52 protein-coding genes (1 of these 52 running past the window's edge) are annotated in these 57,671 nt (G+C 68.2%); 21 read left to right on the forward strand and 31 right to left on the reverse strand.

Features of this window, described 5'->3' with window-relative positions:
- Positions 1–106 precede the first annotated feature (106 nt).
- The 5 genes from glmM to ABZ803_RS29850 form a co-directional block, all read right to left on the reverse strand.
- Positions 107–1,483 carry a phosphoglucosamine mutase gene (glmM, locus tag ABZ803_RS29830; protein ID WP_357044402.1) on the reverse strand — a complete coding sequence of 459 codons (1,377 nt, stop codon included), beginning with the start codon at positions 1,481–1,483 and terminating at the stop codon, positions 107–109.
- A gap of 215 nt (positions 1,484–1,698) precedes the next feature.
- The gene (gene rpsI, locus ABZ803_RS29835; RefSeq protein WP_062973192.1) at positions 1,699–2,208 is read right to left on the reverse strand and encodes a 30S ribosomal protein S9; all 510 of its coding nucleotides are present in this window, start codon (positions 2,206–2,208) and stop codon (positions 1,699–1,701) included.
- Complete coding sequence (gene rplM / locus ABZ803_RS29840) at positions 2,205–2,648, reverse strand: 50S ribosomal protein L13 (RefSeq protein WP_040864934.1); 444 nt, start codon at positions 2,646–2,648, stop codon at positions 2,205–2,207. Before rplM ends, rpsI begins: the two co-directional genes overlap by 4 nt.
- Positions 2,649–2,792: 144 nt before the next feature.
- The gene (locus ABZ803_RS29845) at positions 2,793–4,448 is read right to left on the reverse strand and encodes a hypothetical protein (RefSeq protein WP_357044405.1); all 1,656 of its coding nucleotides are present in this window, start codon (positions 4,446–4,448) and stop codon (positions 2,793–2,795) included.
- Between the two features lie 100 nt (positions 4,449–4,548).
- Entirely contained in the window at positions 4,549–7,041 is a 2,493-nt protein-coding gene (locus tag ABZ803_RS29850; protein WP_357044407.1) for an FHA domain-containing protein, read from the reverse strand.
- 106 nt (positions 7,042–7,147) lie between these two features.
- On the opposite strand from ABZ803_RS29850, the gene ABZ803_RS29855 reads away from it, so the two are divergent.
- Positions 7,148–8,593, forward strand: a complete 1,446-nt coding sequence (locus ABZ803_RS29855) for a metallopeptidase (RefSeq protein WP_357044409.1) — start codon at positions 7,148–7,150, stop codon at positions 8,591–8,593.
- A 4-nt stretch (positions 8,594–8,597) separates the two neighbouring features.
- Here ABZ803_RS29855 and ABZ803_RS29860 read toward each other — a convergent pair whose 3' ends face one another.
- Positions 8,598–9,947: an FHA domain-containing protein gene (locus ABZ803_RS29860; RefSeq protein ID WP_357044411.1), complete on the reverse strand. Its 1,350-nt coding sequence runs from the start codon at positions 9,945–9,947 to the stop codon at positions 8,598–8,600.
- A gap of 155 nt (positions 9,948–10,102) precedes the next feature.
- Here ABZ803_RS29860 and ABZ803_RS29865 point away from each other — a divergent pair, with 155 nt between their 5' ends.
- From ABZ803_RS29865 to ABZ803_RS29890, 6 genes are all read left to right on the forward strand, one after another.
- The gene (locus ABZ803_RS29865) at positions 10,103–11,308 is read left to right on the forward strand and encodes a hypothetical protein (RefSeq protein ID WP_357044560.1); all 1,206 of its coding nucleotides are present in this window, start codon (positions 10,103–10,105) and stop codon (positions 11,306–11,308) included.
- Positions 11,309–11,420: 112 nt separating this feature from the next.
- On the forward strand, positions 11,421–12,620 hold the full coding sequence (locus ABZ803_RS29870; protein WP_357044413.1) for a hypothetical protein: 1,200 nt from the start codon (positions 11,421–11,423) through the stop codon (positions 12,618–12,620).
- Complete coding sequence (locus ABZ803_RS29875; protein ID WP_357044415.1) at positions 12,617–13,846, forward strand: hypothetical protein; 1,230 nt, start codon at positions 12,617–12,619, stop codon at positions 13,844–13,846. The genes ABZ803_RS29870 and ABZ803_RS29875 overlap by 4 nt, the downstream gene beginning before the upstream one ends.
- Positions 13,847–13,928: 82 nt before the next feature.
- The gene (locus ABZ803_RS29880; protein WP_357044417.1) at positions 13,929–15,458 is read left to right on the forward strand and encodes a protein kinase; all 1,530 of its coding nucleotides are present in this window, start codon (positions 13,929–13,931) and stop codon (positions 15,456–15,458) included.
- 409 nt (positions 15,459–15,867) lie between these two features.
- Positions 15,868–16,185 carry a WXG100 family type VII secretion target gene (locus ABZ803_RS29885; RefSeq protein WP_039795679.1) on the forward strand — a complete coding sequence of 106 codons (318 nt, stop codon included), beginning with the start codon at positions 15,868–15,870 and terminating at the stop codon, positions 16,183–16,185.
- Positions 16,186–16,221: 36 nt separating this feature from the next.
- Entirely contained in the window at positions 16,222–16,524 is a 303-nt protein-coding gene (locus ABZ803_RS29890) for a WXG100 family type VII secretion target (RefSeq protein WP_062973176.1), read from the forward strand.
- Between the two features lie 103 nt (positions 16,525–16,627).
- On the opposite strand, the gene ABZ803_RS29895 is transcribed toward ABZ803_RS29890, so the two are convergent.
- Both ABZ803_RS29895 and eccCa read right to left on the reverse strand, forming a co-directional pair.
- Positions 16,628–18,064 carry a type VII secretion-associated protein gene (locus ABZ803_RS29895; RefSeq protein ID WP_357044419.1) on the reverse strand — a complete coding sequence of 479 codons (1,437 nt, stop codon included), beginning with the start codon at positions 18,062–18,064 and terminating at the stop codon, positions 16,628–16,630.
- Positions 18,064–22,095 (reverse strand): type VII secretion protein EccCa, encoded by a 4,032-nt coding sequence (gene eccCa, locus ABZ803_RS29900; protein WP_357044421.1) that lies wholly within the window; start codon positions 22,093–22,095, stop codon positions 18,064–18,066. The genes ABZ803_RS29895 and eccCa overlap by 1 nt, the downstream gene beginning before the upstream one ends.
- 170 nt (positions 22,096–22,265) lie before the next feature.
- Between eccCa and eccD the strand changes: the two genes are divergently transcribed.
- Together eccD and mycP are read left to right on the forward strand one after the other, a co-directional pair.
- The gene (eccD, locus tag ABZ803_RS29905; RefSeq protein ID WP_357044423.1) at positions 22,266–23,732 is read left to right on the forward strand and encodes a type VII secretion integral membrane protein EccD; all 1,467 of its coding nucleotides are present in this window, start codon (positions 22,266–22,268) and stop codon (positions 23,730–23,732) included.
- Positions 23,733–23,779: 47 nt separating this feature from the next.
- On the forward strand, positions 23,780–25,138 hold the full coding sequence (mycP, locus tag ABZ803_RS29910) for a type VII secretion-associated serine protease mycosin (RefSeq protein ID WP_357044562.1): 1,359 nt from the start codon (positions 23,780–23,782) through the stop codon (positions 25,136–25,138).
- 93 nt (positions 25,139–25,231) lie between these two features.
- Here the strand turns inward: mycP and ABZ803_RS29915 are convergent, their stop codons facing one another.
- Both ABZ803_RS29915 and eccB read right to left on the reverse strand, forming a co-directional pair.
- Positions 25,232–25,462: a hypothetical protein gene (locus ABZ803_RS29915; protein ID WP_357044425.1), complete on the reverse strand. Its 231-nt coding sequence runs from the start codon at positions 25,460–25,462 to the stop codon at positions 25,232–25,234.
- A gap of 93 nt (positions 25,463–25,555) precedes the next feature.
- Positions 25,556–27,040, reverse strand: a complete 1,485-nt coding sequence (gene eccB, locus ABZ803_RS29920) for a type VII secretion protein EccB (RefSeq protein ID WP_357044427.1) — start codon at positions 27,038–27,040, stop codon at positions 25,556–25,558.
- Positions 27,041–27,153: 113 nt separating this feature from the next.
- Between eccB and eccE the strand changes: the two genes are divergently transcribed.
- Together eccE and ABZ803_RS29930 are read left to right on the forward strand one after the other, a co-directional pair.
- Positions 27,154–28,797 (forward strand): type VII secretion protein EccE, encoded by a 1,644-nt coding sequence (gene eccE / locus ABZ803_RS29925; RefSeq protein WP_357044429.1) that lies wholly within the window; start codon positions 27,154–27,156, stop codon positions 28,795–28,797.
- A gap of 147 nt (positions 28,798–28,944) precedes the next feature.
- Positions 28,945–29,196: a hypothetical protein gene (locus tag ABZ803_RS29930; RefSeq protein WP_357044431.1), complete on the forward strand. Its 252-nt coding sequence runs from the start codon at positions 28,945–28,947 to the stop codon at positions 29,194–29,196.
- A 334-nt stretch (positions 29,197–29,530) separates the two neighbouring features.
- Here the strand turns inward: ABZ803_RS29930 and ABZ803_RS29935 are convergent, their stop codons facing one another.
- Positions 29,531–30,091: an NAD(P)H-dependent oxidoreductase gene (locus tag ABZ803_RS29935; protein WP_357044433.1), complete on the reverse strand. Its 561-nt coding sequence runs from the start codon at positions 30,089–30,091 to the stop codon at positions 29,531–29,533.
- Positions 30,092–30,539: 448 nt separating this feature from the next.
- On the opposite strand from ABZ803_RS29935, the gene ABZ803_RS29940 reads away from it, so the two are divergent.
- Positions 30,540–31,382, forward strand: coding sequence for an NAD(P)H-binding protein (locus ABZ803_RS29940; protein ID WP_357044435.1), 843 nt, complete (start codon positions 30,540–30,542; stop codon positions 31,380–31,382).
- 56 nt (positions 31,383–31,438) lie between these two features.
- Here ABZ803_RS29940 and ABZ803_RS29945 read toward each other — a convergent pair whose 3' ends face one another.
- Positions 31,439–32,248: an S-methyl-5'-thioadenosine phosphorylase gene (locus ABZ803_RS29945; RefSeq protein WP_357044437.1), complete on the reverse strand. Its 810-nt coding sequence runs from the start codon at positions 32,246–32,248 to the stop codon at positions 31,439–31,441.
- A 198-nt stretch (positions 32,249–32,446) separates the two neighbouring features.
- Here ABZ803_RS29945 and ABZ803_RS29950 point away from each other — a divergent pair, with 198 nt between their 5' ends.
- Entirely contained in the window at positions 32,447–32,770 is a 324-nt protein-coding gene (locus ABZ803_RS29950; protein ID WP_063052158.1) for a metal-sensitive transcriptional regulator, read from the forward strand.
- A 5-nt stretch (positions 32,771–32,775) separates the two neighbouring features.
- On the opposite strand, the gene ABZ803_RS29955 is transcribed toward ABZ803_RS29950, so the two are convergent.
- The 5 genes from ABZ803_RS29955 to ABZ803_RS29975 form a co-directional block, all read right to left on the reverse strand.
- Positions 32,776–33,711, reverse strand: coding sequence for a TAXI family TRAP transporter solute-binding subunit (locus ABZ803_RS29955; protein WP_357044439.1), 936 nt, complete (start codon positions 33,709–33,711; stop codon positions 32,776–32,778).
- Positions 33,708–35,129 carry a HAMP domain-containing sensor histidine kinase gene (locus tag ABZ803_RS29960; RefSeq protein ID WP_357044441.1) on the reverse strand — a complete coding sequence of 474 codons (1,422 nt, stop codon included), beginning with the start codon at positions 35,127–35,129 and terminating at the stop codon, positions 33,708–33,710. The genes ABZ803_RS29955 and ABZ803_RS29960 overlap by 4 nt, the downstream gene beginning before the upstream one ends.
- A 28-nt stretch (positions 35,130–35,157) precedes the next feature.
- Positions 35,158–35,817: a response regulator transcription factor gene (locus ABZ803_RS29965; RefSeq protein WP_040864915.1), complete on the reverse strand. Its 660-nt coding sequence runs from the start codon at positions 35,815–35,817 to the stop codon at positions 35,158–35,160.
- 46 nt (positions 35,818–35,863) lie between these two features.
- Positions 35,864–37,237: an MFS transporter gene (locus ABZ803_RS29970; RefSeq protein ID WP_357044444.1), complete on the reverse strand. Its 1,374-nt coding sequence runs from the start codon at positions 37,235–37,237 to the stop codon at positions 35,864–35,866.
- 164 nt (positions 37,238–37,401) lie between these two features.
- Entirely contained in the window at positions 37,402–38,235 is an 834-nt protein-coding gene (locus tag ABZ803_RS29975; RefSeq protein WP_357044446.1) for an LLM class F420-dependent oxidoreductase, read from the reverse strand.
- A 173-nt stretch (positions 38,236–38,408) separates the two neighbouring features.
- Between ABZ803_RS29975 and ABZ803_RS29980 the strand changes: the two genes are divergently transcribed.
- Positions 38,409–38,921 (forward strand): Hsp20/alpha crystallin family protein, encoded by a 513-nt coding sequence (locus ABZ803_RS29980; RefSeq protein WP_357044564.1) that lies wholly within the window; start codon positions 38,409–38,411, stop codon positions 38,919–38,921.
- Between the two features lie 48 nt (positions 38,922–38,969).
- On the opposite strand, the gene truA is transcribed toward ABZ803_RS29980, so the two are convergent.
- From truA to infA, 8 genes are all read right to left on the reverse strand, one after another.
- Positions 38,970–39,791: a tRNA pseudouridine(38-40) synthase TruA gene (gene truA, locus ABZ803_RS29985; RefSeq protein WP_357044566.1), complete on the reverse strand. Its 822-nt coding sequence runs from the start codon at positions 39,789–39,791 to the stop codon at positions 38,970–38,972.
- A 146-nt stretch (positions 39,792–39,937) separates the two neighbouring features.
- Positions 39,938–40,459 (reverse strand): 50S ribosomal protein L17, encoded by a 522-nt coding sequence (gene rplQ / locus ABZ803_RS29990; RefSeq protein ID WP_062973156.1) that lies wholly within the window; start codon positions 40,457–40,459, stop codon positions 39,938–39,940.
- Positions 40,460–40,587: 128 nt separating this feature from the next.
- Complete coding sequence (locus tag ABZ803_RS29995; protein ID WP_039796155.1) at positions 40,588–41,646, reverse strand: DNA-directed RNA polymerase subunit alpha; 1,059 nt, start codon at positions 41,644–41,646, stop codon at positions 40,588–40,590.
- A 103-nt stretch (positions 41,647–41,749) separates the two neighbouring features.
- Positions 41,750–42,355 carry a 30S ribosomal protein S4 gene (gene rpsD, locus ABZ803_RS30000; RefSeq protein WP_043719990.1) on the reverse strand — a complete coding sequence of 202 codons (606 nt, stop codon included), beginning with the start codon at positions 42,353–42,355 and terminating at the stop codon, positions 41,750–41,752.
- A 20-nt stretch (positions 42,356–42,375) separates the two neighbouring features.
- Entirely contained in the window at positions 42,376–42,789 is a 414-nt protein-coding gene (gene rpsK / locus ABZ803_RS30005; protein WP_014349147.1) for a 30S ribosomal protein S11, read from the reverse strand.
- A 9-nt stretch (positions 42,790–42,798) separates the two neighbouring features.
- Positions 42,799–43,170: a 30S ribosomal protein S13 gene (rpsM, locus tag ABZ803_RS30010; protein ID WP_039795645.1), complete on the reverse strand. Its 372-nt coding sequence runs from the start codon at positions 43,168–43,170 to the stop codon at positions 42,799–42,801.
- 249 nt (positions 43,171–43,419) lie between these two features.
- Positions 43,420–43,533, reverse strand: a complete 114-nt coding sequence (gene rpmJ / locus ABZ803_RS30015; protein ID WP_011207363.1) for a 50S ribosomal protein L36 — start codon at positions 43,531–43,533, stop codon at positions 43,420–43,422.
- 149 nt (positions 43,534–43,682) lie between these two features.
- Positions 43,683–43,904 (reverse strand): translation initiation factor IF-1, encoded by a 222-nt coding sequence (gene infA, locus ABZ803_RS30020; protein WP_003418601.1) that lies wholly within the window; start codon positions 43,902–43,904, stop codon positions 43,683–43,685.
- A gap of 511 nt (positions 43,905–44,415) precedes the next feature.
- Between infA and ABZ803_RS30025 the strand changes: the two genes are divergently transcribed.
- Positions 44,416–47,688 (forward strand): AAA family ATPase, encoded by a 3,273-nt coding sequence (locus ABZ803_RS30025; protein ID WP_357044449.1) that lies wholly within the window; start codon positions 44,416–44,418, stop codon positions 47,686–47,688.
- A gap of 50 nt (positions 47,689–47,738) precedes the next feature.
- Here the strand turns inward: ABZ803_RS30025 and ABZ803_RS30030 are convergent, their stop codons facing one another.
- Positions 47,739–48,050 carry a DUF4254 domain-containing protein gene (locus ABZ803_RS30030; RefSeq protein WP_357044451.1) on the reverse strand — a complete coding sequence of 104 codons (312 nt, stop codon included), beginning with the start codon at positions 48,048–48,050 and terminating at the stop codon, positions 47,739–47,741.
- Between the two features lie 358 nt (positions 48,051–48,408).
- Here ABZ803_RS30030 and ABZ803_RS30035 point away from each other — a divergent pair, with 358 nt between their 5' ends.
- On the forward strand, positions 48,409–49,212 hold the full coding sequence (locus ABZ803_RS30035; protein WP_083863244.1) for a GntR family transcriptional regulator: 804 nt from the start codon (positions 48,409–48,411) through the stop codon (positions 49,210–49,212).
- Between the two features lie 3 nt (positions 49,213–49,215).
- Entirely contained in the window at positions 49,216–49,821 is a 606-nt protein-coding gene (locus tag ABZ803_RS30040; RefSeq protein WP_357044453.1) for a GNAT family N-acetyltransferase, read from the forward strand.
- A gap of 19 nt (positions 49,822–49,840) precedes the next feature.
- Here the strand turns inward: ABZ803_RS30040 and dtd are convergent, their stop codons facing one another.
- Positions 49,841–50,284 carry a D-aminoacyl-tRNA deacylase gene (gene dtd / locus ABZ803_RS30045; protein ID WP_040864905.1) on the reverse strand — a complete coding sequence of 148 codons (444 nt, stop codon included), beginning with the start codon at positions 50,282–50,284 and terminating at the stop codon, positions 49,841–49,843.
- A gap of 166 nt (positions 50,285–50,450) precedes the next feature.
- Here dtd and ABZ803_RS30050 point away from each other — a divergent pair, with 166 nt between their 5' ends.
- The 4 genes from ABZ803_RS30050 to ABZ803_RS30065 all read left to right on the forward strand — a co-directional run bounded on the left by ABZ803_RS30050 (position 50,451) and on the right by ABZ803_RS30065 (position 54,054).
- Entirely contained in the window at positions 50,451–51,974 is a 1,524-nt protein-coding gene (locus tag ABZ803_RS30050; RefSeq protein WP_245548823.1) for a hypothetical protein, read from the forward strand.
- Positions 51,975–52,333: 359 nt separating this feature from the next.
- Positions 52,334–52,792 carry a DNA-directed RNA polymerase subunit beta gene (locus tag ABZ803_RS30055; RefSeq protein ID WP_357044456.1) on the forward strand — a complete coding sequence of 153 codons (459 nt, stop codon included), beginning with the start codon at positions 52,334–52,336 and terminating at the stop codon, positions 52,790–52,792.
- Complete coding sequence (locus tag ABZ803_RS30060) at positions 52,789–53,217, forward strand: DUF4254 domain-containing protein (protein WP_040864902.1); 429 nt, start codon at positions 52,789–52,791, stop codon at positions 53,215–53,217. The genes ABZ803_RS30055 and ABZ803_RS30060 overlap by 4 nt, the downstream gene beginning before the upstream one ends.
- A gap of 36 nt (positions 53,218–53,253) precedes the next feature.
- Entirely contained in the window at positions 53,254–54,054 is an 801-nt protein-coding gene (locus ABZ803_RS30065; RefSeq protein WP_357044458.1) for a class I SAM-dependent methyltransferase, read from the forward strand.
- A 440-nt stretch (positions 54,055–54,494) separates the two neighbouring features.
- Here the strand turns inward: ABZ803_RS30065 and map are convergent, their stop codons facing one another.
- The 4 genes from map to rplO all read right to left on the reverse strand — a co-directional run.
- Complete coding sequence (gene map, locus ABZ803_RS30070) at positions 54,495–55,292, reverse strand: type I methionyl aminopeptidase (protein WP_357044460.1); 798 nt, start codon at positions 55,290–55,292, stop codon at positions 54,495–54,497.
- Between the two features lie 29 nt (positions 55,293–55,321).
- The gene (locus ABZ803_RS30075; RefSeq protein WP_062971841.1) at positions 55,322–55,867 is read right to left on the reverse strand and encodes an adenylate kinase; all 546 of its coding nucleotides are present in this window, start codon (positions 55,865–55,867) and stop codon (positions 55,322–55,324) included.
- Positions 55,864–57,186, reverse strand: a complete 1,323-nt coding sequence (gene secY, locus ABZ803_RS30080; RefSeq protein ID WP_357044462.1) for a preprotein translocase subunit SecY — start codon at positions 57,184–57,186, stop codon at positions 55,864–55,866. Before secY ends, ABZ803_RS30075 begins: the two co-directional genes overlap by 4 nt.
- A gap of 172 nt (positions 57,187–57,358) precedes the next feature.
- Positions 57,359–57,671: the 3' portion of a 50S ribosomal protein L15 gene (gene rplO / locus ABZ803_RS30085; RefSeq protein WP_051168540.1), read on the reverse strand. 131 nt of this gene lie beyond the right edge of the window; 313 of the gene's 444 nt are visible here — the last part of the coding sequence; the start codon falls outside the window, past its right edge; it ends in the stop codon at positions 57,359–57,361.

The following is a 57,671-nucleotide window of genomic DNA, read 5'->3' on the forward strand; positions in this document are numbered from 1 at the left end:
CTCGCGTTTGCGCGGCCGCCGCGTCCGCGACGAAGTCGCCAGCGGCGGTCGCGCAAACGCGAGCCATAAGGGGCCGCGAACACGCCGCGACGAAGTCGCGGCCAAACTACACAGCCGCAACCCGCTTGGCGAGGTCGTCGGCGAGCTGGCGTGCTTGGCCGGGGTCGGTGGCCTCCACCATCACGCGCACCAGTTCCTCGGTGCCGCTGGGGCGCAGCAGTACTCGGCCGGAGTCGCCCAGTACGCGCTCCGCTTCCAGCACCGCTTCCCGGATCTCGGGTGCGCGCGCGACCACGGATTTGTCGCTGACCGGCACGTTCACCAGGATCTGCGGCACGGTCTGCAGCACGCTCGCCAGGTCGGCCAGGGTGCGCTGGGATTGCGCCATCCGCGCCATCAGGCGCAGGCCGGTGAGGATGCCGTCGCCGGTAGTGCCGTATCGGGGGAACACCACGTGGCCCGACTGCTCGCCGCCCAGGGTGAAACCGCCGCGCCGCAATTCCTCGAGCACGTAACGGTCGCCGACGGCGGTGGTGCGCACGGTGATTCCCGCCGCGCGCATGGCGATGTGCAGCCCGAGGTTGCTCATCACGGTGGCGACCAGGGTGTTTTCGGCCAGCTCGCCCGCGTCGTGCATGGCCAGGGCGAGGATCGCGAGGATCGCGTCGCCGTCGACCACATTGCCGTAGGCGTCGACGGCCAGGCAGCGGTCGGCGTCGCCGTCGTGCGCGAGACCGAGATCGGCGCCGTGCTCCACCACCGCGGCCCGCACCTGATCGAGATGGGTCGAGCCGCAGCCGTCGTTGATGTTCAGCCCGTCGGGCTCGGCGTTGATGGCGATCACCGTCGCTCCGGCCTCGCGGTAGGCGGCGGGCCCGACTTCCGCGGCGGCGCCGTGCGCGCAGTCGACCACGACGGTCAGTCCGGATAGGTCCTGGCCGGTCGCCTCCACCAGGTGTTCCACGTAGCGTTCGTGGGTGCCGGCGAGGCTGTACTGGTCCGGGATGCTGAGCCCGTGATCACGCGCGCCCGCCGCGTTGCGCACCCGTCCGATGCCGGCGCCGGTCGGGCGGAACGGCGTCTGCGCGGCCATCAGCGCCTCGATCCGGTCCTCGATCGCGTCGTCGAGTTTGTGCCCGCCTGCGGCGAAGATCTTGATCCCGTTGTCGGGCATCGGGTTGTGCGAGGCGGAGATCATCACGCCGAGGCACGCGTCGTACAAACCGGTGAGGTAGGCGACGGCGGGCGTCGGCAGCACCCCCACCGCGAGCACGTCCACGCCCGCCGCGGTCAGACCCGCGGTCACAGCGGCCTCGAGCATTTCCCCGCTGGCCCGCGGATCGCGGCCGACCACCGCGAGCGCCCGCACCTTGCCCCGGCTCAGGATCTGCGCGGCCGCGCCGGAAACGCGCAGCGCCAGTTCCGGACTCAGTGACTCGTTGGCAAGCCCGCGGACTCCGTCGGTGCCGAACAACCGTCCCATACCTCGCCCCTCATTGATGATCTGTGGCGTAGGCGTCGACCTGGGAGGCACCGGCCTGTGCACCACGAAGGCCCCGCGAACGCCGCGTGTTCATACAGCGCGAGAGCAGGCGACCAGCTGTTCGCTGGGAGCCTGCTCTCGTACAGCTGCCGCGACGACCGTACCGCGTCCGGCACCGCTGGGGCGCCGGACGCGGAAGATCGACGATGCCGATATCAGCGCTTCGAGTACTGCGGCGCCTTACGCGCCTTCTTCAGACCGTACTTCTTGCGCTCGGTGGCACGCGGGTCACGGGTCAGGAAGCCGGCCCGCTTGAGGGCGGGACGATCCTCGGGGGTGACCTCGATCAGCGCGCGGGCGATGGCCAGCCGCAGAGCGCCTGCCTGGCCGGACGGGCCGCCGCCGACCAGGCGGGCGTGCACGTCGAAGGACTCGGTGCGCTCGACGGTCACCAGCGGCGACTTGACCAGCTGCTGGTGCACCTTGTTCGGGAAGTAGTCCTCGATGGTGCGGCCGTTGAGCACGAAGTTGCCGGAGCCGGGCAGCAGGCGCACGCGCACGACGGCCTCCTTGCGGCGGCCGACGGTCTGCACCGGGCGGTCGATCACGACCGGAGCGTAGGACGCCGAGTCCTCGGAGTCCTCGTAGCCCGCGCCGTCCTCGACAGCTTCGGCAGCGTCGAATTCCTCGACGAAGTCCTCGTTGAATTCCTCGGGAGCGGTCACTGGGCCACCTGCTTGATCTCGAACGGAATGGGCTGCTGGGCGGCATGCGGGTGCGTCGGGCCCGCGTAGACCTTCAGCTTGCCCGCGATCGCGTTGCCGAGCTTGTTCTTCGGGATCATGCCCTTGACGGCCTTCTCCACGAGCCGATCGGGACGCGTCTCCAACACCTGACCGACGGTCCGCGACTTGAGGCCGCCCGGGTGCCCGGAGTGGTGGTGGATCAGCTTGTCCTGCCGCTTGTTGCCGCTGATGGCAACCTTGTCGGCGTTGATGATGATGACGAAATCGCCACCATCGACGTGCGGGGCGTAGGTCGGCTTCGTCTTGCCACGCAGCAGATTCGCTGCCTGGACGGCGAGACGGCCGAGCACTACGTCAGTGGCGTCGATGACGTACCACTTACGGGTCACGTCACCCGCCTTGGGGCTGTACGTAGGCACAGTGCTTCCCTGTCTGTCGTCGGTGTTGCCGGCCCAGCGTGTGGTCGAGGTGTTCCCGGCGGCCGGTGGAGACCCGGGACTCGGCAGACGTTCCACACGCCGACGAGCCACGATACCAGTGGGGTATCGCGGGAAGAAATCGCCTCAGGTCTCGATCGGCGGGCCGAAGTCCATGGCGCCGGGGGGTCCAGGGATCAGGTAGCGCAGGGTATCGACCTCGGGCCTTCCGCACTCGGCGGTGCTTTCCCGCACTTCCCGCTGGTCCCCGCGAGCGTTGGTGACCCCCGGTCGCGGCTTGGTGATCGCGTACGGGGCGGTCGCACAGGCGACCGGATCGGCCGCGGCCATCTTCTCCGACACGACCGAACCCGTGTCCAGGACGACCGACTCCGCGGTCAGCTCCACCCGATGATTCCCGGACGGAAGCGCGACCACGGCCAGCGCCACCGCCCCGACCACGGTGTTGGCCCCGAACAAGTTGCCTTTCATCTTGTTCCACAGCTTGCCCTTGCGGTGCCGGTCCTCGTCGTCGGACTCGGCGCCCTGGTCCTGCCATGGGCCCTGGCCGCCGGGGTACTGCGACTGCTCCGGTGCGCCCGGATAGGGCGGCCGTGGGCCGAGGGGCGCCACCGGCCCCCCGGGCGGCGGCCCCGCGAGCCCGCCGCCTGCCTGCTGATCCTCGGACGCGCTCGGCGGCCGGGTGAAACGGCTGCCCAGCTCGGCGAGGTTCGGCGGGAGGCCGCGCGGCGCTTCGTCGGGTCCGATCCTGGTCGTCGCCTCGTCGGGCTGGGTCGGATATCCGGGCCCGTATTGGACGCCGGGCACCGGCCTGCTCGACCGCTGTCCCGCGTCCGCCGGTTGCGGCGGGGGCGTGGCCTGCGACGGGTACTCGACGGGGTGCTGCGGAGCGGGCGCGGGTTCGGCGTGGCCGCTCGCCGGTTCCGGCTCACCCGCCTCCGTATCGCTCACCAGCAGGTGCGCCGCGCCGAGGACGAGCGCGTGCATCGGATGGTCGGCCACCTGCAGGCGGTGCCCGAGATGGTTCTGGAAGGCCAGCCGCAGCGCGTCGTTGAAGCGCACATTGCCCGACAGCAGCACCGTCGAGGTGTCCGCGCCGATCGAACGTGCCGCCGCCATCACCTCGATCACGACGTCGTCCGCCGAGCGGGCGTCGCGCATGGCCTCCGCGTCCACCGGAACGTCGACCGATTCGGTGGGCTGCTCGTCGTCGCCGTGCACCGCCACCACCAGCATGCTGCGGCCGTCGGAGTACACGCCCGTCGCTCCGATGCCGTTCGGCCTGGACCGGTCGGGCGGGTGCACCAGTCCGAGCGCGCGGACGTAGCCGGACAGCGCGACGCTCTCCGGCAACGGCTCGACGACGACGTCGAGCTGTTCCACCATCGAGGCGTAGACCTCGACCTTCTCGTCCGGCCAGCTGTCCGGGAACGGCAACGCCACCAGGTCCGGTTTACCGCGCAAGTGCTTGCCGATCTCCGCGAGCGGGTTGTACATGCGCGCGCGGAAGACCAACTCGGCGGGCCAGGTGGCGCCCGCGACCACGATCTGCGGATGTCCGAGGATGTCGCGCACGTCGGCGATCGCCATCCCGAGATCGGGCCTGTTGCGTTCCACGCCCGCCGTGTGCAACCGGCCCGACGAATCCGCCAGCAGATATGCCGGCGGCGTCCACATACCTTCCACTTGCACCGGGCGGATGGGAACGCCACCACCACCCGCGGCCACGGACACCACATCCCAGCCGAGATGCACTGCCCCTACTCGCACCGTCACAGGCATAAGTGTGCCCGGTTCGCGGCCGAGATGCTCGTCGGTGCCGTCCGTTGCCGTCCGGCGCCGCTTTCGCGCACCGGGGCGCTCGCGTCGCGTTCGAACCGCGTCACGCCGACGACTTCTTCAGTCGCAGCCGGCGCCACGTCATGACCGCCAGTACCAGGGTGATCAGCAGCAGCACGCCGACGTCCAGCGCCCAGATCTCCGGCTTGTGCTGCCAGAGCGTGTCGGGTTGCGCGTTCAGGAACAGTTCGCGGATGTTCACCGTCGACGCGCCGCTGGCGTATCCCCACCGAGCCGGGAACAGCCAGGACACCTGCTCGAGCACGACCCGCCCGGTGACCGGGATCAGCCCGCCCGCCATCACCAGCTGGCACATGATGGCGACCACCAGCAGCGGCATCACCTGCTCGTTCGACTTCGCCAGTGACGAGAGCAGCAGGCCGACGACCACGCAGCAGATCGCGGTCAGCGCGATATCTATGTAGAGCTCCGCGCTGCCGGCCGCCAGCACCGCCCCTTCGCCCGGCCGCTTCTTACCCGCCAGCACGATGCCGACCAGCACCGCCGATTGCAGCAGTGCGGTCAGGCTGAACACGGCGATCTTCGCCATCAGGTAAGCCGAGGGCAGCAGCCCGACCGCGCGTTCGCGGTGGAAGATCGTCCGCTCGCCGACCAGGTCGCGCACGGTGAGCGTGGAACCCATGAAGCAGGCGCCCAGGATCAGAACCACCAGCAGCTGCTGCGTCTCACTGCCGCCTTCTGGCACGAATGTGCCATCGGGTAGCGCTTTCAGCGCGCCGCGCTGGAAACCGTTCTTTCCCGGCACCACCAGCGAGAGCCCGCCGAGGATGAACGGCAGTATCACCAGGAACGTCAGATAACCGCGGTCGGCCAGGATCAACCGGACCTGACGACGCGCCAGCGTCGAGAACTGCTTGCCGCGGCTGGACTGCGGCGGACTGCCCGCCGGCCCGTACGGCTGCGCGGGCGGCGGCGGTGGCGGCGCGAACGCCTGGCGGGAGCGATAGGCCGCGAACGCCTGATCCGGGTTGGCCGCGACGTTGGCGAAGATCTCCGCCCAGTCGCTGGTACCGAGCGCAGCGCCGACGCCAGCGGGGTTGCCGCAGTAGGCGGTCTTGCCGCCGGGCGCGAGCAGCAGCACCTGGTCGCACATGTCCAGGTGCGCCACCGAGTGGGTGACCACGATCACCACGCGGCCCGCGTCGGCCAGTTCGCGCAGCATCACCATGACCTGCCGGTCCAACGCCGGGTCCAGGCCCGAGGTCGGTTCGTCCAGGATGAGCAGCGACGGACCGGTCAGCAGTTCCAGCGCCACCGAGGCGCGCTTGCGCTGGCCGCCGGACAGGCGGTCGACCCTGGTGTCGGCGTGCTCGGTGAGCGAAAGCTCTTGCAGTACACCGTCGATGACCTTCTGCCGGTCCTGCTTGCTGTTGTCCCTCGGCAGCCGCAACTCGGCCGCGAACCCGAGCGCTTGGCGCACCGTGAGCTGGCGGTGCAGCACGTCGTCCTGCGGCACCATCCCGATGCGGGAACGCAGCGCCTCGTACTCGGCGTGCAGATTGCGCCCCTCGAACGTGACCACGCCGCCCGACGGTTGGGTAGTGCCCGCGATCAGGCGCGACAGCGTCGACTTACCCGCGCCGGACGGGCCGATCAGCGCGGTGAGCGTCCCGCGGCTGGCCGACATGTTCACATCGACCAGCAGTTGCTTGTTGCCCTCGACGGTGAAACCGACCCCGTGCACCGCGAGGCCCTGCTCGGCGACCGGCTTCTGCCGGTGCACCAGCGTGCCCTGCTGGACGACGAAGTCGATGTTGCCGATGGTGATGATGTCCCGCTCGCGCAGCACCGCGCGCTGCTGGCGGTGCCCGTTGACGAACGTGCCGTTCGCCGAGCCGAGGTCCTCGATGGTCAGACCCTCCGCGGAGGCGACCAGGCGGGCGTGCTTGCGCGAGGCCAGCGGATCGTTGACGACGATCTGGTTGTCGGTGGTGCGGCCGATGCCGAGACCGCTCGCGGGAATGCGGTCGGGGCGGGCGATGGGCGCCGTGCTCGCCCGCGCCCGGACCGGCGGCATGTTCGAGGTGTCCGCCCTGGTCGTCATGTTGACGTTCAGCGCGGGCGACGGCGCGTCCTGCGGTGGCGGATAGCTCGGACGCTGGAATTGCTGCGCGGGCCGCCGGACCGCGTGCGGCGGCGGTCCAGGCTGCGGCGCCTGCGCCGGTTGCGGCGGGCGCGCCGAGGGCCGTTGCGGTGGTTGCGGGTTCGCAGGCAGCAGGTGCAACAGCGGGCCGCTGATCGCGTCACCCAGTCGGACCTGCGTGGGGCGGTCGATCGACACGGGCTGGGTCAGCCTGCGCGCGTCCACGAACACCCCGTTGGTGCTCTTGTTGTCGGTCAACACCCAGGCGCTGCCCTGCCAGGCCAGCGTCGCGTGCACACGCGAAACGAGCGGGCTGTCGACGAACAGCGTCACCTCCGGCGCACGGCCCATCGTGACCTGCTGGCTCGAATCGAATACTCGTTCGTTTCCATCATGGCGCACGGTGATGGTCTGCGCCCCCGGTGAAGACATGCAGCGGATACTATTCCATCACCCGGACATCGGCGGTGCCCCCGATGCGCCAATTGCCCCGATCCGGCGACCGATGTGAACGTATAGCGGCCGACGAGGGGGAGCCTTGCCGAGAGTCCGTGCGACCGTGCTTGTCGCGGCGCTGCTCAGTATTCTGGCGCTGGTCGGGGGCTGTGTCCGAGTGGTCGACGGCCGGGCCGTCTCCATCTACGACGACCCGTTCAAGGTCGCCGGACTGCCCACCACGAGCGGCCCGAGCGGCCCGCGCACCGGCGTCCCGGACAGCACACTCACCGCGACGAACGGCGACGGCGGGTCCATGGATACGCTGGCGCTCAACGCCATCGATGACATCCAGACCTTCTGGCGCGGCGAGTTCGGCAAGGAGTTCCAGGGCGAGTTCAAGCCGGTGGACAAGCTGCTGTCCTGGAGCGCGAAGTCCGGGCGCAGCGAGGCGGTCGAATTCTGCAAGGAGACCACCTACCGCTTGGTGAACGCCGCCTACTGCCGCCTGGACAATTCCATCGGCTGGGATCGGTCGGTGCTGCTTCCCACCATGGAGGAGGCCTTCGGGAAGATGTCCGTGGTGATGGTGCTCGCGCACGAGTACGGGCACGCGGTGCAGACCATGGCCAAGATCGTCGGCCCGAAGGATCCGGTGATCGTGAAGGAGCAGCAGGCGGACTGCTTCGCGGGCGCGTTCATGCGGCACGTCGCCGAAGGCAAGGCCAGGCATTTCACGATCAACACCTCCGACGGCCTCAACTCGGTGCTCGCGGCCACCGTCGCCATCCGCGACTCCGACCCCGACGATCCGGAGAGCGTGCACGGCTCGGCCTTCGAACGCGTCACCGCGGTGCAGATCGGTTTCACCGACGGCCCCAAGGGATGCAAGGGCATCGATCAGGACGAGATCGACCAGCGCCGCGCGAATCTGCCGCAGAGTTTCAGCGACGACCAAGGGCACGGTGAGTTCCCGATCACGAAGGAGACGCTGATCGAACTCACCAAGGCGCTCGAAGCCATCCTGCCGATCGACGAGGAGCCGACCTACGACTACTCCCGGGCCGAGATCGACTGCCGCGACGGTGCGGTCACCGAACCGGTGTCGTATTGCCCGGCGAAGAACACGATCGCCACGGACATTCCCGGCCTCGCCGAGCGGGGAACGTCGAATTCCGCTGAAGACGACCCCCTGCCGCTCAAGGTGAGTGGTGACTACAACGGCTACGTCGTATTCATCTCCCGCTACACCCTGGCCGTCCAGCAGAGCCGTGGCGAGAGCCTGGTCGGCGCCAAGACCGGATTGCGCGCGGCCTGCCTGTCGGGAGTGGTCACCGGCAAGCTCGCCGAATCCGGGCGGCCGATCAGTCAGGGTGACATCAAGCTCGCCACCGGCGATCTGGACGAGGCGGTCTCGGGGCTGCTCACCGACGGCTTGGCCGCCAGTGACGCCCAAGGCAGGACCGTGCCCAGTGGTTTCTCGCGCGTCGAGGCCTTCCGCGCCGGAGTCCTGAGCGGCGAGAGCGTCTGCGCAGCGCGCTATTCGTAGCGGCTCAGCGGCCGAACGGCGGCGGCGCGGCCAGTTCGAAGCGCAGCACGCGATTGCCGAGCATGATCTCGGTGCCCGGTACGAGCACCATCGACTGGTGCGGCGCCAAGCGCACCCAGTCGCGGTAGCCCGGCAGGCGGGTGCGGGTGCCGTTGGTCGAACCACCGTCCACCACCGTGACATCCCAGTTCACCAGGCGGATTTCGGCGTGGGCCCTGGACATGCCACCGGAGGCGTCGTCGACGCGCAGCGGCACGAGTCCGCTCTCCGCGGCGGGGGAACGCTCCGGATCGCGACCGACTACCGCGTCCGCGGCGAGCATGTAGGTCATGCCGTCGTCGAGGATCAGCATGCCCAGCGGCGGGCGGACCACTTCGATCAGTGCCTGGGTCTGGTCGACCGGCATCCCGCAGACGGTGCAGAACGCCGCCCGCGGATCGCTGGGATGCGCACGCGCGCACTTGAACCCCATCACCTTGACGGTCAGCACGGTGGCCTTCGCGGTCGCCTCCAGCCTGCGCTGTAGTTCCGGGTCGGGCCGCGGCGCGGGATTGGTGCCGCCCACCTGGGTGGGCGCGTGGTGCGGGTCGATCGGCGTCTGCTCGGTCTCCGCGTCGAGCATCGCGGTCGACGGCGCGGTCGGATACCGCGGGCGCCCGGCCACCGGCTGCGGTTGCGGCTCGGGCCGCTGCCGCCGTCCGGTCTCGGCGGGCGGCTCGTGTTCGACGCGCGCCGTGGGCAGCGACGATGTCTCCGGGCGGCGATGCATACCCGCCGAACGGGAGTCGCCGCCATTACCGGAAATCCCCACGCGGGGACCGTCCGACCAGACGATCGCGCCACCCGCCTGGGCGATGCCCTCGACCAACCTGCCGATGCCGGGCTCGGGCGGCAGGTCCGGGATGCGGCCCTTCCCGTCGTCGACGAACAAGGCCGCGGCCCGCGCCGGGACCGCCGCGACCCGATCCACCGTGAAGGCCGCGTCGCTGCCGCGATATCGCTCGAGCACGCCGTCGCCGGCCAGCACGGCGGTGATCGCGCCGTGCAGGAAGATCGCTACGCCCCCGTTCTCGGCGGCGGAGAGGATGCCGAAGTCGATCGGCTCACCCGGGCTGATCTGCTCGGCGTGCTTCATCAGCCAGCGCGTCGCCTGCCGCGCCACCAGGGCGCCGGGGCCGCCCGGCTCCCGATCGGTCGCGTCGCGCACCAGTTCGGCCAGTGACTCGAGGGCGACGACGGCGGGCGAGTCCTGGGTCGGCCTGCCCGGCTTGCGGTGCGCGACCACGACCACCGCACCCGCGACCCGGGCCACGGCGTGGCTGCCTACGACGACCTCGACCTGCCGATCCTTCACCGGTATCGGCCTCCGCCGGAGGTGTGGTTCGGGGTCGTCGTCACACCGACAAGGGTACCGACAAAGGGTATTGCGATAGGAAGGCCATCGGTCCCCCTCCCCGGCGTCCGTCGGGTAACTTCAGTGTCAGCAACGGGAGGAACGAGGGGCCTGTGATGGTTCGGACGCAACGCATCGCGCTCACCGCGTCATGTCTGGCACTGGCAGGGATGCTGGCCGGTTGCTCTGGCGTGCAGGGTACGCCGACCGCGGGTGAGATCGACGTACGCACGCTGGAAGTCGGCACCTATCCCGTCGACAAGCATGAGTACAGCCAGGATTCGAGCGGCAAAGGCGCACTGCTGGAGGGCATGCGGATGTCGGACGCCGTGGTCCCCACCGTGCGCATCGACCCCGTGCTGAAGTTCGGTCGTGGCAGCACCGTCGTCGCGGATGCCGAGCAGGCATTGGGCTTCGTGGCCAAGGTGTCCAGGCCGGTCTTCGACAACCGCAAGCTGGTCGTCGGATACGCGGCCAGCGGCGCCGACCGCCCCGATCCGGCAGGCCAGACCAATCCGGCGCCGGAAGCCACCGCGGTCACCGACGCCCTGTTCCGTTTTCCCGACGAGGCCGCCGCCAAGCTCGCCGCACGCGAGCTCGAGGACGTCGACATCGCCGTCTCGCCGGACAACCGCAAACTGACATCGTCGAAGTATGCCGACGCCTACATCCACTGGCGGCCGGGCGTCCCGAACGTCGGTGCCTTCATGGCGCACAAGGAATTCGTCATCTCCTTGTTCATCCAGCGTCCGGTGGCGGATGGCGACGACCTGGTGAAGTGGGTCGACAAAACGCTGGCCGCCCAGGTCGCGCAGCTGGACCGGTTCACCGCGACGCCGGTGAGCAAACTCGACACCCTGAAGGCCGACCCGGACGACCTGCTCGCCCGCGTCGCGGTGACCGACCGCAAGAACCGCGCGCCCGACCCGGCGACCTTCGCCGTCTACAGCGGATACCACACGGTGCACCGCGCCGACGACGAGTCGGTACACCTGCGCTTGATCGAAGACGCGGGCGTAGACCACATCGGCCTCGTCGACGACAGCTACGTGGCGCGCACCCGCGACGCGGCCGCGGCCCAGAAGCTGGTCACCGGCTTGCTGGAAAGCGAAGGCGCGCACTACGACACCCTCGGCGCTCCCAAGGACGTCCCCGGTGCCAAGTGCCTACAGCTCAACAGCAAGGGCGACCCCGACCGGGAGTACAAGTACCGCTGCTACGTCGCGTACAAGCGGTACGTCGGAGTCGTCACCAGTGATAAGGAACCGGACGTACGACAGAAGGTCGCCGCGGAGTACGCGCTGTTGGCGAACAGTTTCTGAGATGAGCAGCGGTAGGCGCCCGGCGCCTTCGCGATCCCGGGCCATGGGTCGGCCCACGTAGGATCCGGCGCAACTACCGCAGTCAGGGGAGGGAAGAGTGCAGCACGGCGCTATGTCCAGACCGATTCGAACCGCCTGTGCCCTGGTGCTGGCCGGCGCCGTCGCCTTGGGCGGCGGCGCGTGCGACGGCTCCGAGGCCGCGACGGAGCGGCCCGCGCAGCCCGTCGATCTGGCTCAGCTCGACGTGGGCAATTACCCGACTCAGCCGCGTGCGCTCGCTACGGCGAAGAACCCCGAGCAGGCGCGCATGATCGAGGCGGAGCGGCTGGCGAACTTCGTTCCGCTGTCGTCGGATATCGACCCGGCGTTCGTCTCCGCGAATCCGTCCATCGCCAAGGTGTTCATCGATCCGAAGGGTTCGCTCGGCCGCATCATGCAGGTCTCCCGCTTCGCGGAGGCCGCCCCGGATTTCGTCGCCGGGTTCCTCAGCAGCGCGGGCAGCGCACCGGACAACCGCGGCACCGACCTGGTCAACGCCGTGCTGATCTTCCCCGACGAGCAGAAGGCGGCCGCCGCGGCAGCGGCTTTGGAACGCGTCGACTTCGAGGCGAACGACCGGAACACGCCGGTGCAGATCCCGAAGTACCCCGCCGCGCACGCCCATTGGCAGCCGCAGGAACAGTCGATCGGGTCGTGGTTCGCCACCGGCAAATTCGTCGTCTACACCTGGGTCTTCGACTACGTGAAGATCTTCCTGGAGAAGGTCGACCTCCCGCCGCTGCTCAGCCTGGTCGAGAAGAGCCTCGACACTGTCGTCCCGGCGATCGGCCGGTTCACTCCGACCCCCGTCGATCAGCTGATGACAGCGCCGATCGATATGGACGGCATGCTCAACCGGGCGCTGCCGCGACCCCGGGAAGACTCCTGGATCGACCCGCCGGGCGCGTACACCGGCGCAGGCGCCCTGCACTTCACCACCGATTCGGCCGAGGACCGCAGGATCATCGAAGCCGCGGGGGTCGATCGGTACGCCACCGACGGGACCGATCTGTTCCGCACGCGCGACGCCGACGCCGCCGTGCAGTTGCGCGAGCAGCGCGGCGGGCTGTCGAAGAAATTCCGCGCCGCGGAGTCGCCGAAAGGCCTGCCCGCCGCGCATTGCAAGGAATACATCGGCAACAAGACGGTGGTCGTCCGGTTCTACTGCTCGGTGGCCTACGACCGCTACACGGCGTTCGCGTGGTCGCATCAGCTGCTCGACGCGCAACAACGCATCTCCGCCCAGTACGCATTGTTGGTGAATGCCGCATGACGAAATTCCGTACCGCCGTCGCCGTGCTCGCGTGCACGGTGACCGCCGCGATCCTCACCGGCTGTGGTTCGACGATGACGGGGACCGCGCAGCCGGGTGAGATCGACATTCGCGATCTCGACACCGGCAACTACCCCACCGAGCCGCCGAACGCGCACGACGACGACTACCAGCCGCTGTTCATCGACATGAACAAGGTTGCCGCGATGCGGCTGGCCGACCACGTCGCGTCGGCCTACGACATCGACCCCAGGATGAAGTACAGCTGGACGCCCTCCAGCATCAGCAAAGGGACGCTGCCCGGCGAACTCGGGAACCCGGCGGACCTGCGGCCGATCGCGGAACGCAACCGGATGATGTTCGGGTTCCACACCAACGGCTCCGATCAGGACATCAGCCTGATCGCGTCCGGATGGCCGACCAAGCCCCGGCCCAATTCCACGACGGTCGGCACGATCGTCATGCAGTTCCCCGACCCGGAGCGCGCCCGGCAGGCCGCGACCGAGTTCTACGACGCCGATTTCGGCGCCTACCGCGAGCAGAACGAGCCGGTCACACTGCCGCGGCAGCCACAGGCGCGAGCACACTGGCGTCCCGGCTCACCCTTCCTGCGCACAATCCTCGCGCACGGCTCCTACGTAGTGGCGTTCCTCCTTTCGGCGAACGCTCCCGACCGCGCCGCCCTCACCGCGCTGGCGGAAAAGGCGTACGACGTTCAGCTGCCCCTGCTCGACCAGCTCCCTGCGCTGACCGAAGAAGAGATGCTGCGGTTGCCCTGGGACCCCGACCATCTGCTGAGCCGCACCCTGAATCCGTCCAAGGTCCAGTCGCCGAGCTACGACGATTCGAACGCGCTGTTCGGTCTGCGCGGAATCATGCAATACACCGGAGACCTCGATTACGCGAAACAACGTTTCACAGCGATGGGCGCCGATAAATTCGCCGCCAACGGCGACACATTGGTGATCCGCACCGCTGACGCGGGGACGGCGCGGCGGGTTGTCACGGAACGTATCACGCCCACGGTGGTTGCCCGTCCGGTCGATCCGCCGCCGCATCTGCCCGATTCGGCATGTGTGGAGAACCGGTCCGGACTATTCGACGACCGGCGATTCACCTGCGTCGTCGCGTACAAAGAATACGTCGGATTCGTCGCGGCGAATCAACTGCTGGACGCTCAGCAGCGCGCTGCCGCACAATATTCCGTTTTCGCGAACAGCCGATAATGCCGCATTTTCGTCGCACATCGGGTCGAGTATGCTGCGGGGCGAACGCCAGCGGCCCGCGTGGAGTCAGGAGATCGTGAAGATGCCGATGAGCCCCGGGACCATCGTCGGCGGGTACCGCATCCTGCGGGTGCTCGGCGCGGGCGGCATGGGCACGGTGTATCTGGCCAAACATCCCAGCCTGCCCAGAACCGACGCGCTGAAGGTGCTCGGCGGCGAACTCAGCCGCGACTACGAGTTCCGCACCCGTTTCGAACGCGAAGCCAATCTCGCCGCCGGGCTCGACCATCCGAACATCGTCTCGGTCTACAACCGCGGTGAGGAACACGGCCAGTTGTGGATCGCCATGCAATACGTCGACGGCACCGATGCCGCCGCCGAACTGGCCCGCGATCCGCATGCGATGAATCCGCTGCGCGCCCTGCGTATTACGACCGAGGTCGGTAAAGGGCTCGATTACGCGCACCGCAAGGGCCTGCTGCACCGTGATGTCAAACCGGCGAATTTCCTGCTTTCCTCCCCCGCCGACGGTGAGGAAGAACGCGTCCTGCTCACGGATTTCGGCGTCGCCAAATCCAATGACGACACCACCGAACTCACCCAGACCGGCAGTTTCGTCGCCACCATCGCCTACGCCCCGCCCGAGCAGCTCACCGGCAGCCCGCTCGACCACCGCGCCGATGTCTACAGCCTCGCGTGCTCGTTCTTCAAACTGCTCACCGGACGTAACCCCTACCCGGGAACGCAACCCGCGCTGGTGATGATGGGCCATCTCCACGAGCCCCCGCCGCTGGCCACCGCGGTCAATCCCGGCCTTCCGCAGGCCCTCGACCACGTCTTCGCCCGCGCCTTGGCGAAGAACCCGGCCGAACGATTCCACAGCTGCCGCGAATTCACCGACGCCGCCGCGAGCGCTCTGACTCCCGGCTACAACCCCGTCGCCACCAACACTTCCCCCACTTATCCGGTCCAGGTCTTCGATCCGCGGCCGGGGACCGATCCCCGAGTCGCCGTCTCCGGTCGGGTGACCGCCGCGCCCCCGCGCAAGAACTGGCTGCTCGCCGCGGCCGCCGGCATCGTGACCGTCGCCCTCGCCGCGGGAATCGGCATCTGGGCGCTGAACCGGGACGAGTCCGGCCCCGCGTCCGCGGCCACCACGCCGAGCAGCACGGCCGCCCTGGCGCCGCTGGACCGGGCGCGGGCGGACAATCCGGTGTTCCGGGGCAAGACGATCACGATGGTGGACGTGCCACGCGGCTCGCAGGTCTCGATCTTCCTGGGTGGCACTCCGCAGACGAAATTCCTGGAGGATCTCGGATTCGTCTACAACCTCAACTACGCACGTCAGGGCGACGAGGCATCGCCTCGGGAACTGACCGGCTCCACCAGGCTGGAGGCCGCGGCGGACGGCTATGTGCTGGCCGTGCGCAGCGACGAAAAGGCCGGTGGCGGTGGACTGCTCGGTCTGCCCTACCAAGTGGCGGGTACGCGCGCCACGGTGATTCCGCTGGATGATCCCGCGGCCGTCGCTGCGGTCCGCAATTGGAGCGAATCGTCCGAACAGACCCTGCTCGACCGTCTGGTACCGGTGCTGCGCAATCGCGTGAAGTGAATCGGTCACCTTCGCTGAAGCGAAGGCTTGGTTGGCTTTTCGAATTCCGGGACCACTGGTTTTCGCCATTCTGCTGGTAGCGGCGAACTTAGGCGTTCGGTAAGGTGTACCGCAGCCAGCCCACTCGCCGATCATTACAGCAGCGAGCAGGGGGAAGGAGGGGAGCCGAGCGCTGGCGTTACAAGTCATGCGGACCCGGATTGCGTCGTGGTCTTCCGAGCAGGCCCGTACGCGGCCGCCGAAATCACGGAAGAGCCGGGCCGAAGGGCGCAGGGTCCTGATCCCGTGGGGCGATGCCGAACTATTTCGAGTCGGATGGAACCGATCAGAGCCACACCGCGTCCAACCAGATGTACAGGCCAACTGAGGCTTCCGCCGTTGGCCGAGACGGGAACCGAAAGGAGCCGAAATGGCAGGACAGCTCGAAGCGAGTGAAGAGGCGATCTCGAAGTTTGTGGACAACTGCCGGCAGCGGCACCAGGATCTGCAGACCGCGATCACCGCACTGAACAGCAAGTCGGATCAGACCACCGCCACCTGGAGCGGTGCGGCGCGTCAGGCGTTCGACACCTTCATGGACAGCTACTTCGCCCAGGCGCGGAAGCTGAACGACCAGCTGGATCAGACGTCGGACAAGCTCGCCCACGCTGGACGGAAGTTCGCCGATCAGGACCAGCAGTTCGCCCAGCAGGTGGCCGCGCAGGCCTCCAGCCTGGACCTTCCCTGATCCGATAGCCGTACCACAGACAACAAGGAGCTCCACATGGTAGCGAACGATCCCGGTCGGATTGCCTCCAACTTCGGCGAGGTCGAGGCGGGCGCCCAGGCCATCGTGGCCGAGGCGCGCAGCGTCATGACCATGCTCGAGGATTTCCACAAGCAGGTCACCGACTTCGTGACGAACTACTGGAAGGGTGACGCTAACGACGCGTTCGCCTCGCTGCAGGCCCAGTGGAACACACAGGTCACGCAGCTCAACACCACGCTGGAAAGCGCGGGCAAGATGGTCAGCAGCGGAAACTCCGACCTGCAGGGCACCGACACCGCGCTGGCGGGCCTCTTCTGAGATCCCGTCTCGGCTGATTCGAGCCCCCGGTACTTCGGTTCCGGGGGCTCGAATCATTCTGCACAGAGCAACATTCGACCACTTATCGGCACGGCCGCGCAGGTCACGGGACGACGCGAACGGTGTCTCCGAAATGCGAGCACGGGGCCTCCAATTGCCCCCACTCGTCTCCCGCGTACTGGCAGCCGATGCTGATCTGAATCCCGAACTCCAGCAGAACATGCCAGTGAACGGTTGATCCGTCTCCCGGATGTTCCAGGTAGGCCAAGCCGGAACGGCCACCGAACATGACGTCGCGCTGCAAGTCGGTCAGTACCCCCGGCGGCCGCTGCGCCATCTGTGTCTCCAGCTTCGCCGCGACTTGCGCATAACTGGACGACGCCGTCAGCGGTGCCTGCATCACCGTAATTCGCTGTCGAACACCGGCTTCGGGCACCAAATCGAGACGAGCACGTCCGGTATCGGGCGATTGGGTGACGCGCCAGCCGGGCGGAACGCGGAATCGCAGGCGGCCGAATGCTTCCGGTGGCGCCTCATCCGGCGGGCCGATCGGCGGCGGCGCGGCGATCGGCGATGCCGCTCCCGTGCCCGGCGCCGCTGCCGTCTCTTCACCTCGGCGACCGGACAAGATAACCGCACCGGCGACGATCAGAGCGACGACCGCCAAGGCCGCGACGGCGACGACCGCCAAACGCGCTGTGTCATGTCGGGGCTGCTGGGCAGCGGCGCGTTCCCGGAGCGATTGCATCCACTCGGTCGGGGCGGTCGACGCTTCGTGCCGGTCGTTCGGCTCGGCCCGGCGGCCCTGGACGAGATCGGCACCGGCGACGGTACGTAGCTCGACGTCGGCGCCCGCGGTCTGATCGATCGCGGCACGGAGCAGGTCGAGTTTCGAGGAATCCGGGATAGCGACCACCTGAACGAGATCGACCGGGCCGCTGTCCAGCAACCGAGCGATCAGGCTGCACAAACCGGCGTATCCCGTCGATTCCGCGGTGATTTCGGCCAATGCGAGGGTCGGCTCGTATTCACAGGATTCGAGATGCACGCCGCGATGGCTGCGGATGACCGCCGAGGCGGTGGTGGCCAGCATTCCGAACTCCAGTACCAGGGTTCGCCTGCTATGGCTGGTGCCCTCGTCGGACGCGACCGAACGCACCGCGATGTCCTCGAATACGACGTCCGTGGCGCAGCGGCGCGCCGCCTGGTCGAGCACGCCGCGACGGCCGGCGCCCCATTCGGTGGGGCAGATCAATGTCATCCGCGCACACGGGGCCGCGACACGCAGATTCTCGAGCAGACCTGCGAAGACAGCGCCCATCGCGTCCACCACCGAAGGCGTGCGTGGTGGCAGGGCGATGGCGTCGGCGGGCACGAACTGGATCACCGAACCGACCTGGGTGGGCGGCGTCAGCGGCTGCCCCACCACGAGGTCGAAATCGTTGCTGCTCAGAACGACCGACGGCGGCATGTCCCAGTGCGTGTCGGCGCCGCGCGCCCAGATACGCGCTTCCGTGACGACGAGCTCGACCTCGGACATCAGGGCGACGGCATCCACGCCGTCTGCACCAGGCCCTCCATATTCCGGGTGACATAGGTGCCTCGGCCCGGCGGCATCGGGCTCGGCCGCTTGGTGCCCATCAGGACGCCTTCATCCTTGCTGCAGCTCAGGATCAGGCCCGCCGAGCCCAGGTCCCGCATCCTGGCCAGCGTCGCCTCGAACATCGCCCTGCTCGCACCACCCGAACGCCGGGAGATGATCACGTGGAAGCCGAGGTCCCTGGCGTGGGGCAAGTGCTCGAGCAGCGCCTGGACCGGGTTGCCCGCGGAGGTGGCGACCAAGTCGTAATCGTCGATGATGACGTACAGTTCCGGCCCGCTCCACCACGAGCGATCCCGCAACTGCTGCGGAGTGACATCCGAGCCAGGAGTGCGCTTGCCGACATAGGCGGCCAGGTCGTTCATGTTCTGGGTGAACTGCGGCGCCGTCGAACCATAGCCCGCGAGATAACCCTCCGGGACGAGCCCGAGCATGCTGCGCCGGTAGTCACCGAGAATGAAGCGGGCCTTGTCGGGGGTGTTGGACGCGGCGATGCCCTCGATCAGCGAGCGCAGCAGCGTCGTCTTCCCCGATTCGGTGTCACCGATGATGATGAAGTGCGGGCTCTCCGCGAAGTCGATGTACACCGGCGCAAGCTCGGATTCGTTGATCCCGAACGGGATCCGCAGGCACTTCGCGTTCGGGTCGACCTGCGAGGGCCAATCGCCGGCCAGGTACAGCAGTTGTTCGCGCGGAAGCTGTTCGGGCAGCATGCGCACCTGCGGGGCATGACGGCCCGGCGTCAGCCTGGCGATGGTGGCAACCGCGTCCGCGACGGCCTGGGTGAGGTTGGTCGGGTCGGGGGTGCCGTCGATGCGGGGCAGGCCGGTCAGCATGTGCAGGCACTCGGGGGTCATACCGCGGCCAGGCCGCCCTTGCGGGACCAGCGAGGCGAACTTGCGACCCAGATCGGAGTCCATCGGATCGCCGAGGCGCAGCTCGATCCTGGTGCCGATCTGGTCCTTCAGCGCGGGCCGCGCCTCCGCCCAGCGGTTCAGCGCGATGACCACGTGCACGCCGTAGGACAGACCCTGCACGGCGAGGTTCATGATGGTCTGCTCGAGCATCTCGAAGTCCTGGCGGATCGAGCTGAAGCCGTCGATCACCAGGAACACGTCGCCGAACGGATCCTCGTGCGCGCCCGCGGCGCCCGGACTACTGGCCGGGTCCATCGCGCGCAGTCTGCGGAAGTCCGTCATCGATTCGATGCCGAGTTGCCGGAAGCGCGCCTCGCGCTGCCGGACGATGGTGGTCATCTCCGCGATGGTGCGCCGGACCTGGTCCTCGTCCAATCGGCTGGCGACCGAGCCGACGTGCGGCAACCCTTGCAGGCTCGACATGGTGCCGCCACCGAAGTCGAGGCAGTAGAACTGCACCTGCTCGGCGGTGTGCGTCAACGACATCGCCATGATGAGCGTGCGCAGCGCCGTGGATTTACCGGACTGCGGACCGCCGACGATGGCGACATTGCCGCGGGCGCCGGACAGGTCGATGACCATCGGGTCGCGGCGCTGGTCGTAGGGCCGGTCGACGATGCCGATCGGGGCACGCAGCGTGGACACCGCGGAGTACTCGCCGGTGAGGACGGAGCGCGGGAGGAGCTGGTCGAGCGTCGGCGCCTCGTCCAGCGGCGGCAACCAGATCTCGTGCGCCGGGCGGCCGTGGCCGCGGATCCGGGAGACCAGCATGTTCAGGTTGGACAGCTGCTCGCCGTCTTCGTCCTGCTCCGGCTCGAGGCTCGGTTCGGGCGGCAGCGGAACGCGGTCCGCCGCGCGGAAATCGACATGCGTCGCGGTGAACGGCCTTGCCTTGACGTCGATCTCGCCGGACTGCGTGGCCACGATCATGTCGCGCTGCGAGCCACCGCCGACATACTGGCCGGAGACGTAGGAAGCCTGGAAGCGCTGGATCTCGCCGGAGTCCGCCTTCAGATAGCCGCCACCGGGGTTGTTCGGCAGGTTGTAGGCATCCGGCACACCGAGCACCTGGCGGGACTCGTTGGCCGAGAACGTCTTCAGGCCGATGCGGTAGGACAGGTGGGCCTCCAGGCCCTTGAGCTTGCCTTCTTCCAAGCGCTGCGAGGCGAGCAGCAGATGTACGTGCAGCGAGCGGCCGAGGCGGCCGATCATGACGAACAGCTCCGCGAAATCCGGGTGCTGGGTGAGCAGTTCGGAGAACTCGTCGAGCACCACGAACAGCGCGGGCAGCGGATCCAGGTCGGCGCCGGCCGCCCTGGCCTTCTCGTACTCGGAGACGTTGGCGAAGTTGCCCGCGGCCCGCAGCACTTCTTGGCGGCGGTTCATCTCACCGGCCAGGGCGTCCTTCATGCGGTCGACGAGGTCGGCCTCTTCCTCCAGGTTGGTGATGACGGCGGCGACGTGCGGAACACCCTCCAAGCCGAGGAACGTCGCGCCGCCCTTGAAGTCGACCAGCACCAGGTTCAACTGGTCGGGTGAGTGCGTGGCCAGCAGGCTGAGCACCAGGGTGCGCAGGAACTCCGACTTACCGGAACCGGTGGCGCCGATGCACAGACCGTGCGGGCCCATGCCGTTCTCGGCGGCCTCCTTGATGTCCAGCTCCACCGGAAGGCCGTCGGCGCCCACCCCGAACGGCACGCGCAGGCGTTCTCGTCCGTAGCGCGGCCGCCAGGCGTGTTCCGGGTTGAACGCGCCGATATCGCCGAGACCCATCAGCTGGCTCCAGGTCGAGATCACCTCGGAGTCGTCGGTTTCCACGTCGCTGCTGCGCTGCGTGGCCGCACGGTAGGGCGCGAGCCTGCGCGCCACCTGCTGCGCCTGCTCGGGGCTGATCCGGTCGATCAGTGCGAAGCGCTCCTGATTGCCGGTGGCGCCACGGCCGACGCACTCGCCGTTCTCGACGATCATCTTGATGCCGCGCGACACCGCCAAGCGCGGCGCGTAACCGCACAGGTCGATGATGGTGACGCCCTCGTAGCCGGACTCGCGCAGCTGATCGTCCTCTGCCTCGAGCAGACCGCCGTCCACCACGAAGACGATGTGCACCATGTTCGCGTTGGCCGGCTGGTTGCGCGAGTACCTGACCCGATTGCCGAGCAACGGATGCAGCCCGGCCATGGCCTCCCGGATCGAACCGTAGAACATGCGCTGGGTGCCGATGCCGTCCTGCACGTCCGGATGCTGGGTGTGCGGGAGCCACTTGGTCCACTCCCACTCCGGCGCGGTGTCCGGTCCGCAGACGACCGCGACGAGCACTTGGTCCGGCGCCTGGAACATGCACAGCTGCACCAGCATCGCGCGGGTCATATCGCGCGCCTGTGCCCGGTCGCCGTCCAGCGCGATGGTGGCGAAGCCCTTGACCGCGATGGCGGTCGGCAGATCGGGCACGGTCGAATGGGCGCGCACGAAGCGGCGCAGCGAGACCGCGGCGATCGGCTCGAGTTCCTCGACCGGGCCGGTCTCGGGGGCGACCAGCCTGGTGGCCAGGCGCTGCCCGCCGAGACCGATGCGGGCGTGGCAGAAGTCCTTGTCCCCCGCCCGTCGTTCCCACATGCGACTGGTGCCTGCGAGCATCCAGACCAGTCCCGGCTCCGGGTGGCTCCATTCGACGGAAGCCCGCTGCTGCGCTGCGGTCTCGTCGACGTCCTTACGAACCTGGTCGAGGTACCGCAGGTAATCCTTGCGATCCTCGTTCGCCTCGGCGGCCTTCTGCCCCTTACCTCCGCCCTGACCGGCGAACATGCCGACCATCGAGAACATCATCATGAGCGGGAACATCATGCTCATCGGGTTGGAGGCGATACCGCCGCCCTGGGTGAACAGCAACGCCATCATGCCGACCATGCCGATCACCATCACGACGGGCATGAGCTTCATGACGAGGTTTCCCGGTGTGACCCGGGGGATTTCGGGCGGGGGCTGCAGCGTGACCTCGCCGCCGGGTGTTCGAGGCATCTCGCGGCGCGCACGGCGCTGGAAGCGGACAGTGCTCATCGACGAGAATCCCCCTTCGGCCAGCTGTGATCCGGCCTCAGTGTAGAGGTCACAGCCGACATGTCGTACAGTTCGACCAGCATTCTGCTGCCCGGACCGTGGGTTCGCAAGCTCGCCCCCGGCCTGCGGGGCCGCGGAATCACGAGGTAGAAGACCGAGTTGGGGGAAGCTTGACGCACGCGCGACTTGACCACATCGACGAAGAATCCTCGCGCGGCATCGTCCGCGCTCCCGATCTCGCCCGGGTGACGATTCTGGCCAAGCACACTCAGGTCGACATGGCCATACCGGTCGACGTGCCGGTCGCGCTGGTGATTCCGAGTGTGGTCGACATGGTCGCCCAGCACAGCCGCAGCAACGATTTCGACAACGAGGGCGAGCGTTACGAGCCCGCGGAATGGGTGCTCGCCCGGATCGGCCATCCGCCGTTCTCGAACTCGCTCAGCCTCGGCGAGCACGGTGTCCGCGACGGCGAACTGCTCATGTTGGAAAGCGCCTCGCACACCGCGCCGACACCGCTTTTCGACGACATCATGTACAACGTCGCGATCGCCGACACCGACCACTACCGCAGCTGGACTCCGCGGATCGCGCGGATCACCGGCTCGGTGCTCGCGGCGATCACCATGATGGTCGGCTGCCTGGGTCTGCTGCTGTCCCCCGGCTCGCTGCCGATCGGGGTGGGCGGCTCGATCGCGCTGATCGTCGCGATTCTGCTCGTCGTGAGCGCGATGGTGCTGAGCAGGATGTACGGCGACACCGGCACCGCACTGGTGCTCGGCGGGTGCGCACTGCCCCCCGCGTTCAGCGCGGGAATGCTCTTCGTGCCGGACGATTACGGTTGGGCGCACATCCTGCTCGGATCGGTTCTCGCGGGGGCGACGGCGATCCTGGCCTGGCGGGTCATCGGCGTCGGTCTCGCGTTGTTCATCGGCGTGGCTACGCTCGCGACATACGCGGTGCCCGCGGCGCTGGTCGGCCTGCTCACCGACCATCCGGAACGCGCGATCGGCGCGGGCGCGGCGGCGCTCGGCCTCGGCGGGCTCTCCCTGGCGCCCCGGGTGTCCATGCTGCTGGCGAAACTGCCGCTGCCGCCGGTCCCTTCGCCGGGCACCCCCATCGATCCCACCGAGGACGACCCGGACGATCACCGCGCGCTGCCGACCATGGAGGCGCTGCGGGTGAAGTCCGAACACGCCCGCAAGTACCTCGCGGGCCTGGTCGCGGCGACCACGCTGGTCACCGCCGCGGGCGCACTCGCCGCCACCGATCCGGCCTCCGACGACCCGTACTGGCAGGGCATCGCGCTCGCACTGGTCTGCGCGGCGGTGCTGATGTTCCGCAGCCGCACCTACGCGGGCGCGGAGCAGGCCGTCGTGCTCATCGCCGGTGGCGCGGGCATCGTGCTGATCATGCTGGTGGGCGCCGGTTTCGCGATGCACCAGCCGCTGGCCGTCTTCGGCGCGGCGATGGTGGTCCTGGTCGCGGCGCTGATCCTCGGCATCATCATCCCGAACCAGTCGGCCACCCCGCCGATGCGCCGCGGCGTCGAACTGCTCGAGTACACGTTCGTCGCCGCAGTGCTGCCGCTGGTCTTCTGGGTGACGGATCTCTACGCCCTCGTCCGCGGGCTGTGAACCGGGCACTGCGCACCGGGGCGGCCGCCGCGGTGCTGTCTTTGAGCATGTCGTTCGGAGTGGGGGCGAGCCAAGGCATCGCCTACGCCGATCGGCCACCGCCGGTGGATCCAGGACAACTGCCCGCGGGGGATCCCGCACGGCCGCTCGACAAGACCGAGCGTCCGGGCAACACGCCGTGCTATTCGACCCAGCAGGGTGGCGACGGTCCCGCCGCTCCCGCACCACAGCGCTCCCTCGACCTGCCGCACGCATGGGAGTTCTCCCGGGGCGAGGGCCAGCTCGTCGCGGTGATCGATACGGGCGTCGCTCGTCACCCCCGCCTGCCCGATCTGGAGGCGGGCGGCGACTTCGTGGCCGACGGCGGCGATGGAGTCAGCGAGGACTGCGATGCGCACGGCACCGTCGTTGCCGGGATCATCGCCGCCAAGCCACAAGCGGGACAGGGCTTCTCGGGCGTGGCACCCGAGGCGCGAATTCTGTCGATCCGCCAGACCAGCGCGCTGTACGACTACGCGAACCGGCAGGATAGGAAGCCGGAAGATCCGCCCCGGGGGTACGGCAGGGTGGATGCGCTCGCCGCCGCGATCCGGCGCGCCGCCGACCGGCACGCTTCGGTCATCAACATCTCGCTCGTCTCCTGCGTGCCCAATGGCGTGAGCTTCAGCGACGGAGCGGTCGGCGCCGCCGTGCGTTATGCCACCTTGGAAATGGACGCCGTCGTGGTGGCCGCGGCGGGCAATACCGACGACAAATGCAAGGCGAGCAATCCTGGAATCGATCCGCTGAAGCCGACCGATGATCCGTGGAACCATGTGACCACCAACGTCACGCCCGCGCGCTACGACGATTACGTCCTGTCCGTCGGCTCGATCGACCAGAACGGCGCGCCGTCGAGTTTCACCGTGCCGGGCCCCTGGGTCGGTGTGGCCGCACCGGGTGAGGACATCGTCTCGCTGGATCCGCGCGGAACCGGCACCATCACAGGAAAATACGACAACCAAAGCCTCGTACCGCTCAAGGGGACAAGCTTTGCCGCGCCGTATGTTTCCGGGGTCGTCGCCTTGGTCCGCGCTCATTTCCCCGAACTCAGAGCACTCGACGTGATCAAACGTATCCAGGCCACAGCTCATGCCCCGGGCGAGGGCTGGAACCCTTATGTCGGTTACGGTGCGATCGATCCGGTCGCCGCGCTGACCGCCGAAGTGCCGAAAGCGCTTCCGCCGAAGCGACCCGCGGCAGCCCAGAGTGTGCAATTACAGGTCCCGTCACCAGCCCCGCCGCCCGACAACCGCGCCCGCAACGTGGCGCTGATCGGCAGTGGCAGCGTCGCAGCGCTCCTGATCCTGGGCATGCTCGCATCGTTCCCGATCCGCCGCAGATTCGGCGTCCGCGAGGAACGCTGAAACCATGATCAACGGCACATGGCTGTGCTGTCTCACGACAACAGGTCTCCACCATGTGCCGTTGATCTCGGGCGAGGTGACGGTGCGGGCTTCTTACTGACCGCGTGCGGGCTCGAGTTTGTAGTACCCGTAGCCGTCTTCGACGCAGACCGCTTCCTTGCCGTACATCCGCCGGAAGCTGTCCTTGCCCGTGGTCATGCATTCCTTGTAGGTCATGCCGTGCTTGGTACGCATCGGTTCGGCGGTGGCGGCCGAGGTGGCGACAGTGCCGACCACGGTCGCGGCGGTGATACCGATCGCCAAGGCGTACATGGTGCGCTTCATGGGTGAATCCCTCCCTTATCTATGGCGAAACTCCCTTTCGCCAACTCGGAGGGTACCGGAGTCGACAGCACCGGCCAATTCCGGGCAACGGCCTCAATTCTGGCTTTTCACAAGCTCTTTCGCCGGGCTCGCATCCGGCGCGACGCCGTCGTGAGCCACCATCGCGTCCTGACGGCTGAGGACAGGGCCGGAGGCGAGCAGGCCGAGGATGGGCCATGGCGCCGGTTCGGGTTGCTTCACTCCCGAATCCGTACTCATCCCCAGAGCTTTGACCGCCTCGGCATCCCTGATGCCATAGCGCACACCGGTGTCGGCGACGTAGAACAGGCTGTCCTTGCGCTGGCTGTCCGGCTCGATGCCGGTGCCCTGTACGAATGCGCCGGAACCCGGCTTGAAGTACACCGAGTCCACGTTCGGGCCATCTCCGTCGGCCTGGGCCAGTGGAACGAGACGGGCGTCGCCAGGCATCGGCAGACCGACGCCGGTGATCAACGAGAGCTTCGCGCGATTGCCACCACCGCCCTCCGCGGCAGCGATCGGCTCCCACGACAGACAACTGGTCGGACGATCCTTTATCTGTACGAGCGACGGCGCGGTGGCCGGATAGTGCTCTACAGACAGCGCCGTCGACACGGGCGATTCACTCTTGTCGTATGCGGTGATCGTGGGATTGCGCCCCGCGGCCGGATCAGAGTTCAGAATGATGTTCGCGGTCAGCTGGGAAATCTCCTGGCGACCATCGTGCAGGACCACGAAATACTGCTGCGACCCGGGCTCGTGCACCACTTCACCGATCTTGTGGTCACCGATCCGGTACCCGGGCTGTCCCCCTCGATCGTCGATGTGCGGCACCTCGATCCGCTGTACCTCGGGAATCGCGTTGAGCAAGCCTTCGCTGACCGGCCGCGGTGCGACATTGCGAATGCCCAGCGCCTCGGTCACGGCGTTGCTGTTCATGTCCACGCGGGCGCGCTTGTCGTCGTAGACGAGGTAGGTGGCGTCCTTGCCCTTGACGAGCAAGGCGTTACCCGACTCCATCGCCGATGCCTTGGCCCCCAGTTCGACGTCGCCGATGAGCACCGAGGTGGTGGCCTTGTTGGTGCCGTCGAGCTGGAGGGTGTCACACACCGTCCACGCTCGCCCCTTGCCCTCCTTGTCGAAGCGCAGCGAGGCGGGAGCGCCTGGAATGCCGATCAATTGGCCGCGCGGCTTCTTTCCGAGCTCGGACTCCTTCACGGTGGCGGGCTTGGCCGCCTCGCCCGCGGCGAGGCGGGCCGAGGCGAGGTTGAGGGCCGGGTGCACCACGTCGTCGATCACCACGTAGACGGCGCCGGAGTCCTTGCCGATCAGGATCTTGTTGTCGTCACCGATCTTGCCCTGGGGACGAAGCAACGCGAGCACGCCGCAGCCCGCCAGGACGACACACGCCAGGATCAGTCCCGCCGCGTACGCGCGGGACTGGGATCGCATGGGGTCGTGCAGCATTCGCACGTCCCGGCGCACCAAGGCGTGCTCCATCCGCCGGACCAGAAAGCGGTAGCCGCTCACCTGCCAGCGTGTGGTGGGTTTTGAAGGCATTATTCCTCCCCCGAACAGTGCTCACGTTCGCGGAACACAGTACAGTTCCCGAGGACTCTTGTTCAGCTCGGCCACAGCGAACCGGCCGATATCGGGTACTTTGGGGGACGACGATGGCGGAACCGGCAGGCGCGGGACCACGACCGCTTCTCGGGCGCGTCTCGATGCAGAACCTGCTGATCGCGCAGATCATCGGGCTGGTCGCCGGAGTCGTCGCGCTGTTCGCCGGGCTGCCCGGACTTCCCACCTTCGCCGTGGCGGTCGCCGTCGCGTTGATCCCGCTCGTTCCCGTCGCCAAACGCACCCTGCTGGACTGGATCGCCACGTATTGGCGCTATCTCACCCACCGTGACTACGAGCTCGGCGACACCGTCGACTTCCGCGGCACGGACGGACGTTCGCTCGGCCTGTACTGGGACGGCAGCCGCGTGGTGACGGTGGTCGAGGTGCTGCCCCCGCCCGGCGGGCTGACCAGGATCGCCCGCACCACGGTGCACGCCTCGCACCTGCTTCCGCTCGCCGAGCTGGCGAAATGCCTGAACCAGCACGACATCCTGCTCAGCGGCATCGACATCATCAGCCACGGGCACCGCAGCCGTTCCGGCACACCAGCGGGCAAGATCTACGAATCGCTGCTCGGCCCGCTGCCCGCCACCGCTCACCGCACGGTGTGGCTCGCGATCGGTTTCGACGCGGTGGCCTGCCCGGAGGCCGCCGACCGGCGCGGCGGCGGAGCGGAAGGCGCCTCGCGCGCGGTCACCATCGCCACCCAGCGGATCATGCGCACACTCGAGGACGCCGACTGCAACGCCCGCATCCTGACGGCGCCCGAGATTCGCAAAGCGGTCCTGCAGATCACCGGTGGCTACGATCCGCGCACCCTCGAACACCGCTGGCGCTATGCCGAAATCGGCAACAACGTGAACATCGGCAGCGCCGTGGATCCCAAGCGGCTCGCGTCCGATCTGCTCGCCCAGCTCTGGGTGGCTCCCTCGCGCGGAACGACGGTGGCGGTGCGGCTGCGCCCCGGCAGTTCGGCCGACTCGGTGAGCATCGGCGCCGCATGGCGGCTGACCGCGCGGGAGCTGCCGGAGCGGTCCGAGCTGCCGGGCATGATCTCGATGAACGGACGCCACCGCGATGGGCTGCTGGCTCATCTGCCGCTCGCGGTTCCCGGTGTGGACGACACCGTTCCGATGATCGAGCACCTGATCGACATCGTCGACGATCTGCACCTGCCCTCCTCCGGCTGCGGCCAGCTGATCGGGTCGGACGACGAGGGAAACGGTGTGGCGGTCCGCATCGTCGGCGCGGGCATCTCGACGGTGTACGTCGCCGGCGAGCTGTATCTGGCGCAGCAGTTGGTGTTCCGCGCGCTCGCGGTCGGCGAACGGATCCTGATCCGCACCGATCGGGCGCGGGCATGGGAGAACCTGGTCACCACGATCGGCAATCCGGAGCGACTGACCATCGCGGCCGAAACACACCAGTCCGACGCGGGATTCACCGCCACGGTGGTGGACGGGGTGCTCGCGCCCGCCCCGCACGCGGGCGTCACCACCATCTATGTCACGGGTGATCCGATGGGCTGGCCCGCCAGCCGTCCCGACTTGGCCATCCACCAGCCCGGCGCGATCGGCAACCATGTGGTGCTGCGCACCGGCACCGCGCAGGTCGACCTGACGCTGGTGTCCATTCCCAGCGAAGCCACCTATATCGGCCAGCCCCGTGGCCGTCGGGCAATGCAACCGCAGTAGAAATCGCGAGTCTGCGCGCCCGGAGGAATTCGACGCCGACTCATCCGGTGGCGACATTCGTTTGACGCTCCCAAATCGGAAAGCTAATGTCTGGCAAGGCGGCTCGGGATCGGGCCGTCCTGGTTGGGAGTTCCAGGAGGGGAATTCATGAGGGTATCGGCCTGTGTCTTCACGTCGTTGCTGACCGTCGGCATCGCTTCGGCGGTGCTCAATCCGGGCGTCGCGAACGCGCTGCCGTCCGGCTGTCACACCGGAGGTTTCGGTGTCAGCTGCACGACCAAGAAAGACTGCGAATCGGCGCGCTCGGAGCTCAAAAAGCAGCATCCGTCGATCAGTCGCTGCTATTCCCAGCAGCCGGACAAGGAAAAATTCAAATACGTTTGGTCGGCGAACTGGTAATCGTCGGCTCACATTTGCGACAAACGATCCACGCCGGAAGTTTCACCTGCGCGTGATCGACCGAAGTCGTTCCGCCGGTCGAGGTGCGGCGAGCAACAGAAATACCCGACGGCGACGATCTTCAGTCGTAAATGTGAATGAAGTGATACTGCGGACTCGCCCGCGCATTCTCTGACGAGCGTCCGGACAGACCAAGCCTACCGATCACGCCGATCCGGATATCCACCGACTCGGCGTGATCGGCAACCAACTACGCACCGGCACGGTGCAGGCCGACCTGGCGCTGGTATCGGTTTCCGACGAGCCGACCACATCGGCCGAGCCGGAGTAGCGGTCAACCGGGATACGGGTCAGCAGCGCGGGCAGATCGCAAAGTGCGCGCCCACCAGCTCAATTGGCGCAACATTCGTCCCGCCGCGTCGATGGCGGCGCCGTCACGAGTGTCGCCCGTTTCATCGAACGCCTTCTTGGCCTGGTGGAAGCTGACCGTCTCGCGCACCGACACCATGTGGATTTCGGCGACGACCTGGCGTAGTTGCTCTACCGCACGCAGCCCGCCGGAAAGTCCGCCATAGGAGACGAATGCGATGGGTTTCGCGCGCCACTCGTGCTTCGCGGTGTCGAAAGCCGTCTTCAGCGACGCCGGGTAGCCGTGGTTGTACTCGGAGGTGACGACGACGAAAGCGTCGGCCTGCCGCAGACGCGCGCGATAGGCCACGGTCTCGTCGTTCTCGGTGAGTTCCACGGGCAACGATGTGTCCGCGAGATCGATGACGCCGGTGTCGAATTCGGGATGGGCGCGCACCGTACGCAGGAACCAGTCCGCGACCACCGGCGCGAACCGCTCCGGACGCACACTGGCCACGATGACCTCGAGCCGTAACGGAGTATCCACCGCGCGAGCCTAACTCGGGACCTGTCGACCTCCGGGCACCGCCGCGCGCGGAACATCCCGCGAGCCGGGCTTGCCACCTTTGTCGGGCCCCCACTGAGTACCGAAACGCAAGTCGCAATTCGCCCGGCGCGGACGTACCCAGAAGAGTTGGCGCTAACCAGCTTCCCGTCAGTGGCGAATATCCGGTCCCCAATACAGCGGATACGCTTTGGCCGGTCAAACCCCTACCCTTCGCGCGGCAGTAGACATCCCGAACGAGCACAGCGTTGAGCAGGCGCTGAAGGCGACTACACCACTGGACCAGCGAGCAATCGATCCCGCGTATAACCCTCACGCAACGACGTCGGCCCACCGAGCCGGGTATCGCCCGTTCGCGGCCCGGCTCGCAAGAAGCAGGCCGCGCAACACTGTGTGCACCGCCGAACTGGAAGACGAAGACGGAGACGAAATGATCCTGGTAACCGGCGCCACCGGCAATGTCGGCGCGGAACTCGTGCGGACCCTCACCGGATGGGGCGAGCAGGTGCGAGCACTGGTGCGCGACCCTGCCAAGGCGACGCTCCCGCCGGGCGCCGAGACCGTTACCGGCGATCTGAATCGCCCGGAGACGCTGGCCGACGCATTGGACGGCGTGGACGGAATGTTCCTGCTCCCCGGCTACGCCAACCTGCCGGACCTGCTGGAACGCGCGAACAAGGCCGGGGTGCGCCGGGTCGCGCTGCTCTCCGGCGGTTCGGCCGCGCTACGGGACATGGACAACGCCGTATCCCGCTACATGACGCTGTCCGAGGACGCGGTGCGCGGCTCCGAACTGAGCTGGACCGTGCTGCGCCCGCGGTCCTTCATGTCGAACGCGCTGCGCTGGTTGCCACAACTCGCCGCGGGCGACGTCGTCCGCGTGCAGTTTCCCGGAGTCCGGGTCGGCGCGATCGACCCCGCCGACATCGCGGCGGTCGCGGCCGCGGCGCTCACGCGAGACGAACTCGCCGGGCAGGTGCTCGAGCTCACCGGCCCGCAGGCGCTGCGACCGGCGGAACAGGTCGCTGTGCTCGCCGCGGTGCTGAACCGGCCGCTCGTGGCACACGAACTCGGCGACGCGGAGACCGAGGCCGAACTGGCCGCCACCATGCCGAGGGAGTACGTCGACGCGTTCCTCAGCTTCTTCGTCGAGGGCACGCTGGACGAGGCGACGCTCTACCCGACCGTCGAGCAGGTGACCGGCCGATCGCCGCGCACCTTCGAACAGTGGGCGACCGACCACGCCGAAGCCTTCGCGCCGACACCGAGCTGACGGCTTCCGGCCGAGGGGGCAGAGCCCGCCGAACGCCCCGGTGACCACCATCGGACTCAGGGCAGTTCGAACGGCAGCGACACTCCCGCGTGGACGCGGCAGCGGTCACACGTGTCGGTGCCGTCCACCCCGGCCACCGCGCGGCGGATGAGTTCTTTGAACGGCGCGAGATTGCGTTTGAACTCGGCGAAGACATCGACCGCGTGCACTCCCTCGCCCTCCTCCAGACCGGCGTCCAGATCGGTCACGAGAGCGACAGCGGCATAGCACATCTCGAGTTCGCGGGCGAGCACCGCCTCCGGATGACCGGTCATGTTCACCAGGTCCCAGCCCTGCGCGGCGAACCACCGGCTCTCGGCGCGGGTGGAGAAGCGCGGTCCCTCGACCACGACCATCGTGCCCGCGTGCATCATGTGCAGCGCGTCGGACTCGGCCTTGATGGCGGCGGCACGCAGTTCCTCGCAGTACGGATCGGCGAAGGACACGTGAATGCCGCCGCCGCCGAAGTAGGTCTGCGGACGGCCGGAGGTCCGGTCGACCAGCTGATCCGGCACCGCGACCGTGCCGGGGCCCCAGTCCGCCCGCAGGCTGCCCACCGCGCAGGGCGCGAAGATGCGGCGCACGCCCAGCGAGCGCAGGGCCCACAGATTGGCCCGGTAGGGCAGGGTGTGCGGCGCGAATTCGTGGTTCTTGCCGTGTCGCGGCAGGAACGCCACCGGCCTGCCCTCCACCTCTCCGACGGCGATCCCCGCGCTCGGGGCGCCATAGGGAGTCTCGACCTCGATGGTGGTCGCCTCGTTGTCGAAGAAATCGTAGAAGCCGCTGCCGCCGATGACGGCGAGCGCGGGCCGGGGGTGCGAACTCATACCCCGATTGTCTCGTCCCGCGACGGCCGTCGCGCGGCGGGCCGCGCGTTACCCTGCTTCCGGGGCGGCTCGTCGACTGTTTCGGGCGGCCGCCGAGTGGTCGTCACCCGGGTCCGACCTGACAAGACGGCCCGCAAACTGTACCCTAGGGGGGTATTGATCCGGTTCCGGTGACCGGCAGGCAGCGAGGAGACATCGGTGGCAGATTCCCCCCACGACCACACGGCGGCCGAGCACGCCGCGCACGGCTATATCACCGCCAAGGACGACTACCTCAAGCGGCTGCGGCGCATCGAGGGCCAAGCGCGCGGTCTACAGCGGATGGTCGAGGAGGAGAAATACTGCATCGACATCCTCACCCAGGTCTCCGCGATGACGAAAGCCCTGCAGGCGGTAGCGATGGGCCTGCTGGAGGACCACATCAGCCACTGCGTGGTCGACGCGGCCGTCGCGGGTGGCCCGGAGGCCGAAGCCAAGATCAAGGAGGCCACCGACGCCATCGCCCGCCTGGTCCGGTCCTGACGTCGCTAGCCGTGCCAGCGGCGGTAGACCGCGGCCGCGCCGGGATGTAGCGGAATCGAGCCGGTGCTGATCAGCGAGCGCCCGTCGAGGAACTGGGTGCCCGCCGCTTCGGTGGGCACCAGCGCGTCGGCGTGCCATACCAGCAGTTCGACGATCGAAGCGGCCACTTCCTCGGGCATGGCGGGGGCGGCGAGCAAGAGATTGGCCACCCCGATGGTGTGCACCGAGACACCGCCCGGATAGGCGTCCGCGGGGATCGCTACCCGGTCGTACACCGGCCCGAACAGCTCTCGCATCGGCGCGGCCAATTCGCCCATGTCCACCAGCCGCATCCGGCTGGGCACCGCGAGCAACCTGGTCGGGACGCCGCCCGCCCACAACAGCGCATCGGCCTCGCCTGCGGTCAGGGCGGCCACCGCCTCCGCCAAGGGGCGGTGCGAAATCAGCACGTCGGCATGCGGGTCCAGCCCCGCGACGCGCAGGATCCGCTCGCCGGTCAGGGCCGCGCCCGACCCTTCCGCACCCAGGCTCACCCGGGTTCCGCGCAGATCCGCGACCGAGCCGATCGTGCTGTCCGAGCGCACCACCAACTGCAGGTAGTTCTCGTAGACCCGCCCCAGCGCGCACACCCGATCGGCGTCGTCTCGCAGCGAGTCCGCGAGCGCTAGTGCGGCATCGACCTCGCCGCGCGCCAGCAAAGCCAGATTGGCCTGCGAGCCCGAGGTGGCGACCCGCTCGATTCGCACGTCTCCGATGTTCCCGGCGGCCAGGCCGAGCAACCCCGCGAAGGCGTGATAGAAGCCGCCGACCTCGCCCGACGCCAGCCGCACCGTGGCTTCCCCGCCACTCGGAGCGCAGCCCGCGACACCCGCGGCGACAGCCAACGCGAGAAAGCCGCGCCGATCGATGCCGCGCCGGAGGATCGGCTCGCGGCCGGTCACCGGTCCTCCGCCGCGGGCAATCGCACACCCACCGAGAGACCCTGCGGACGCGTCGCCACGACGGTGAGAACGCCACCGCGCGCCTGCGCCAACGCCGCGGCGATCGGCAAGCCCAGCCCCGAGCCACCGCTCCCCGCGGACGAACCACGGAAGAAACGCGTGGTCAGCTTGTCTATCTCGTCGGGGGGAACACCGATGCCGTCGTCGCGGACGGTCACGGTGACCCAGCCCGGCTCCGTCGCGACGACGAGATCGACGTGCGCGCCCGCCCCCGCGTAGCGCGTGGCGTTGCTCAGCGGTACGTCGAGCATCTGCGCGAGCACGTCGGCGGGGACCGCGACGTCGGCGCGCTCGGTCATGGGCGGCACCCGCAGTCGCTGGCCGGCCGCCTCGAACGCCGAGCACCAGGCGTCGAATCGGTCGGCCGCCACCTGCACGGCGTCGCATCGGTTGTCGACCTCGGCGGTGTGCGCCATGTCGAAGGCCGCGGGTGTCTCGGCGACGGCCAAGCTGAGTAGGCCGTCGAGCAGCGCGGTGAGCCGGTCGACCTCGGCGCCCGCGCCGCGGAAGGTGCTCGCCGCGCCGGCCGGGATCGCGGGCTCCAGGGAATCCAAGCGGATGGTCAGGGCGGCCAGCGGGTTGCGCATCGCGTGTGCGGTGTCGGCGACCAGTTGGCGCTGCGCGTCCGCCGAATCGGCGACCGCCAGAGCCATCGCGTCGAAGGACTCCACCAGCGCGCGCATCTCGGGCGGCCCGCCGTAGCGGCCCGCGATCGACACCGGAGCGATCGTCCCCGTGCGCGGCTTGGGCAGCGTCGCGGTCAGTTCCGCCACGCCCTGCGACAGCGCCGCCAGCGGACGCAGCACCCAGCGGCCGATCGTCACCGCCAGGAGCACGAACAGCGCCATCGCGACGACGCCGCCGAGCACGATCACCGCCCAGGCCCGTGCGATATCACCGCGGGCACGCGCCGTCGACGCCTCGATCACCACGGCGCCGTTCACCTGGACACCGGTGCCGACCGGTCGTGCGACGAGCATGGTCGGCGCGCCCCACGGCGTCAGCTTGTCCGCCGCGTGCGGACGCTGATTGCGGCGGGCGGCCGCCACCGCCGCTTCGATGTCGCGATCGTTCACGTCCGCGCCCGCGTTCACCGTCGTCGCGCCCCTGGCGTCGACCACCAGCACGTTCTCGCCGTACAGCTCGTGGTAGCGCAGTACCTCGTCGGCCAGCGCGCGGCTGTCTCCCGCGGTGACCGCGTCGTCGGCCAGGGTGGCGAAGCGGTCGGCGTCCCCGGACCGGGCCAGCACCAGCTGCTGGGTGCGGCTGGTGGCGACGGTCAGCGACAGCGGCACCGCGAACGCCAGCACCGCGATGGCCGCGAACAACGTCAGCGCGACGAGCAGGCGACGCCGCATGGCATACCTCCGGCCCGCCGGACCGCGCTCACTGTCCCCACCGATACCCGTATCCACGGATGGTGGTGATCAGGCCGGGCCGGTTGAGCTTCGCCCGCAGACCGGTCATGTGCACATCCAGGGAACGCGAGACCGCGACGAAGGCGTCGCCCCAGATGCGATCCATCAACTGCTGGCGACTCACCGCGGCACCCGGCCGTTCCACCAGCGCCTCGACCAACTCGAACTCCTTCTGGGTCAACGGCACCGGCGCACCGGCCACCTCCACCACGCGTGCCCCCAGGTCCACCCGCACGTCACCGGTGACGACCACCGATTGCGCCTGCCGCGCCGCGGCCGCCGCCCGCCTGGTGACCGTCTCGAGCCGCGCGACGAGTTCCGCGATCCGCGGCGGCTTGACCAGATAGTCGTCCGCGCCGCCGCGCAGGCCGCGCACGATCGAACGTTCGTCGCTGCGCGCGGTGAGGATCAGCACCGGAACCGAACTCACCTCGCGCAGTCTGCGCAACACCTGCAGACCGTCGCCGTCGGGCAGTCCGAGGTCGAGGACCACGGCGTCGAAGTCGCGGTGCGCGACCAGCAGATCCGCTCCGCGACGCATACGTTCGGCGCGGTAACCGCGGGCGTTCAAGGCCTCGACCAGCGCGTCTCCCACGCCGTCGTCGTCCTCGACCACCGCAAGCCGCACGCGCCGATCCTCCCACAGCGGGGGGACCGGCGCGTGTGCCGGACGGTCAGTCACGCACGGTGGCCATCCGCCGCCCCGGCTCGGCCGCCGCGGCGCCGGTGGGCTCGCCGTCGATCTGCGACGAGGCCGAGGTCTCCCGCATGAAGTAGTAGGTGATCAGCGAGATGGCGATGCAGCCGGCGACGTACCAGAAGTACAGCGACTCGTGGCCGCCCTTCTTCAGCGCGAGCGCGATCGTCTCGGCGGTGCCGCCGAAGATGGCGACGGTGAGGGCGTAGGGCAGCCCGACACCGAGCGCGCGGATCTTCGTCGGGAAGAGTTCGGCCTTCACGATCGCGTTGATCGAGGTGTATCCCGTGATGATCAGCAGGGCGACCATCATCAGGCCCCACGCGGCGACCGGATTGGTGGTGTGCGCGAGCACCGTCATGATCGGCACGGTGAGCAGCGTGCCCGCCACACCGAAGAAGATCAGCAGTTTGCGCCTGCCCACCCGGTCCGACAGCGCTCCCGCCAGCGGTTGCAGCACCACGAAGACCAGCAGCGCGATGAAGTTGATCCACGCCACCGTCGATTTGGAGATGCCGGAGGTATTGATCATGAACTTCTGCATGTAGGTCGTATACGTGTAGAACGCGACCGTTCCGCCCAGCGTCAACCCGACCACCAGCAGACACTCGCGGGGGTATTGCAGCAGGATCCGCAGCGAACCACGCGACTGCCCCGCTTCGGCGGCCGTCGCCTTCTGCGACGCCTGCCCGGATTCGGCGCGGAACTGCTCGGACTCGTCCATGCCGCGCCGCAGCCACATCACGATCAGCGCACCGGCGGCGCCGATCACGAACGGAATCCGCCAGCCCCAGGCGTTCATCCGGTCGGCGTCGAGGAATTGTTGCAGCACGATCTGCACCCCGAGCGCGACGAGCTGGCCTGCCACCAGGGTCACGTACTGGAAACTGGAGTAGAACCCGCGCCTGCCCGCCGAGGCCACCTCGGACAGATATGTCGCGCTGGTGGCGTACTCGCCGCCGACCGACAGACCTTGCAGGAGCCGGGCGACCAGCAGCAGGGCCGGAGCGGCCACGCCGATGGTCTGGTAACCGGGTGTCACCGCGATCAGCAGAGAACCCGCCGCCATCACGGTCACCGACAGGGTCAGCGCCGAACGACGGCCGAACCGGTCGGCATACCGGCCCAGTGCCCAACCGCCGATCGGACGCATCAAAAAGCCGACCGCGAACACGGCGGCGGTGGACAACAGCTGCGCCGTCGGATCGTCCTTGGGGAAGAACGTCTTCGCGAAGTACACGCTGAACGCGGCGTAGACATACCAGTCGTACCACTCGACCAGGTTTCCGATGGATCCGCGTAGCACGTTCGCGACCACCCGGCGCTCACTCACGGGCTGTGTCGTAGTCACAAGATCTCCTCCTCCGACGCCTCATCACGTCGTCGCAGATCAGTGTGGCGACAGTCACAAGCTCGCGGAATGGCTCTCGATGCTTCCTAACAGTCCCTTAGGACGATCGCCGGAAAACACCTCCGGCCCCGGCAAGAGGCCGGGGCCGGAGGCGAAGCCGATGCTCAGGCTTTCGCGGTCAGCAGTGGGGCGAGGGTGCGCAGCGCCGGAAGGTAGTTGTCGCCGAGGATCTGCACCGCGACATGGTCGGCACCGGCGTCGAGATGCTCCGACAGCCGGGCGGCGATCCGCTCCGGCGTGCCGTACGCGATGACGGCGTCGAACACCCGATCGCCGGGCGGGACGGCGAGATCGGCGTCGGTGAAGCCGAACCGGCGCAGGTTCGACGCGTAGTTGGTCAGGCCCAGGTAGAACTCGACGGTCTCATCGGCGACGGCGTGCGCGGCTCGGGCGTCGTCGGTCAGCACCACCTTGTGCTCGGTGGCCAGCAGCGTGTCCGGGCCGACGATCTCGCGAGCCTTCGCGGTGTGCGCCGCGGGTACGAAGTACGGCAGCGGCCCCGCGGACCGCTCGGCGGCCAGCTTCAGCACCCGAGGGCCGAGTGCGGCCACCGCGCGCCGTTCGGCGGGCACACCGGCGGCGTCGAGGTCGTCCAGGTATTCGACCAGCGCGTCGTACGGCTTGCGGTACTCGCCGGTGTGCTCGGGGTGTCCGGCACCGATGCCGAGCAGGAACCGGCCGGGGAAGCGCGCCTCGATCCGGTGGAACGAGTCGGCCGCCTCCTTCGCGGGCGATGCCCAGATATTCACGATGCTGGTGGCCACGGTGATCGTTTCGGTCGCCTCCAGCAGCGGTTCGACGGCTGCCAGATCCGCGGGCGGCGAGGCCCCCAACCACAGCGCGCCGTAGCCCAGCTGCTCCAATTCCCGTGCGTCCTCGGGACCGAACCCGTTGAACGCCCGCCACACTCCGAACCGTCCGAGACTGTCGAATGCCATGTCCCGAGCCAACACGTGCCCGGAGGCGGCTATTCCGCGCCGGCGGATCTCGCGGTCGCGCATCCGTCGGGCTTGATGCTCTCCCGCTTCAGGAGGGCTACTGTGGCTATTGCACAGCTATGGCGCCCGCCGCCGTGGCAGGCGTCACCACTAACGAGATGGAGGTGATCGCTGTGCTGAGATTCGATCCATTTCATGACATCGACACTGTCGCCCGCCAGTTGCTCGGTGAAAGCGCAGGAACAGGTCGCGCACCGCGATTCATGCCGATGGATCTGTTCAAGGCGGGAGATCACTACGTCCTGAACGCGGACCTGCCCGGCGTCGATCCCGGCTCGATCGACGTCAGTGTCGACAACGGCACGCTCACCCTGCGGGCCCAACGCACCGTGCCGAGCGAGGAAGGCGTCCAGTGGATCGCCTCGGAACGCTTCGCGGGCACCTTCATGCGCCAGATGTCGCTGGGTGAGAACGTCGACGTCGAGAACATCAGCGCGACCTATAACAACGGTGTGCTCTCGGTGACGATTCCGATCGCGGAGCGCGCGAAGCCGCGGCGCATCCGGATCTCCGGGGCGTCCCAGGAACCGAGGACGATCGAAGCACAAACCGGCCGTTCCGGACAGCCGGCGCAGGCCGAGCAGCAGGGACAGTCCCAGCAGCAGTACCCGCAATCGTCGAAGTGAGCGCCGCGCTGCCCGCACCCGAGCACGGGTGCGGGCAGCCCCACATTCCTAGTCGCCGCAGCAACCCGCCTGCGGGGCCGGCACCGACCGCATCTCCCGCGTCTGCGCGTTGCGGGCGGCGAGTTCCCCGTCGGCGGGGTAGTCGACGGCGATCAGGCTCAAACCGTGTGCGGGCGCGACGGTGACCGAGCTGGAGCGCTCCGTCTCCCGCAGCAGCGCGGCGACCCATTCCACGGTGCGCCGCCCCTCGCCGACGGCGAGCACCGCGCCGACCAGGCTGCGCACCATCGACCAGCAGAACGCGTCGGCGCTGACGTAGGCGACCAGCAGATCGCCGTCGCGCACCCAGTCGAAGCGCTGCAACTCCCGGACCGTCGTCGCGCCCTCCCTGCGGCGGCAGAACGCGGCGAAATCGTGCAGCCCCAACAGTGTTCGCGAAGCATCCCGCATGGCCCCGACATCGACGCCGGATCGGCAAGCGACCACGCTGCGGGCCTGCAGCGGCTCCGCCCCGTACGGCGCGGTGGTCAACCGATAGGCATAGTGCCGGCGGATGGCGGAGAACCGGGCGTCGAACTCGGGCGGGGCCAAGCGCGCCCCCGTGATCCGCACGTCCTTCGGCAGGAATCGCGCCATTCGGTGCACCAGCTTCTCCGCGTCCAGTTCGCCGGACGTGTCGAAATGCGCGACCTGCCCCTCGGCGTGCACGCCCGCGTCCGTTCGCCCCGCCACGGTCAGCTGGATCGGCTCACGGAACACCTTGCTCAGCGCGTCCTCCAGCACGCCCTGCACGGTGCGCAGACCGGGCTGACGTGCCCAGCCGGTGAAATCCGTGCCGTCGTAGGCGATGCTCAGCCGGACCCGCGACATGCCGGTCCCCCGCACGTCCTCGGGCGGCCGGTCCACACTCGATCCCACCGATTCCTCCACGGTCACATGATCCTCCGGTCGAAACGAACGAGCCCGCCGACCCAGTGCGGGTGGCGGGCTCGTGCGCGAACTCCGAACGCTCGGCGTCAGGCGTCCTTCTTGTCCTCAGCGGCCTCCTCGGCAGCCGGAGCCTCGGCGGTCTCGGCGGTGGCCTCCTCGGCCTCCTCCTCGACGACCTCGGCGGCCGGAGCCTCCTCCGCCTTCTTCGACGCGGCGACGCGACGGGCGCGATCGGCCTCGTTGGTCACGGTCTTCTCCCGGACCAGCTCGATGATCGCCATCGGCGCGTTGTCACCCTTACGCGGCAGCGTCTTGGTGATGCGGGTGTAACCACCCTCGCGTCCCTCGAACGACGGACCGATCTCGGCGAAGAGTTCGTGTACGACGTTCTTGTTGCGGATGACCTTCAGCACCTCGCGACGGTCGGCCAGAGTGCCGCCCTTCGCCTTGGTGATCAGCTTCTCCGCGTAGGGGCGCACGGCCTTGGCCTTGGCCTCGGTGGTGGTGATCCGGCCGTGCTCGAAGAGCGCCGTCGCCAGATTGGCGAAGATCGCCTTCTGGTGCGACGCCGACCCGCCGAAGCGGGCACCCTTCTTGGGCTTGGGCATTGTGGTGTTCTCCTGTGTGTCTTTTGCGGCGCTCCCGGCGCCCTGCGTGGTTACGCTCTGCTACCGCTTCCGGGCGCGTCGCTCACGCCACGGGTACGAGGCCGGGCCGGGGCGCCTACCCCGGGGGCCTAGAGCTGTTCGGTCTCGGCGTAGTCCTGCTCGCCGCCATCGGTGTCACTGAACGTGCCGCTGTCGCTCCACGTGCCGGTGCTCGCGTCGTAGCCGACCACGCTGGACGGATCGAACGACGCCGGGCTGTCCTTGAGCGAGAGGCCGAGCGCGTGCAGCTTGACCTTGACCTCGTCGATGGACTTCTGGCCGAAGTTGCGAATGTCCAGCAGATCCGACTCGGTGCGGGCGACCAGCTCGCCCACGGTGTGCACACCCTCGCGCTTGAGGCAGTTGTAGGACCGGACGGTGAGGTCCAGGTCCTCGATCGGCAGGCCGAACGAGGCGATGTGATCCGCCTCGGCCGGCGAGGGGCCGATCTCGATGCCCTCGGCTTCGACGTTCAGCTCACGGGCCAGGCCGAAGAGCTCGACCAGGGTCTTGCCCGCCGAGGCGAGCGCGTCCCGCGCGCTGATGGAGTTCTTGGTCTCCACGTCCAGGATGAGCCGGTCGAAGTCGGTGCGCTGCTCGACGCGGGTGGCCTCGACCTTGTAGGTCACCTTCAGCACCGGCGAGTAGATCGAATCCACCGGGATCCGGCCGATTTCCGCACCGGAGGCCTTGTTCTGCACGGCGGGGACGTAGCCGCGACCGCGCTCGACGACGAGCTCGATCTCCAGCTTGCCCTTGTCGTTCAGGGTCGCGATGTGCATGTCCGGGTTGTGCACCACGACGCCGCTGGGCGGGACGATGTCACCGGCGGTGACGGTGCCCGGACCCTGCTTGCGCACGTACATCGTGACCGGCTCGTCCTCCTCCGAGGACACGACCAGGCCCTTGAGGTTCAGGATGATGTCGGTGACATCTTCCTTCACGCCCGGGACGGTGGTGAACTCGTGCAGAACGCCGTCGATGCGGATGCTCGTGACCGCCGCCCCCGGAATCGAGGACAGCAGGGTACGCCGCAGCGAGTTGCCGAGGGTGTAACCGAAGCCCGGCTCGAGCGGCTCGATGGTGAACTTCGAGCGGTTCTCGGCGACGACCTCTTCGGTCAGCGTCGGACGCTGTGAAATCAGCATTAGGATCATCCTCCTTTTTGGGCGCCCGCTATTTGACGCCTCGTCTCAGGGGTTGTGTGTGGCCGCCCGTCTCGGGCGACCACACACCAGCAGCACGTGCCGATTACTTCGAGTAGTACTCGACGATCAGCTGTTCCTGCAGCGGCACATCGATCTGGGCGCGCTCCGGCAACTGGTGGACCAGGATCCGCAGCCGGCCCGGGATCACCTGCAGCCAGCCCGGCACCGGGCGGTCGCCGACGGTCTCGCGCGCCACCTGGAACGGCAGGGTGCCCAGCGACTTCTCCTTGACATCGATGATGTCGTACTGGGTGACCTGGAAGCTGGGAACGTCGACCTTCTTGTTGTTCACCAGGAAGTGGCCGTGCGAGACCAGCTGGCGGGCCTGGCGGCGGGTACGCGCCAGACCGGCGCGGTACACGACGTTGTCCAGCCGGGTCTCGAGCAGACGAAGCAGGTTGTCACCGGTCTTGCCCTTGAGGCGGTTGGCCTCTTCGTAGTACCGGCGGAACTGCTTCTCCATGACGCCGTAGGAGAAGCGGGCCTTCTGCTTCTCCTGCAGCTGGAGCAGGTACTCGCTCTCCTTGATCCGCGCGCGGCCGTGCTGGCCGGGCGGGTAGGGACGACGCTCGAACGCCTGGTCGCCTCCGACGAGGTCGACGCGCAGACGACGCGACTTGCGGGTGATAGGGCCTGTGTAACGAGCCATTGTTCGCTATTCCTTTCCCGCTAGACGCGACGCCGCTTGGGCGGACGGCAGCCGTTGTGCGGCTGCGGGGTGACATCGGAGATCGTGCCCACCTCGAGGCCTGCGGCCTGCAGCGAGCGGATCGCGGTCTCGCGGCCCGAACCGGGGCCCTTCACGAATACGTCGACCTTCTTGACGCCGTTCTCCTGCGCCTTGCGGGCGGCGTTCTCGGCGGCGAGCTGCGCGGCGAACGGGGTCGACTTGCGCGAACCCTTGAAGCCGACGTGCCCGGACGACGCCCAGGAGATGACGTTGCCACTCGGGTCGGTGATCGACACGATCGTGTTGTTGAACGTGCTCTTGATGTGCGCGTGGCCGTGCGGGACGTTCTTCTTTTCCCGGCGACGCGACTTCTGGGTCTTCTTGGGGCCGGAGGCCCTGGACTTCGGAGGCATCGGTTATCCCTACTTCTTCTTGCCGGCGACGGTGCGCTTCGGGCCCTTGCGGGTGCGCGCGTTGGTCTTGGTGCGCTGGCCACGCACGGGCAGGCCACGACGGTGGCGCAGGCCCTGGTAGCAGCCGATCTCGATCTTGCGGCGAATATCGGCCTGCACCTCACGGCGCAGGTCACCCTCGACCTTGAACTCCGAAGCCTCGATGTAGTCACGCAGCTTCGTCAGATCGTCGTCGCTGAGATCCTTCGAACGCAGGTCCGGGCTGACGCCGGTGGCCTCGAGGATCTCCTTGGAGCGGGTACGGCCAATGCCGAAAATGTAGGTCAGTGCGATCTCCATGCGCTTCTCGCGCGGGAGGTCGACGCCCATGAGACGTGCCATCTGGCAGTTTCCTTAATCGTTGCGGAGGTCTGCTCCCTGTCCGTCCCCTCGTCTTGTGTGGGGCACCGGCCTCCGAACCGGTGGTAGGCGCACACGCCCCAGGGCGAACCCTGATATCCGCAGCGTGCGGCTGGTGCTGGGAGTTCTTCTTGCCAATCCGAACTGCGGTTCGGTGCTTGGCTGGTGTCGCGTCGAGCGGCGCCTTCGGCAAGCCTCGGGCGGGTGGGACGAGGTCTCCCTCGCCTCCGCTCAGCCCTGGCGCTGCTTGTGGCGCAGGTTGTCGCAGATCACCATGACCCGGCCGTGACGGCGGATCACCTTGCACTTCTCGCAGATCTTCTTGACGCTCGGCTGAACCTTCACGTCCGTCCAATCTGTTGTGGTTCACAGGGGTGTGAACACAGTTTTTCCCCAGTCGGCGACTGGGGAAGTTCTGTAGCGAGTCTTTCGACTCGGCCCCGGCTCACGCCGGGACTGCCGGGTTCGCATCGACCCGATCGCGCCGGGCGCGATCACTTGTAGCGGTATACGATCCGGCCGCGCGACAGGTCGTAGGGCGAGAGCTCGACGACAACGCGGTCCTCGGGCAGGATGCGAATGTAGTGCTGCCGCATCTTCCCGCTGATGTGCGCGAGAACCTTGTGCCCGTTCTCGAGCTCGATCCGGAACATCGCATTGGGCAGCGGTTCGACAACTCGACCCTCGACCTCGATGGCCCCGTCTTTCTTCGCCATGTCCTCCGCGATCCCGGTTACGCTCAACCTGGTTTGTTTGCCTGAGTCTGCTCGGATGGATCGACCGCCGGAGCGGACCGCTCGCACACAAACAGGCGGCGCGTAGGTGCACCGCCGCTCCAGCTTACCGATCCGTTCCGGATCGGGCAAAAATGCCTCCCTGTATACCCGTGTCGCCTGGGGTTTCGCAGCCGTCTTCCCACTCATGGCAGGCCTCGGGCGCTGCGCCGCGAAGGGGCCGGGTTGTCGCGTAAACTGGCCGCTGTCCAGGTATTTGGGTCGAGCAGATCGAGGGGAATGCGTGAGCCGGCGCAGCGAGCGAGCCACCGGCGGAGGCGCCCTCGGTCAGGGTCGAAGCGAGCGGCAGGGAGGCGAGGCCGTGAGTAAGCGTAGCGAGCGAGTCACCGGCAGAGCGCCCCTGGCCACGACCGAGCCGAGCGGCAGCGAGGGAAGTCGTGAGTGAACGCAGCGAGCGAGTCGTCGGCACGCCGAGCGGCAGCGAGGCGCAGTCGTGAGCCGTAGCAACGACGGCCTGCCCATGCTGCCGCCCTGGCTGTCGGAGAGCGAGGTCGGCCAGAGCGGCTACGAAGCGCCGGTACAGAACCTTCCGCACGAAGAACTCATCGAGGAAACCCCTGGCCGCAGGCGCGGACGATTCAAGAACCGCGCGCCCGAGGCGGACCGCCCGGACGCCGCGCGCCCGGAGAAGCGCCGCAAGGGCTGGCGCCGCGACAAGCACGAGGGGGCCGCAGACGAGGAACAGCGGCAGAGCGAGCTGAGCCCCGCGCCCGCGCCGGCCCCGGACGACCGCGCACCGGCTCAACTCCCACCCGAGTCCTGGCAGCACCCCGGCCACGACCGCACGCCCCCGATGCAGGACAACTCGTGGCAGGCGCCGCCCCAGCCCGACTACACCCCCCAGCCCGACCACATCCCCCAGCGCGACAACACTCCGCAGCACAGCCTGCCCACCCGCAACCCCTCACAGCCCTCCCCCGGTTTCCAGCCGCTGGGCAGAAGGGCCGCGAACCCGGCCGGGTCGAACGACCAGCAGGCCGGCAGGCCGGAGCTGCCGCCACCGCCGCCGCGCCGATCGGCCGACGAGCGGCCCGGTCCGGCACCGGCCGACGAGCATGCCCGGCCCTCGCGTGGCGAGAGCGCGCCCGGCCAAGCCGCCGGTGGCCGGCCTCCGCTCGGTCCACAGAACGGCGGATGGCCCTCCACCGGGAACCCTCGGCTCGACGCCGCGCTGTCGGCGGTGCGGCCGAGCCTGTGGCCCGCGTCGACGCCTCCGGGCCAGGTCCCCGCCGCACCGGCGCCACCGGCCGAGGCGCCTCAGCCGGGTGGCGAAGCTCGAAACATCCCGCCGACCGGCCCGAATCAGACGTGGCCGACCGGCAACCACCCCGCGGCTCCTACGGGCAGCGATATATCCGCTCCGCCGCCGCACGGCGGATACCCCGCCGCGTCCCCGTCCGCCTCGGACAACACGGCATGGCAGAGCGGTTACTCGTCGACGCCGTCGAGCGCGCAACCCACGCCACCACCCACCGGCGACCCGACGGCACCCACCGGCGAAAGCCCGGCCGAGCGAGCGCACGACCAGGACACCGCCGCTCTGCCGATCCCGAGCGCGTCACCGGTTCAGCACCCGGCGGCATCATCGGGTGGCCCCGCACCGGGCGCGAGCGACGCCACGCCCCCGATCGATGACCACCAGACGCTCCGAGGTGATCGTCCGGCGCAGACCGCGCCATCCGGGCCCACCGCGGTAACTCCGGACGGGCCGCCACCCTGGCTCGCCGCGCCGCGGCCCGAGCAGGCCGAGGCATCCGTGACGGACACACCACGCCGGCTTCCACCGCTGCCCGATCCGCCCGCGCCGCACGAGCGACCGCACAGCAGCGGGTCCGGCTCGCCCGCACCGGCTCCGGCACACGACGAGTACCGGTCGCCGCGCGGCACGGACGGTCCGCCACCCTGGCTCGGTCACACCGCATCGGAACAGAGCGGTCGGCCCGGTCTCCCGCCCGCGCCGAACGACGCTGCGGCACAAATCGACAGCGCTGCGCAGGAATCCCGTCCGTCGGCCGATTCCGCACCGGCATCGCACCCGCGGCCCACGGAGCACGGTGTCGTGGAACCCGCCCCCGCGCTGTCCGCGACCGTCCCGCACGCCGAACAGGGTGAAGCAGTCCCGGTTTCGCCCGCACCACGCAGCCCCGCCGCGATCGGCGCTGCGCCTGTTTCCGCCGCTGCGCCGGAAAGCGCCGCGCAACCGGATGCGGCCGGATGGGCGAACACGACTCGCGTCCAGGGGGATTCGGGCGCTTCGACCCCGAACTGGACCAGCGCGACCGAAGTAGGTCCGGCGTCGGCGCGCCCCGTGGCCGGTGGCGGACGACACCGGCTGTCCGCCGAGTCCAACGACCCGGCGGTTCCGCAGGCGCCGGTGGAACACGCACCGAACGTCGACCAGCAGCCGGTTGCGCAGCAGCAGCCGGTTCCGCAGCAGCAACCGGTTCCGCCACAGCAGCCGGTTGCTCAGCAGCAGCCGGATACGGCCTACAACGCGGGCGCCCCGTACGCGGCGAGCGACATATCGGCCGGTCCTCCAACGCAATTCGCGAGTGGCCAGGCGCCGGGGCTCCCGCCTCAGGCCCCCGTCGCCCAGTGGGGGAATGCCGCCGCACCGGCCCCTGCACCCGAATCGGGTCCGGTAGGCCCGCATTCCGCGCCTCCGCAGTATCACCCCGAACATCAGGCCGCTGGGCAACCGGTACCGCAGCCCGGACAGTGGGGCACGCCGCCGGGTTACCCGCAGCCGCACGCGCAGCCGCCGGGCGCGCCGTTCCAGCAGCCCTCGCTCGACAACGTGCCGCTGCGCCGGGCCAAGAAGGCGCCGGGATCGGGGTGGCGCAAGGCGGTGCACCACGTGTCCGGCGGCTCGATCAACCCCGGCATGTCCGCCGAGGAGCGCAGGCTCCAGGAACTGGTCGCGCGGATCAGGCAGCCCGTCCGCGGCGACTACCGGATCGCGGTGCTCTCACTCAAGGGTGGTGTCGGAAAGACCACCACCACAATGGGTATCGGCTCCATCTTCGCCTCCATCCGGGGCGACCGCGTGATCGCGGTGGACGCCAATCCCGACTTCGGCACCCTGTCGCAGCGGGTGCCGCTGCAAACCAGGTCCACCGTGCGCGACCTGCTCCTCGATTCGTCCATCCAGCGCTATTCGGACGTGCGCAGGCACACCTCGCAGGCGACGAGCCGACTGGAAGTGCTGGCCAGCGAACGCGATCCAGCCGCGTCGGAGGCGTTCAGCGAGGACGAGTACCGTGCGGTCGCCCGGATCCTGCAGCGGTTCTACAACATCATCCTCACCGACTGCGGTACCGGACTCATGCACTCGGCCATGGCAGGCGTATTGGACCTGGCGCACTCGCTGGTGCTGATCTCCTCGCCGGCCATCGACGGAGCGCGCAGCGCCGCAGCGACATTGGACTGGTTGTCGCTGCACGGCCACGACCACTTGGTGCGCAACGCGGTGGTGGTGATCAACTCCCCGCGGGCCGGATCGCCGAATGTCGGTATCCAGCAGCTACGGGAGTACTTCCTGTCCCGGTGCCGCGCGGTGCACATCATCCCGTTCGACCCGCATATGTCCGAGGGCGCGGAGATCGATCTGCACCGGCTGCACAAGCAGACCAAGCGGGCCTACGTCGAACTGGCCGCGACCGTCGCGGACGACTTCGCCACCGATCACCGCCGCTACCAACCCTGACACCCGCCGGGCCGCGGCCCGGCGGGCAAGAAGGCGAACGGATCAGCCGCTCACCACTCGGGCAGACGCCGCCTGCCCGCCATGACGTCGCGCACCAGATCGTCGTAGGCGTCCGCGAGTTCGGCGAGATGATGCCATGCGTTGTGCAACAGCTCGTCGTGTGCGTTCCGAGTCATCAACGCGTGGTGCGCGCGCACCGACGACTCGGCGAGGCGATCGATCACCGCGCCCACCGTTTCGGTGTGCAGCGTGGCGCCGAGCCGATGCTGCGGCACGCTGCGCATCACCCAGTCGTCGATGGCCATCACCAATTCGACTCTGCGACGCTCGATTTCGCGGATCACCGCCACGGCGGTATCCACCGATCCACCGCGGCCGACCAGGCGGCGCTCATGTAGCACTGCCAGATCACGAGCGAACCACAGGAGCGGGCCACCGACTACCCGGTGCCCGCGACACGCCCGAACCAATAGGTCGGACGTGGGAAGCAATCCCGGTGCCGGAGAGCGCACCGAAGGGTCGACACACCTCGGTGTGCCGGGGAGGGCCATTACGACCGTTGTATCCGAACCTGCCACGTTGCCTCGCCGTCATCGCCGCACAACACCGGATCAGGACTTCATTACAATAAACCTCTGAAGGCACCTGTCAAGCGTTACCCGGCCGTAGGGAGTCACGGAGAGTACACTTCGTTACCTGCATGACCAACCGAGGAGCATGATGGCGGACGGTCCGACGTATCACCGGATCGCAGACCTCCTCCGCGAGGAGATCCGCGCAGCGAAGTGGAAACCGGGTGACCGACTGCCCAGTCATTCCGAGCTTGCCGATCAAATGCAGGTCTCGATAACCACCGCCCGCAACGCGATCCAGGTGCTGGTTACCGAAAATCTGGTCTATACAGCTACTTCCCGCGGGACGATCGTTCGAAACCAAGAAGTTCTGGAATCCGTGGTCACCGACTCTATCCGTCCCGACCGGCCGCAGACACCGCACGACATCTTCGAGGAGATCGCGCGGGCCGCGGGCCGGGAACCGTCGAAGGAGTTCAGCGCGAAGATGGAGCCGGCCAGCCCCGAAGTCGCGACTTGGCTCGGTATACCGCCGGAGTCCTGGGTGCTGGCCAGGACCGTTGTCCAGTTCCTCGACCACGAACCGTGGTCGTGGGAGGTCAGCTTCTATCCCCGGGATCTGGCCGAAGCCACCGGGATCGACTCCCCGCACGACATTCCGGAGGGCACCACCCGCCGCCTCGCCGACCGGGGGCATGCCGAGACCGCGCACCGCGACACCCTCGTCGCACGGCCCGCCAGTGCGGAGGAAGCCTTGGTGCTCGGCGTCGCCACCGGCACCATCCTGCTCGACCACCTACGTATCGGCGCCACCCACGAGCGGGTCACCCGGGCCACGCGGCATCGCTCGCTGGCCACCGGCAATCGGCTCGCCTACGAACTCGGCGATGCCGAAGGCACCGCGGTCATCCGGACCACACTGGCCAATCCGCCCGGGTCCGGTTCGGCCTAGCCCATGACGATCGTGCTGCGCCAGGCGACAATAGGAGATCTCGGCACGATCTGCCGCCTGCGCGTCCAGCGCACGGCATGGCTCACCGCGCGCGGCTCCGACCAGTGGACGGTCGCCGGACGCGGCCTGCCCATCGAGATCTTCGCCCGCGCCGTCGGACGCTCGCTGGATGCCGGTGAGACCTGGATCGCCGAGATCGCGGGCGAGCCTGCGGGAACCATCACGGTCAACGACCGTGCCGATGCCGGTCTGTGGTCGCGGTGGGAACTCGACGGCGCGGTGATCGTCCATTTCATGATCGTTGACCTGCGGTTCGCGGGCCATCGTGTCGGTCACCGGATGCTCGCCCATGCCGGAATGCTCGCCCGCCACCAGCGACGCGAGTGGGTCCGGCTGGACGCCTGGACCACCAACACCGACCTGCACGACTACTACCGCTCGGCGGGTTTCCGCTTGGTGCGCATCGCGGGGCCGCTCGCGGTGGGACCTTCTCGCGCGCTGTTCGAACGGCGGGTCGACAGCTGGGACGACGAACTGCCCGTGCCGGTTTCGGCGGTAGCGCATGCGGCGCCCTCGGCGTTCCTGCGCACACCACGGCAGAACAACTGACCGAAGCGCGGGCTGTGATTCACAACTCCAGCATGACGGTGACCGGGCCGTCGTTCACCAAGTCGATGTGCATGTGCGCACCGAATCGCCCCGTAGCGACTGTTGCGCCGAGTTCGCGCAGCGCGTGCGCGAAGACGTCGACAAGAGGTTCGGCGATCGCGCCGGGAGCGGCCGCCGACCAGGACGGGCGCCTGCCCTTCTTGGTGTCCGCGTACAGCGTGAACTGGCTGACCACCAGGATCGGGGCGCGCAGATCCGCGGCCGAGCGCTCGCCGTCGAGGATGCGTAACCGCCACACCTTGTCGGCCAGGGCCCGCGCGGTCGCCTCGGTGTCGGAGTGCGTCACGCCGACCAGGGCGACCAGGCCGTGCGGGACACCGTCGGCCGCCGGGTCGATCCGGCCGACGACCTGGTCGTCGACGGTCACCCGCGCCGAACTCACGCGCTGCAATAGGGCTCGCACAACCCTCGATCATGCCTGCTGCTGCGCCGGTAGCCGCCGCATGGGTGGCGGTCCGCCGAACGACCCCGCCTGCCTGGCCGGATACAGGTGCGCGCAGGCGGCAAGCGTGACAAACTCGGTGCGCAGAAGGTTATGTTGCGCGGTTGCCGCGCGTTGGCGGAGGATCATGCTGGAAACGAGGAGCGCGATGGATCTGGACGCGATGGAGCGCCAGATCGCCGCGGATCGATATGCGGCACTCGACCGTACGGTCGAATCCGAATTGCGCTTGGCCACTTCCCTCGGCGAACTCGCCAAGGGACTGATCGCCACCAAGACCAATGGTTCGATGCGCGATCGCACGCGCGAAGCGCTGGCGCCCGCCGAGGAAGCGGTGGCGATCCGCTTGCGCCTGCTGTCCAGGGGCCAGGTGCTGACCGCCCGCCTGGCGGGTGAGTTGAACGACGCCCTGCGCTCCTTCGAGCAGGCGGCGCGGCACAGCGGCCGCAGGGAACTGGCCACCACGACGATCCGTCGCGCTTGTGACGTCTACCGTCAAGTGGCGCGCGAGCATCCCGAGGTCGCGGGCCCGTGTGCCGACGGTCTGTCGAAATGCGGCGTCTGGCTGGGCAGGCTGGACCAGGACGCCGCCGTGGCCGCGACCGAGGAGGCGGCCCGCATCCGCGCCGCCCTGGCCGCGGCGAACCCGGAACTGTCCGGCAAGTACCTGGCCAGTTTGAGCACGCTGTTGCGGACGCTCATGGTCGGCCGGTCGCGCAAGCAGGCCATCGCCATGTACCGGGAGCGGTACGCCGCCTTCACCTCGACCACCATGTCGATCCGGCTGCGCGCGTGCGGTATCCAGGACCTCGATCTCACCCCGAAATCGCACCGGGCGCTGGTGGAACTGGGCTGCCGCACGCTGGAGCAGGCCGGACGGCTCACCCAGCAGCAGGTCATGTTCAAGTCCTCCGGCGACCTGTCGACCGTCGAGGAGATCAACTGGAAGCTGGCCCTGGTCGGCCTGCGCCCGCTCGCGCCCGGTACCGAACAGGATCAGCCGGCCACGCCCGTGCAGATCGGGTCCACCTTCGGCGCGCTGAGCGTGTACTTGCCAGCACGGGACGCCATTGCCCAGGTACGCGCCGCGATCATCGCGGCCTATGCCGTCGACGACGCCTACCCCCTCGACCGAGAGAGTTACCTCGGTACGCACGAGTCGAAGTGGAAGATCCGCGAGCCCGAGCTGAACACCTCCCCCACCCTCGGCGACGACATCGTGCTGATCGATCAACCCTACGGCGGCTGGGTCACGGTCATGAGCCTGAACTGGGAACTCACCCCGGTGGCGAAAAACCCGCTGGCGCTGCGCCTCTCCCAGGACTGGCCGGTCGCGGCGATCACGGTCACCGAGAACGTGGCCTATGAGCTGTGCTGGTACGAGCACGGCGCGGCCACGCAGTACGCCGCGCTCGGCCGTCCGGCCGGGCAAGCGCCCCTCGAGAAACCGCTCGCGCCACTGAACTTCGAGACGCTGGCTCTGTACAACCCCGACCGGGCGACCGAGAGCAAGCTGCGCGCGGCCTTCGGCAACACCAAGGTGTTCGCCAACCTCACCTATCTGCCGGACTGCGGCCTGCGCCAGATCAGTGTCGACACGCCGCTGTCCGAGCACGGCGACCGCGCGCTGTTCTTCCGTACGACACCCTGAGGCGGGCTCCGGATACGCCTGTCGCGGCGCAGATTTGCGGCAAGGTAGCACATGCGTCCGCGGCAGCGGTGAACAAAATACCCAGCGCCCCATCCCCCGCATCGCCACAGGTCATTTGACCAGGTCATGCGTATGCCGAAGTGAACGGGGAGCTGCGCCATGCCCCGGCCGGTCACGACACCCGCCGGTAACCGGCACGCAAACGAATTTCTGGAGAACTAATTGAACGGAATGTTTGATCCGCTCCATGGAGTGCTCTACTGAAACAACGCTCGCACGGTGTACCGGATCACAGCATTGATGCCGCAGTACCGTCCGAGCGGCTTGGAAAAAGTCACCTGAAGCTACCCGAGGGCCCCATGGACCAACTGGCGTTGGCGGACACCCCGACCGCCCGATGCGCCTTCTATCGACACACCTGCGACCTGCCCGCCGGAGTTCATCCGGAGATCGGCCGAATCGTCTTACGTGCCGGATTCGTCGGCGCGATCACGATGCCCGCCGCATTGGGGCAGCGAGTGCGCGAGGATTTCACCCATCGACGAATCGGTCTGGGTCCGATCATCTCGCACGTCCGGTCCAAACGGTGGACCTTTCTGACCCGCCCCGATCTACCCGACGACGTCAGGCTGTTCGCCGAGCTGTTCCGCCTGAACGTCTCGATCGTGCCCAGCGGCGGTGAGATCGCCCTGCCCTCCCCCGCCGCTGCCGACTCCGACTACCGGCACTGGATCGTGGCTCCGCAGAATGGTTTCCGGCCTTCCGGCTCGTCCATCGTCGACACCGTCCGTTCCTGCACGAGAACGGCTGCACGATGACGACCGGGGCACTGCCCGCCAAACATCAAGTACTGCAAGCCTGCCGAGGCGAACTGCCGGAGAGCAATCCGCTGCTGCGCAGTGCACACGAACTCACCACATTGCACGAACGCAGGCTCGGCGCGGCACAAGATTCGCTCGACGAGATAGACGCGTTGCGCGCGAGCTTGATTCGGGACATAGATCGCTGGATCACGGTGCAGTTGCCGCCCGCCCACGGCGCGGCACACGTGCACACCGAGACTGTCGGCGCCGTGATCGACCGCCTGGCCCAGTTCACCGCGAACGCCTATGCGGCCCTGGCCAGCGCCTCCGAATGGGATCTGTGGGACGCCTGGCAGCGCCTGGCCGAGCTGGCCGTCGGATACGACGACCTGGCCGCCGAGGTCTGCGCGGGCGTGCGCAGACTCCCTGGCGCATCGTAGGTTCCGCCGCGGCTCCCCATCCGTAAGCTGGGACGGATGGGGAGCCCGGACGACCATGCCGATGAGGCGCTCGCCCTGCACAACAGGAGGGCGGGTTCCTTCGGCGCTCGTGCCGCGGCCTACGCGCAGCACCGGCCCGACTATCCGGCCGGGGCCATCCGCTGGGCTCTGGCTCGCGTCGCCGATCGGAGACCACCGGTTGTCCTCGATCTCGGCGCGGGCACCGGCAAACTGACCCGCGGTCTTCTCGCCATCGGTGCGTCGGTGATCGCGGTGGAACCCGACACCCACATGCTCGCCGAACTGATCCGCCGGTTCCCGGACGTCACCGCACACACCGGTACGGCCGAAGCCATCCCGCTCCCGGATGATTCGGTGGACGCGATCATCGCCGGGCAGGCGTTCCACTGGTTCGACTTGGACCGCGCCTACCCGGAATTCCTCCGGGTGCTGCGGCCGGGCGGCGTTCTCGCGGCCCTGTGGAACACCGCCGACGACTCGGTGAAGTGGGTCGCCGGGCTGAAAGAGGTCGACCGGTCGAGCGTGTCGGCGGCCCAGCCACCGAGCGGACAAATCGTTCTGCCCGCGCACCCGCTGTTCGATGAGCACGAGTTCGAACGCTCGACGTTCCCGCATCGGCATCGGCGCACGGCCGAGTCGCTGACGGCGACGATCGGCACGCAATCGCACACATTGGTGATCCCGCCCGAGGAACGGGCCGAATTGCTCGACCGCATCATGGACTATCTGCGCGGGCAGCCGGAGACAGCAGAGGGCGAATTCGACCTGCCTATCGTCACTTCGGTGCTGCGAACCACCCTGCGCACCGCGGACTGAACGGCTACTTACGCAGACGAAACGCCCAGGCCACAACGCTGCCGTCACCGATGCGGAGACGACAAACCGGCCCGATCGCATCGAACTGCGGCGCGCGCCAAGCCAATTCGAGTAGCGGCCTACTCACGTCCGCGCCACCCGCCCGGCCATACGCTGACGGCATCGTTCAGAACAGTATCGAACCAAGGAGAAAGTAACCGTTCCACCCCGCACGGGCACCAACCAGGGCCCACCGCTTCGGCTCAACGCGCAGGACGCGGGTGCAAGGAACGACGTCACCGATCCAGCGAAAGCTGGGTATCGCCCGATGGGCGTGTCGGCGCAAGGTGTCGGCACGCGGCGACGCGGCGAGATCGACCAGGAAGCCTGGCGTCGGTGCGGCTCGTTTCCTCGCCGCGCAGTGTTACCGAACCGGGCCGCCCGAGGCCGCCCACCGTGCGCTACTCCGGACGCAGCGTCAGGATCCGGGGTCCGTCTTCCGTGACGGCGACAGTGTGCTCCCAATGTGCCGCACGACTGCCGTCCACGGTGACCACGGTCCAGTCGTCGTCGAGCACCTTCGTCTGGGTGGTGCCGAGCGTGAGCATCGGCTCGATTGCGAGCACCGAGCCCACCACGAGCTTCGGGCCCTTGCCCGGCTCGCCTTCGTTGGCGAGGAACGGGTCGAGGTGCATCTCGCGGCCGATGGCGTGCCCACCGTAGCCGTCGACGATGCCGTAGGCGCGCCCGTGCTCCTTCTCGGCCGCCCGGGTGCCCAGCTCGATCGCGTGCGAAACGTCGGTCAGCCGGTTACCGGGCAGCATCGCCGCGATTCCCGCTTCCATCGACGACTTGGTCGCCTCGCTGAGCAGGCGGTCGGCCTCGATGATCGTGCCCACACCGAAGGTCCAGGCCGAATCGCCGTGCCAGCCGTCGAGAATCGCCCCGCAGTCGATGGAGACCAGGTCGCCTTCGGTGAGGATCTCCTCCGCCGTCGGGATCCCGTGCACCACGCGATCGTTGACCGACGCGCAGATCGACGCGGGGAAGCCGTGATAGCCCTTGAACGACGGCACCGCGCCCGCGTCCCGGATCACCTGCTCGGCGACCTCGTCCAGTTCCAGGGTGGACACCCCGGGCTTGGCGGCCGCGCGCACGGCGACCAGGGCGCGGCCGACGATCGCGCCGGCCGCCGCCATGGCATCCAGTTCGCCTGCCGTCCGGAACGGCACGACCTTCTTCTTGCGGTTGAAGACCATCCCGCCTCAGCGCTCCATCGTGAGCCGACTCAGTGGCCCAGCGCGCGAAGTGCCCGCGCGTTGACGTCATCGACCTCGCCGACGCCGTCCACCGAGACGACCAGGCCGTCGTAGTGCTCCAGCAGCGGTTCGGTCTCCTCGCGGTACACCCGCAGGCGGTTGCGGATCACACCCTCGTTGTCATCGGTGCGGCCACGGGCGAGCATCCGCTCGACCACGGTGTCCTCCGGCACGACGAAGCGCAGCACCGCGTCGAGCTTGGTGTTCATGTTCTTCAGGATCTTCTCCAGCGCGTCGGCCTGATCCACCGTGCGCGGGTATCCGTCGAGTACGAACCCGTTGGCGGCATCGGGCTCGTTGACCCGCGCCTCCACCATGCGGTTGGTCACATCGCTGGGCACCAGGTCGCCCGCGTCCATGTACTTCTGCGCCTCGCGGCCCAACGGGGTCTGCTGGCTGATATTCGCGCGGAACAGGTCCCCGGTGGAGATGTGCGGAACGCCCAGCTTCTCCGACAGCAGGACAGCCTGGGTGCCTTTACCGGCGCCCGGCGGACCGAGCAGTACAACTCTCACTTGAGGAACCCTTCGTAATTTCGATTCATCAGCTGGCTCTCGATCTGCTTCACGGTGTCCAAACCGACGCTCACCATGATCAGCACCGCGGTACCGCCGAACGGAAGGTTCTGGGTACCACCGGAGGCGCCGATGTCGAGGAACAGGTTCGGCAGCACAGCGACCAGACCGAGATAGATCGAGCCGGGGAGGGTGATACGGCTCAGGACGAAGTTGAGGTAGTCGGCGGTCGGCTTGCCGGGCCGGTAGCCCGGGATGAAGCCGCCGAACTTCTTCATCTCGTCGGCGCGCTCCTCCGGGTTGAAGGTGATCGCGACGTAGAAGTAGGTGAAGAACACGATCAGACTGAAGTAGATCGCGATGTACACCGGGTTGCCCGGGTTCACCAGGTATTTCTGGATGATCTCCTGCCACCAGCTCGGGTTCTGGTTGTTCTGCGACCCCGTCAGCTGCGCCACCAGGTTCGGCAGATACAGCAGTGACGAGGCGAAGATGACCGGGATGACGCCCGCCTGGTTCACCTTCAGCGGCAGGTAGGTCGAGGAGCCGCCGTACATCTTGCGGCCGACCACACGCTTGGCGTACTGCACCGGGATGCGGCGCTGGCCCTGCTCGACGAAGATCACCGCGGCGATGATCGCCAGCGCGGCGACACACACCAGACCGAACACCAGGCCGCCCCGACTGTCCAGGATCGCCTTGCCCTCGCTCGGGATACGGGCGGCAATACCGGCGAAGATCAGCAGGGACATGCCGTTGCCGATGCCGCGCTCGGTGATCTGCTCGCCGAACCACATCACCAGAGCCGCACCCGCGGTCATCACGAGCACGATGATGATCATGCCGAAGATGCTGGTGTCGGCCAGGATGTCCTTCTCGCAGCCCTGCAGCAGCTGGCGGCGGGCCGCCAGCGCGACCAGACCGGTGGCCTGCAGGATCGCCAAGGCGATCGACAGATATCGGGTGTACTGCGTCATCTTCGTCTGGCCGGCTTGGCCTTCTTTGCGCAGTTCCTCGAACCGCGGGATGACGACGGTGAGCAGCTGGATGATGATGCTCGCGGTGATGTAGGGCATGATGCCGATCGCGAAGACCGACAGCTGCAGCAGCGCACCACCGGAGAACAGGTTGATCAGCTGGTAGATGCCGCCCGATTCACCACCGGAGACCAGGTCGATACACTCCTGGACAGCCTTGTAGTCGACGCCGGGGGACGGCAGCGAGGCACCCAGCCGGTACAACGCGATCAACCCCAGCGTGAAGAGAATCTTCCGCCGTAAGTCCGGAGTCCGGAAGGCCGATACGAAGGCGGAAAGCACTGATCCTCCTGGCGAACGACATGGTCATGACATGGATGTTCAGCGATGTCCCTGCTCGACACAGAAGGGACGCCGAAAACCACGACGAGGCTTGGCAGACAACAATTGAACTCTAACAGTGGCACCGGACGAGCCGTTCACTCGTCCGGTGCCGCTGTCATGCAGAGTACCGTCAGCCCAGCTCGGTGACGGTGCCACCGGCGGCGGTGATCTTCTCTTTCGCCGAGCCGGTGACCTTGTCCACGGTCACCTGGACCGCGACGCCGATCTCACCATCGCCGAGGACCTTGACCAGCTGGTTCTTGCGAACCGCGCCGGCCGCCACGAGCTCGGCCTTGCCGACCTCGCCGCCCTCGGGGAACAGCTTCGCGATGGCGCCGACGTTCACGACCTGGTATTCCGTGCGGAACGGGTTCGTGAAGCCCTTGAGCTTGGGCAGCCGCATGTGCAGCGGCATCTGCCCGCCCTCGAAGGCGGCCGGGACA

The sequence above is a fragment of the Nocardia sp. NPDC047648 genome (genome assembly GCF_040642815.1).
Classification (GTDB): domain Bacteria; phylum Actinomycetota; class Actinomycetes; order Mycobacteriales; family Mycobacteriaceae; genus Nocardia; species Nocardia gamkensis.

Coding starts and splice junctions, on each gene's coding strand:
- glmM (WP_357044402.1), bottom strand. CDS start 1,483: ATGGGACGGTTGTTCGGCACCGACGGAGTCCGCGGGCTTGCCAACGAG.
- ABZ803_RS29845 (WP_357044405.1), bottom strand. CDS start 4,448: ATGCCTGTGACGGTGCGAGTAGGGGCAGTGCATCTCGGCTGGGATGTG.
- ABZ803_RS29850 (WP_357044407.1), bottom strand. CDS start 7,041: ATGTCTTCACCGGGGGCGCAGACCATCACCGTGCGCCATGATGGAAAC.
- ABZ803_RS29865 (WP_357044560.1), top strand. CDS start 10,103: ATGGTTCGGACGCAACGCATCGCGCTCACCGCGTCATGTCTGGCACTG.
- ABZ803_RS29870 (WP_357044413.1), top strand. CDS start 11,421: ATGTCCAGACCGATTCGAACCGCCTGTGCCCTGGTGCTGGCCGGCGCC.
- ABZ803_RS29875 (WP_357044415.1), top strand. CDS start 12,617: ATGACGAAATTCCGTACCGCCGTCGCCGTGCTCGCGTGCACGGTGACC.
- ABZ803_RS29880 (WP_357044417.1), top strand. CDS start 13,929: ATGCCGATGAGCCCCGGGACCATCGTCGGCGGGTACCGCATCCTGCGG.
- ABZ803_RS29885 (WP_039795679.1), top strand. CDS start 15,868: ATGGCAGGACAGCTCGAAGCGAGTGAAGAGGCGATCTCGAAGTTTGTG.
- ABZ803_RS29890 (WP_062973176.1), top strand. CDS start 16,222: ATGGTAGCGAACGATCCCGGTCGGATTGCCTCCAACTTCGGCGAGGTC.
- ABZ803_RS29895 (WP_357044419.1), bottom strand. CDS start 18,064: ATGTCCGAGGTCGAGCTCGTCGTCACGGAAGCGCGTATCTGGGCGCGC.
- eccCa (WP_357044421.1), bottom strand. CDS start 22,095: ATGAGCACTGTCCGCTTCCAGCGCCGTGCGCGCCGCGAGATGCCTCGA.
- mycP (WP_357044562.1), top strand. CDS start 23,780: ATGTCGTTCGGAGTGGGGGCGAGCCAAGGCATCGCCTACGCCGATCGG.
- ABZ803_RS29915 (WP_357044425.1), bottom strand. CDS start 25,462: ATGAAGCGCACCATGTACGCCTTGGCGATCGGTATCACCGCCGCGACC.
- eccB (WP_357044427.1), bottom strand. CDS start 27,040: ATGCCTTCAAAACCCACCACACGCTGGCAGGTGAGCGGCTACCGCTTT.
- eccE (WP_357044429.1), top strand. CDS start 27,154: ATGGCGGAACCGGCAGGCGCGGGACCACGACCGCTTCTCGGGCGCGTC.
- ABZ803_RS29930 (WP_357044431.1), top strand. CDS start 28,945: ATGAGGGTATCGGCCTGTGTCTTCACGTCGTTGCTGACCGTCGGCATC.
- ABZ803_RS29940 (WP_357044435.1), top strand. CDS start 30,540: ATGATCCTGGTAACCGGCGCCACCGGCAATGTCGGCGCGGAACTCGTG.
- ABZ803_RS29945 (WP_357044437.1), bottom strand. CDS start 32,248: ATGAGTTCGCACCCCCGGCCCGCGCTCGCCGTCATCGGCGGCAGCGGC.
- ABZ803_RS29960 (WP_357044441.1), bottom strand. CDS start 35,129: ATGCGGCGTCGCCTGCTCGTCGCGCTGACGTTGTTCGCGGCCATCGCG.
- ABZ803_RS29975 (WP_357044446.1), bottom strand. CDS start 38,235: ATGGCATTCGACAGTCTCGGACGGTTCGGAGTGTGGCGGGCGTTCAAC.
- truA (WP_357044566.1), bottom strand. CDS start 39,791: ATGTCGCGGGTCCGGCTGAGCATCGCCTACGACGGCACGGATTTCACC.
- rplQ (WP_062973156.1), bottom strand. CDS start 40,459: ATGCCCAAGCCCAAGAAGGGTGCCCGCTTCGGCGGGTCGGCGTCGCAC.
- ABZ803_RS29995 (WP_039796155.1), bottom strand. CDS start 41,646: ATGCTGATTTCACAGCGTCCGACGCTGACCGAAGAGGTCGTCGCCGAG.
- rpsD (WP_043719990.1), bottom strand. CDS start 42,355: ATGGCTCGTTACACAGGCCCTATCACCCGCAAGTCGCGTCGTCTGCGC.
- rpsK (WP_014349147.1), bottom strand. CDS start 42,789: ATGCCTCCGAAGTCCAGGGCCTCCGGCCCCAAGAAGACCCAGAAGTCG.
- rpsM (WP_039795645.1), bottom strand. CDS start 43,170: ATGGCACGTCTCATGGGCGTCGACCTCCCGCGCGAGAAGCGCATGGAG.
- infA (WP_003418601.1), bottom strand. CDS start 43,904: ATGGCGAAGAAAGACGGGGCCATCGAGGTCGAGGGTCGAGTTGTCGAA.
- ABZ803_RS30035 (WP_083863244.1), top strand. CDS start 48,409: ATGGCGGACGGTCCGACGTATCACCGGATCGCAGACCTCCTCCGCGAG.
- ABZ803_RS30040 (WP_357044453.1), top strand. CDS start 49,216: ATGACGATCGTGCTGCGCCAGGCGACAATAGGAGATCTCGGCACGATC.
- ABZ803_RS30050 (WP_245548823.1), top strand. CDS start 50,451: ATGCTGGAAACGAGGAGCGCGATGGATCTGGACGCGATGGAGCGCCAG.
- ABZ803_RS30055 (WP_357044456.1), top strand. CDS start 52,334: ATGGACCAACTGGCGTTGGCGGACACCCCGACCGCCCGATGCGCCTTC.
- ABZ803_RS30060 (WP_040864902.1), top strand. CDS start 52,789: ATGACGACCGGGGCACTGCCCGCCAAACATCAAGTACTGCAAGCCTGC.
- ABZ803_RS30065 (WP_357044458.1), top strand. CDS start 53,254: ATGGGGAGCCCGGACGACCATGCCGATGAGGCGCTCGCCCTGCACAAC.
- map (WP_357044460.1), bottom strand. CDS start 55,292: ATGGTCTTCAACCGCAAGAAGAAGGTCGTGCCGTTCCGGACGGCAGGC.